General features: G+C 70.7%; 45 protein-coding genes and 2 pseudogenes (1 of these 47 cut by a window edge). 26 read left to right on the forward strand and 21 right to left on the reverse strand.

Annotated elements, in window-relative coordinates:
* Positions 1-29: 29 nt before the first annotated feature.
* Complete coding sequence (locus BLW57_RS38810) at positions 30-308, forward strand: hypothetical protein (protein WP_143051653.1); 279 nt, start codon at positions 30-32, stop codon at positions 306-308.
* Between the two features lie 500 nt (positions 309-808).
* The gene (locus BLW57_RS38815; RefSeq protein ID WP_176985883.1) at positions 809-1,537 is read left to right on the forward strand and encodes a hypothetical protein; all 729 of its coding nucleotides are present in this window, start codon (positions 809-811) and stop codon (positions 1,535-1,537) included.
* 209 nt (positions 1,538-1,746) lie between these two features.
* Here the strand turns inward: BLW57_RS38815 and BLW57_RS38820 are convergent, their stop codons facing one another.
* The 5 genes from BLW57_RS38820 to BLW57_RS38840 all read right to left on the reverse strand — a co-directional run bounded on the left by BLW57_RS38820 (position 1,747) and on the right by BLW57_RS38840 (position 7,698).
* Entirely contained in the window at positions 1,747-2,580 is an 834-nt protein-coding gene (locus BLW57_RS38820) for a PIG-L family deacetylase (protein WP_093480314.1), read from the reverse strand.
* A gap of 182 nt (positions 2,581-2,762) precedes the next feature.
* A complete protein-coding gene (locus BLW57_RS38825) occupies positions 2,763-3,830 on the reverse strand; it encodes a hypothetical protein (RefSeq protein ID WP_093480315.1) in 1,068 nt (355 codons plus the stop codon).
* A gap of 988 nt (positions 3,831-4,818) precedes the next feature.
* A complete protein-coding gene (locus tag BLW57_RS38830) occupies positions 4,819-6,168 on the reverse strand; it encodes an outer membrane protein assembly factor BamB family protein (protein WP_093480316.1) in 1,350 nt (449 codons plus the stop codon).
* Positions 6,165-6,716, reverse strand: a complete 552-nt coding sequence (locus tag BLW57_RS38835) for a SigE family RNA polymerase sigma factor (protein WP_093480317.1) — start codon at positions 6,714-6,716, stop codon at positions 6,165-6,167. Before BLW57_RS38835 ends, BLW57_RS38830 begins: the two co-directional genes overlap by 4 nt.
* 190 nt (positions 6,717-6,906) lie before the next feature.
* On the reverse strand, positions 6,907-7,698 hold the full coding sequence (locus BLW57_RS38840) for an MBL fold metallo-hydrolase (protein WP_256339759.1): 792 nt from the start codon (positions 7,696-7,698) through the stop codon (positions 6,907-6,909).
* 70 nt (positions 7,699-7,768) lie between these two features.
* Between BLW57_RS38840 and BLW57_RS38845 the strand changes: the two genes are divergently transcribed.
* The 6 genes from BLW57_RS38845 to BLW57_RS38865 all read left to right on the forward strand — a co-directional run bounded on the left by BLW57_RS38845 (position 7,769) and on the right by BLW57_RS38865 (position 12,428).
* Positions 7,769-8,446 (forward strand): ArsR/SmtB family transcription factor, encoded by a 678-nt coding sequence (locus BLW57_RS38845; RefSeq protein ID WP_093480318.1) that lies wholly within the window; start codon positions 7,769-7,771, stop codon positions 8,444-8,446.
* Positions 8,443-8,829: a hypothetical protein gene (locus tag BLW57_RS41030; protein ID WP_143051654.1), complete on the forward strand. Its 387-nt coding sequence runs from the start codon at positions 8,443-8,445 to the stop codon at positions 8,827-8,829. The genes BLW57_RS38845 and BLW57_RS41030 overlap by 4 nt, the downstream gene beginning before the upstream one ends.
* A 14-nt stretch (positions 8,830-8,843) precedes the next feature.
* Positions 8,844-9,935, forward strand: a complete 1,092-nt coding sequence (locus tag BLW57_RS38850; protein ID WP_093480319.1) for a PP2C family protein-serine/threonine phosphatase — start codon at positions 8,844-8,846, stop codon at positions 9,933-9,935.
* A 105-nt stretch (positions 9,936-10,040) separates the two neighbouring features.
* Positions 10,041-10,439, forward strand: coding sequence for a DUF3592 domain-containing protein (locus BLW57_RS38855; protein ID WP_093480320.1), 399 nt, complete (start codon positions 10,041-10,043; stop codon positions 10,437-10,439).
* 132 nt (positions 10,440-10,571) lie between these two features.
* The gene (locus BLW57_RS38860) at positions 10,572-11,972 is read left to right on the forward strand and encodes a DEAD/DEAH box helicase (protein WP_093480321.1); all 1,401 of its coding nucleotides are present in this window, start codon (positions 10,572-10,574) and stop codon (positions 11,970-11,972) included.
* Positions 11,973-12,185: 213 nt separating this feature from the next.
* A complete protein-coding gene (locus BLW57_RS38865) occupies positions 12,186-12,428 on the forward strand; it encodes a DUF5302 domain-containing protein (RefSeq protein WP_093480322.1) in 243 nt (80 codons plus the stop codon).
* Between the two features lie 174 nt (positions 12,429-12,602).
* On the opposite strand, the gene BLW57_RS38870 is transcribed toward BLW57_RS38865, so the two are convergent.
* Both BLW57_RS38870 and BLW57_RS38875 read right to left on the reverse strand, forming a co-directional pair.
* Entirely contained in the window at positions 12,603-13,409 is an 807-nt protein-coding gene (locus tag BLW57_RS38870; protein WP_093480323.1) for an SDR family NAD(P)-dependent oxidoreductase, read from the reverse strand.
* Positions 13,406-14,413: an NADP-dependent oxidoreductase gene (locus BLW57_RS38875; RefSeq protein ID WP_176985885.1), complete on the reverse strand. Its 1,008-nt coding sequence runs from the start codon at positions 14,411-14,413 to the stop codon at positions 13,406-13,408. Before BLW57_RS38875 ends, BLW57_RS38870 begins: the two co-directional genes overlap by 4 nt.
* Positions 14,414-14,683: 270 nt before the next feature.
* Between BLW57_RS38875 and BLW57_RS38880 the strand changes: the two genes are divergently transcribed.
* Complete coding sequence (locus tag BLW57_RS38880; protein ID WP_093480324.1) at positions 14,684-15,220, forward strand: DUF485 domain-containing protein; 537 nt, start codon at positions 14,684-14,686, stop codon at positions 15,218-15,220.
* Positions 15,217-16,833 carry a sodium/solute symporter gene (locus BLW57_RS38885; RefSeq protein ID WP_093480325.1) on the forward strand — a complete coding sequence of 539 codons (1,617 nt, stop codon included), beginning with the start codon at positions 15,217-15,219 and terminating at the stop codon, positions 16,831-16,833. Before BLW57_RS38880 ends, BLW57_RS38885 begins: the two co-directional genes overlap by 4 nt.
* 106 nt (positions 16,834-16,939) lie before the next feature.
* Here BLW57_RS38885 and BLW57_RS38890 read toward each other — a convergent pair whose 3' ends face one another.
* The 5 genes from BLW57_RS38890 to BLW57_RS38910 are packed head-to-tail and all read right to left on the reverse strand — an operon-like array spanning position 16,940 to position 21,816.
* Entirely contained in the window at positions 16,940-18,217 is a 1,278-nt protein-coding gene (locus tag BLW57_RS38890; protein WP_093480326.1) for an ABC transporter substrate-binding protein, read from the reverse strand.
* A 5-nt stretch (positions 18,218-18,222) separates the two neighbouring features.
* On the reverse strand, positions 18,223-19,371 hold the full coding sequence (locus tag BLW57_RS38895; RefSeq protein ID WP_093480327.1) for a branched-chain amino acid ABC transporter permease: 1,149 nt from the start codon (positions 19,369-19,371) through the stop codon (positions 18,223-18,225).
* Complete coding sequence (locus tag BLW57_RS38900) at positions 19,368-20,249, reverse strand: branched-chain amino acid ABC transporter permease (RefSeq protein ID WP_093481147.1); 882 nt, start codon at positions 20,247-20,249, stop codon at positions 19,368-19,370. The genes BLW57_RS38895 and BLW57_RS38900 overlap by 4 nt, the downstream gene beginning before the upstream one ends.
* A gap of 5 nt (positions 20,250-20,254) precedes the next feature.
* Entirely contained in the window at positions 20,255-21,061 is an 807-nt protein-coding gene (locus tag BLW57_RS38905; protein WP_093480328.1) for an ABC transporter ATP-binding protein, read from the reverse strand.
* On the reverse strand, positions 21,058-21,816 hold the full coding sequence (locus BLW57_RS38910; RefSeq protein WP_256339760.1) for an ABC transporter ATP-binding protein: 759 nt from the start codon (positions 21,814-21,816) through the stop codon (positions 21,058-21,060). The genes BLW57_RS38905 and BLW57_RS38910 overlap by 4 nt, the downstream gene beginning before the upstream one ends.
* 188 nt (positions 21,817-22,004) lie before the next feature.
* Here BLW57_RS38910 and BLW57_RS38915 point away from each other — a divergent pair, with 188 nt between their 5' ends.
* The 3 genes from BLW57_RS38915 (at position 22,005) to BLW57_RS38925 (ending at position 25,933) form a co-directional block, all read left to right on the forward strand.
* The gene (locus BLW57_RS38915; RefSeq protein ID WP_093480330.1) at positions 22,005-23,300 is read left to right on the forward strand and encodes a PucR family transcriptional regulator; all 1,296 of its coding nucleotides are present in this window, start codon (positions 22,005-22,007) and stop codon (positions 23,298-23,300) included.
* Positions 23,297-23,962, forward strand: coding sequence for a TetR/AcrR family transcriptional regulator (locus BLW57_RS38920; RefSeq protein ID WP_218138128.1), 666 nt, complete (start codon positions 23,297-23,299; stop codon positions 23,960-23,962). Before BLW57_RS38915 ends, BLW57_RS38920 begins: the two co-directional genes overlap by 4 nt.
* A gap of 1,080 nt (positions 23,963-25,042) precedes the next feature.
* Positions 25,043-25,933, forward strand: a complete 891-nt coding sequence (locus BLW57_RS38925; RefSeq protein WP_093480331.1) for a glycoside hydrolase family 19 protein — start codon at positions 25,043-25,045, stop codon at positions 25,931-25,933.
* Between the two features lie 126 nt (positions 25,934-26,059).
* Here BLW57_RS38925 and BLW57_RS38930 read toward each other — a convergent pair whose 3' ends face one another.
* On the reverse strand, positions 26,060-26,353 hold the full coding sequence (locus tag BLW57_RS38930; protein WP_093480332.1) for a hypothetical protein: 294 nt from the start codon (positions 26,351-26,353) through the stop codon (positions 26,060-26,062).
* Between the two features lie 513 nt (positions 26,354-26,866).
* The gene (locus tag BLW57_RS38935; RefSeq protein WP_256339761.1) at positions 26,867-28,075 is read right to left on the reverse strand and encodes a L,D-transpeptidase; all 1,209 of its coding nucleotides are present in this window, start codon (positions 28,073-28,075) and stop codon (positions 26,867-26,869) included.
* 1,716 nt (positions 28,076-29,791) lie between these two features.
* On the opposite strand from BLW57_RS38935, the gene BLW57_RS38940 reads away from it, so the two are divergent.
* From BLW57_RS38940 to BLW57_RS38950, 3 genes are all read left to right on the forward strand, one after another.
* Positions 29,792-31,009 (forward strand): hypothetical protein, encoded by a 1,218-nt coding sequence (locus BLW57_RS38940; RefSeq protein WP_143051655.1) that lies wholly within the window; start codon positions 29,792-29,794, stop codon positions 31,007-31,009.
* Positions 31,010-31,026: 17 nt separating this feature from the next.
* Positions 31,027-33,102 (forward strand): tetratricopeptide repeat protein, encoded by a 2,076-nt coding sequence (locus BLW57_RS38945; protein ID WP_101376912.1) that lies wholly within the window; start codon positions 31,027-31,029, stop codon positions 33,100-33,102.
* 190 nt (positions 33,103-33,292) lie between these two features.
* Positions 33,293-34,120, forward strand: coding sequence for an SCO6745 family protein (locus BLW57_RS38950; RefSeq protein ID WP_093480336.1), 828 nt, complete (start codon positions 33,293-33,295; stop codon positions 34,118-34,120).
* 161 nt (positions 34,121-34,281) lie between these two features.
* Here the strand turns inward: BLW57_RS38950 and BLW57_RS38955 are convergent.
* Positions 34,282-34,674: pseudogene (locus tag BLW57_RS38955) on the reverse strand (alpha/beta hydrolase); the annotation flags it as partial.
* Between the two features lie 207 nt (positions 34,675-34,881).
* Complete coding sequence (locus tag BLW57_RS38960; protein WP_093480337.1) at positions 34,882-36,000, reverse strand: FAD-dependent oxidoreductase; 1,119 nt, start codon at positions 35,998-36,000, stop codon at positions 34,882-34,884.
* 53 nt (positions 36,001-36,053) lie between these two features.
* Here BLW57_RS38960 and BLW57_RS38965 point away from each other — a divergent pair, with 53 nt between their 5' ends.
* Positions 36,054-36,746 (forward strand): TetR/AcrR family transcriptional regulator, encoded by a 693-nt coding sequence (locus tag BLW57_RS38965; RefSeq protein ID WP_093480338.1) that lies wholly within the window; start codon positions 36,054-36,056, stop codon positions 36,744-36,746.
* Between the two features lie 156 nt (positions 36,747-36,902).
* On the opposite strand, the gene BLW57_RS38970 is transcribed toward BLW57_RS38965, so the two are convergent.
* The 4 genes from BLW57_RS38970 to BLW57_RS41710 all read right to left on the reverse strand — a co-directional run bounded on the left by BLW57_RS38970 (position 36,903) and on the right by BLW57_RS41710 (position 39,835).
* Positions 36,903-37,775 (reverse strand): YhjD/YihY/BrkB family envelope integrity protein, encoded by an 873-nt coding sequence (locus tag BLW57_RS38970; RefSeq protein ID WP_256339762.1) that lies wholly within the window; start codon positions 37,773-37,775, stop codon positions 36,903-36,905.
* A 143-nt stretch (positions 37,776-37,918) separates the two neighbouring features.
* On the reverse strand, positions 37,919-38,299 hold the full coding sequence (gene gcvH, locus BLW57_RS38975) for a glycine cleavage system protein GcvH (RefSeq protein ID WP_093480339.1): 381 nt from the start codon (positions 38,297-38,299) through the stop codon (positions 37,919-37,921).
* Between the two features lie 248 nt (positions 38,300-38,547).
* Entirely contained in the window at positions 38,548-39,285 is a 738-nt protein-coding gene (locus BLW57_RS38980; RefSeq protein ID WP_143051656.1) for a fibronectin type III domain-containing protein, read from the reverse strand.
* Positions 39,239-39,835, reverse strand: coding sequence for a hypothetical protein (locus tag BLW57_RS41710; RefSeq protein WP_093481150.1), 597 nt, complete (start codon positions 39,833-39,835; stop codon positions 39,239-39,241). The genes BLW57_RS38980 and BLW57_RS41710 overlap by 47 nt, the downstream gene beginning before the upstream one ends.
* 285 nt (positions 39,836-40,120) lie before the next feature.
* Between BLW57_RS41710 and BLW57_RS42785 the strand changes: the two are divergent.
* A pseudogene (locus BLW57_RS42785) lies at positions 40,121-40,296 on the forward strand (DUF2267 domain-containing protein); the annotation flags it as partial.
* Between the two features lie 81 nt (positions 40,297-40,377).
* Here BLW57_RS42785 and BLW57_RS38995 read toward each other — a convergent pair.
* A complete protein-coding gene (locus BLW57_RS38995; RefSeq protein WP_093480341.1) occupies positions 40,378-41,298 on the reverse strand; it encodes a Rieske (2Fe-2S) protein in 921 nt (306 codons plus the stop codon).
* A 166-nt stretch (positions 41,299-41,464) separates the two neighbouring features.
* Between BLW57_RS38995 and BLW57_RS39000 the strand changes: the two genes are divergently transcribed.
* The 8 genes from BLW57_RS39000 to BLW57_RS39035 all read left to right on the forward strand — a co-directional run.
* Positions 41,465-42,376: a GNAT family N-acetyltransferase gene (locus BLW57_RS39000; RefSeq protein ID WP_093480342.1), complete on the forward strand. Its 912-nt coding sequence runs from the start codon at positions 41,465-41,467 to the stop codon at positions 42,374-42,376.
* 688 nt (positions 42,377-43,064) lie between these two features.
* Positions 43,065-44,348, forward strand: coding sequence for an MFS transporter (locus BLW57_RS39005; RefSeq protein WP_093480343.1), 1,284 nt, complete (start codon positions 43,065-43,067; stop codon positions 44,346-44,348).
* The gene (locus tag BLW57_RS39010; RefSeq protein ID WP_093480344.1) at positions 44,287-48,015 is read left to right on the forward strand and encodes a non-ribosomal peptide synthetase; all 3,729 of its coding nucleotides are present in this window, start codon (positions 44,287-44,289) and stop codon (positions 48,013-48,015) included. The genes BLW57_RS39005 and BLW57_RS39010 overlap by 62 nt, the downstream gene beginning before the upstream one ends.
* Before the next feature lie 130 nt (positions 48,016-48,145).
* Positions 48,146-53,161: a non-ribosomal peptide synthetase gene (locus tag BLW57_RS39015; protein ID WP_093480345.1), complete on the forward strand. Its 5,016-nt coding sequence runs from the start codon at positions 48,146-48,148 to the stop codon at positions 53,159-53,161.
* 1 nt (position 53,162) lies between these two features.
* Positions 53,163-53,876: a thioesterase II family protein gene (locus BLW57_RS39020; RefSeq protein WP_093480346.1), complete on the forward strand. Its 714-nt coding sequence runs from the start codon at positions 53,163-53,165 to the stop codon at positions 53,874-53,876.
* Positions 53,873-54,724 (forward strand): SDR family oxidoreductase, encoded by an 852-nt coding sequence (locus BLW57_RS39025; protein ID WP_093480347.1) that lies wholly within the window; start codon positions 53,873-53,875, stop codon positions 54,722-54,724. Before BLW57_RS39020 ends, BLW57_RS39025 begins: the two co-directional genes overlap by 4 nt.
* Before the next feature lie 16 nt (positions 54,725-54,740).
* Positions 54,741-57,539 (forward strand): non-ribosomal peptide synthetase, encoded by a 2,799-nt coding sequence (locus BLW57_RS39030; protein WP_093480348.1) that lies wholly within the window; start codon positions 54,741-54,743, stop codon positions 57,537-57,539.
* A protein-coding gene (locus BLW57_RS39035) for an ATP-grasp domain-containing protein (protein ID WP_093480349.1) crosses the window boundary here: on the forward strand, positions 57,536-57,671 show its 5' end (the start). Its footprint extends 1,076 nt past the window's final position; the window shows 136 of its 1,212 coding nt (coding positions 1-136); the start codon lies at positions 57,536-57,538; the stop codon falls past the right edge of the window. Before BLW57_RS39030 ends, BLW57_RS39035 begins: the two co-directional genes overlap by 4 nt.

The raw sequence follows: 57,671 nt of genomic DNA on the forward strand, positions 1-57,671 counted from the left end.
ACCCGGATCCGGCGGGCCGGCTTGCTCAAGTGCCGCGGCACCCAGCGCACCGACTCCACCCACATCCTGTCGTCGCACGGGAGCTGACCCGCCTGGAGTTGGTGACCGAGGCGGTCCGCGCCGTCTCGGAGGCCATGGCCGACCACGCGCCGGAGGTGCTGGACGAGCTGGTTACCGCCGAGTGGGTGGAGCGCTATGGGCGGTCGGTGCGCCTGTGTTCCCAGCTCAGCCATCCCGTCGCCCGGCTCGCCCAGGTGGGCGCCGACGCTCGCGAACTGCTCGGGCGCGAGCCAGGCGTGGTCATCTGAGCAACCACTCCGCAGCCCCGCCGACCAGCCCGCAGCAGGGGCTGGTCGGCGTCTCCCGAAGAGCGGCGGTCACTCGCCGTCCACGGCATCCGGATCACGCAGTGGCCGCACGCCTCCGGGCAGGTCGGGGAGCTGGAAGGAGTTTCGTTCCGATGTTCCTCGACCCCCGGTATCCATAGCTCTTGGACTGCTCGGCAACGGTGTGGTCGCGGAGGGGCACCAGTGTTAGCGCGCGGGCTCAGCCCCGTACTTCTGGCCCGGGGCCCGTCAGCCGTCGCGCGCCTTCCTCCACGGGTGGCCGCAGTGGTCCGGGCGCTTCCGTTCGGCTATGACAAGAAGGCTTCCCCACCCCACGGATGACGTGAGCCAAGGCAGGCGGAGCACCGCGGAGCAGCGAAGCAGCGGCGAGACCCGCGACGACGTCCAGCAGCGGGACATCAACCCCTCAAGGGCTACTGTGATCACCGACCTGACCGAAACTCATACGGGGGATGAGCTGCTTGAGCGCGATTTTGTTCAACATAACGACCGCGGCACTGTTGGTGCTGATGTTCCGGACGGGCGTACTGCTCGTAGGCGAGAGGACGATCCGTCGTCGTCCTGCTCCCTGGGGTGCGGTCATCCTCACCGCCCTGGCCGTCGGCGCGGTGCTCCTCCAGGAGAACTGGCCGGGTGCGATGGACGCACTGGACAGCGATCCACACAGGACCGGCTGGTGGCGTGTGGTGACCTCGGTGTTCATGCAGAACGGCGGAATCTTCGGGGCCATCTGGAACATCGCCACCCTGGCAGTGGTCTCAGCGCTGGCCCAGTGGTTCTGGCGCTGGCCCCTGATGCTCACGCTGTTCGCCGCCGGCATCCTACTGCCCCAGCACATCGACGCCTTGTTCGGCGAAGCCGCCCGCAGCACCGACCCCCGCAATTTTGCCGGCAGCTCGGGCGCGACATACTTCCTCGCCGCCACCCTCGCAGCGGGCCTCGTACTGACCAGCACAGCCCCCCGAGAGCGGCTGCTCGCCGTGAGCGTTCCGGCGGCCGGCCTCGCGATGTGGCTGGCCCAAGACAACGGGCACGGTCTCGTGGCCTGTTACGGCTTCGCCCTCGGCTTGGCCGTCCTGCCGGTCGCCCGCCGGCTGCCGCACCGGGTCGCCCCCGATGCATCGCTGTTGGCGGAGGAGCCGTCCCGGCCGAGAACACGGCGCGGGCGGGTGACCGTGGACCGGTCATAGCCGATGCGCCCCACGGCACAGACCGCACTGTTCTGGGACGAGCACGGTCACGAGTCCGGCGTCGAGTGAGCCAAGCTTCCCGAGTGGGTCACTCCTCTGCTTTCACAACGCGGATCTGGGGCGAAGGGCAGCCCCGCGCCCCTGACCAGGGGTTACGGGACAACCCTTAGGTGTTGTGCGCCTTATCGGGGCCTCTGGAGGCGGGCGGATCAGCGCAGGCCGGCGAAGAGGTCGTTCTCGGGTACGGCCGCTCCGGTGGCGTCCTGTACGCGCAGGAAGGTCTCGACGCCCATCAGCTCGGTGAACCTTTCCTTGCCCATCCTGAGGAAGAAGATGTTCTCGCCCTGGCTGGCGTGGGCGGCCAGGGCATCGAACTTCTGACCGCCGAAGGCCGCGGTGTCCACCCAGGTGGTGATCTCCTCGTCCGGGAGCCCGATCTCGGCCATCGCGGCGGCCTCGTCGGGATCCGGCTCCTGCCAGTCCCCACCGAACTCGCGCATGGTCTCCCCGAACCGCTGCATCATCGAGCGCGGCGCCGTCGTCCAGTACACCTTCGGCGTCGGCTCGGTCATCGCCAGCGCCGCCATCGTGATGCGGTTCGCCTGGATGTGGTCGGGGTGACCGTAGAAGCCGTTCTCGTCGTAGGTGACGACCACATCGGGCCGGTAGCGGCGCATGAGTTCCGCGAGTCGCGCGGCACCCTCTTCCACAGGCGTCCGCCAGAAGGAACCGGGCGCGTCATTGGTCGCCCAGCCCATCATCCCTGAGTCGGCGTAGTCCAGCGTCTCCAGGTGACTGATCTTCAGGATGGCGCAGCTCTCCTCGAGTTCCTGACGCCGCATCGAGGCGACGGCTGCCGGATCGTGCCCGGGGTCGCCCGGCTTGACACCTCCCGGTCCGTCACCGCAACCGCCGTCCGTACACGTCACGAGGACCGTGCGGATGCCTTCCGCCGCGTAGCGCGCGAGGACACCTCCCGTTCCCGTGGCCTCGTCGTCGGGGTGGGCGTGCACGGCCATGAGCGTCAAGGGCCGGTCGTTCATGAAACAGTCCTCCTGTGGGACAAAGACTGCCGCCGGAGTCCGGGGCAGGCGAATGAACAATCACTTCGATTATCGGGTGACCGGGGTGCCGGCCCCCGGGGGCGGGGTGGGCGGACGATCTTCTGGTCTCTTCACTCCGCGTCCGGGAAGCCCTCGGCCGGCCAACGGCTTCGGGCGGTGCGTCAGCCGCGGATCCTGTAGCGGACCACTACGGCGCGGCTGAAGTTCGCGTCGCCGTGGGCGCCGAGTTCGATCTGGCCGGCTGCCCATACCTCGTCCGTACCGGGGACGGGGGTGATCTCGTTGAGCCACAGCTTCTGCTTGCGGTCGACGGCGGTGACTTTGCCGGTGACGCCGGGAACGTACGGGGGATGGCCGATCTCATGGGTGCGGCCGACGCCGTCCCGCATCTTCTTGGCGCTCAGCACCGCCGCGGGCGGGTGTTCGTCGTCCTGGGGGACGCGCCAGCGGGAGCCGTCGAAGAGCAGGGTGAAGGGCCGCTGATCGGCGGGGTAGTAGTCGCCGTCCTCCGAGGGTTCCGGTTCGGAGCCGGAGTTGCCCGTCGCCCACACCTCGTCGGCGGAGACGGCGGTCGTCTCGGTGATGAGTGAGCTGAAGTCGTATCCGTCGGTCAGGGTGAGATCCGTCGGGATCGGTACACGTTGCCATCGCGTTCCGTCCCAGCGGGCCGAGGCCGGCTGCTGGGAAGTGGGGGCGTCCGGGTTGGCCGGCGGTTCGGTTCCGGGCTCGGGCCCGCTGCCGATGGCCCACACAACGGTGCCACGGGGATCGGTGACGAGGCGCTGGGCTTCGAAGGGCAGCGCGCTGCGAGTCCAACCGCGGACGGTCCAGTGCCAGGCGGTCCTGCCGGAGCCGGAAGCCCACGCATCTCCCGGGCCCAGCACGAGCACGCCGCCGATGCCGTGCTCGCGGTCGGGCAGCGGGACGACCTGCCATGCGGTCCCGTCGTAGCGCGCGACGAAGGACGTGTTGGTCGAACCAGGTCCGTGGGAGACCGACGCGATCAGCCACACGTCGCCTGACGGATGGGAGGTCAGCGACACCCTCTCCATGCGCCCGTCGGCAGCTTCGGTCACTTCCCTCGGCAGTGCATAGGGCTGCCACGTGGAACCGTCGTAGTGCAGCAGCGCCTGCACCGAGCCGGCGCCTCGGCGAAAGGCCCAGGCGTCCTTGGGGGACACCACGGCGATGTCCGCCACATCGGTGCCGTACTCGAACTCGTCGGACACATACGTGTACGTCCAGGCCCTGGTCGACCCACGGCCGGCGCGGCTGCCGGAATCCTTCGGAAGAGGCTCAGCATGCTGCGGAGCGTCCGCCCCGCAACCGGCGACCAGAACGAGGACCAGTCCAGCGAACACACGTCGAGCGGTACACGGCAGGTGCATCGCCGGATCGTACATGAGTACGGCCGGAACGAGGCAGTCCTGCCTGGTGGCGCTGACGGGTGTGCACGGTGCTGAACTCCCCCGTCGGCGGCGGGTGTTTGAATCGCCGGCGCGGATGACGAACAGCTTCTGACTGTCGTGGCCGGGATTCTCTGGCCGGACTTCCGCGACCTGGTCTGCGGTGAGGACGGGCGTGCGCCAGGTCATGTCCGCCTTCCCGTCTCCGGTCGTGCCGACTGGGCAGCCTCGTCGAAACGCTGTCCGACCGGTACGGCGAGCCGACCGGCGCCGACCGACGGCCGCCACTGCCCTTGTCCGGGCAGGTCGACTGGAGGTATGCCTGGCCGTTCAGCAGCCGGCTGGTCGCCGTCGGCCGGACCGGTCAAGGCGAAGGTGCTGGACCGGCCCTGATGATCGCCCTGCGCGGCAGTCGCAACGCCGAGCAGTTGCCCGCTGAGGCCTCCTGGCCGGAAAGGCTCGTCGCCGTGACCGGCTGGGTGCCGAGTGGATCACCGAGGGCCCCGACCCCGACCGCTGGCCCGTCTATGTCACCGCAGCTGCACCGGAGGCCGGGCATCGGTTCGACTGCACGGCCACGGAGTACCTGTTCCGTCACCTCACCGATGCCCGGCATCCGATCCCGATGCCGGTGGACTTCCGCGCGCACTGGTTCATGGACTGCTCCAGGAACGTGGAGTCGGACACGGCGATCGAGTAGAGACATCGACCCGGAAGCGAAGTGCGCCGGTGCTCCGGATCGACGCGGGTCGGCTTCGCGCTGGCACGTCGGCCGGGGCGCGGGTGGCGCCCCGGCCGGTCGGTCCTCGCGTCAGCCGCCGATCCGCGGCAAGAGCGAGAAGATCCTGCTGCCGTTCCTGGCGATCAGCACATCCTCGTACCGCAGGAGTTGGGGCGCGTCGTTGACGCCGGGCTTCGGCTTGCCGGTGTCGACGCGACCGCTCCACAGCTGCTTACCGGTGCGCAGGTCGAGGCCGGACATGTCTCCGGTGGGACCGAGGAAGTACACGATTCCCTGCCTCGTCGACCCCACGGGGGACGCGAGGGACGTCATCGCGTTCTCGTCGGGCATCGTGACGCCCACCGGACCGGTCCACAGAGTCCTTCCGGTGGACAACGAGTAGGCGGAAGCCTGGCCCTTTCCGGACACGGAGATCAGACGATCACCGACGACAGCCAATCCGGCCATGTGTCCCTTGACCTGCCCGGGCAGTGAGGTCCGCTTCCCGGAGCTGGTGAGAGTGGTCAGTCGAAGGTTGTCTCCGGTCGTGTCCTCGGCTCCGATCAGGACCATCCGCCCCTCTGAGGTCCCGAGCGGCTGCTGCCTGCCGGGAAGGGTCGTCACCTTGTGGACCTTCCCGGTGGCGGGGTCCAGACGGAAGACGTCGGTGTCATGCACTTCCTCGGTGTCCGGCGCGCACAGGAGGTAGGGCACACCGCTCAGCACGGTCCGCTCACATACGATGCCCTTCGCCCAGGTGTAGTGCCACTTCTCCTGACCGGTCAGCGGATCGAGGGCCGACATCGTACGCAGCGACGGAGTGTTCGCCCACACCGCTCCGTCGATGAGCATGGCGGCCTGGTCGGTGCGGTCGTCCTGCGGCATCTTGACCGTCCACAGCCGCTTGCCGGTGCCGGCGTCCACGGCCATCAGATCGGTGCCGCCGGCGTAGTCCCCGTCAGGCAGGTTCTTCGCGGTGTGATTGCGGTACGCGTACACCACGCCGTCGCGCACCCCGAAGGGGTGGTCGATACCGTCGCCTTCGCGATTGACCTTCACCGTCCACAGCCGCTTGCCGGTGTTGGCGTCGATCTTCGCAACGTCGTAATCGGACCCGCTGCAGTACAGTGCGGAACCGTCCGCCAGACAACCCCGCTCACTGGCTCCCGCAACGCCGCTCTGCCACGGCTTCCAGCCCTCCGGCGCCGCCGCCGACTGCACAGGCCGGCCCCGTTCGGCCACGCCTCCGTCCCCGAGGCCTACCATCGCCCCCGCCGCGATCGCGGCGACGGCCACCGCAGCCCCGGCAGCCTGCGAGAAACGACGCCGGCTGCGCCGCCGTACCACCTGATGCGCAAGGTCTCCCGGTGCCCGCACCTGGTCCAGGGCGACCGCTCGCAGAGTCTCCCGGACCTTGTCCTCCACCCGCTCCGTCGTCATGCCTGGATCTCCTTCGCCGTGTAGCCGAGCGGCAGTTGCTGTTCCCCGGGCCCACCCGGGTCGAGGTCCGGTACGAGCGCCCGGAGCTTTGCCAGCGACCGGTGTGCCGTGCTGCGCACCGTGCCGACCGGGCATCCCAGGAGTGCCGCGACCTCGGCCTCCGGCAGGTCCTCGAAGTAGCGCAGTACGACCACGGCTCGCTGCCGCTTCGACAGACGGCCGAGCGCCGCCCACAACGCGACACGCAGCTCCAGGTCCGCCCCGGCACCCTCCTCTCCGCCGGACTCGGGCAGCACCGGCACCGTGACCTCGGCATGGTGCCTGCGCAGCCGCCAGCGGTTGACCTGCTGGCGGTACATGATCTGGCGGACATACGCCTCGGGCTGTTCGATGCGCGCCCACCGCCCGTAAGCCTTCATCAGCGCGATCTGCAGCAGATCCTCCGCGGCATGCCGATCCCCGCCGGTGAGCAGCACCGCGAGCCGCAGCAGCGCTGTGGAGCGCATCGCCACGAATTCCCGGTACTCATCCTGTCTCGAGGCCTCCATCGACCCTCCCCTTCTGTACGACCGCTACGACGTGGTGCGTCAGTCGTGGCTATCCCTCCGCAGGCGAGTTCGTGTGTTCCTACCAAGTCGGCGTCGAGGAGCGGGCGATCGGCCACCCCACGACGCGGCGGGATCATCTGCGGCCGTGGCGGTCGAGTGAGGGGCACCAGGGTGTCGCCCGGCCGGACCTTTACGGCGTGCCCGGTCGCGGGTGGGTCGCGTACATCCTTACCGCGACGACCACGCCGGCGGCGGCGCTGAGGGTGGCGACGGCCCAGACGGCGCCGATGAGGCCGTAGGCGTCGGCGAGGGCTCCGACGCGGAGTGCGCCGACGGCGAATCCGCCGTCCCGCCAGAGCCGGTAGCCGCCCACGGCGCGGATGGTGGGCGTGCGCTCGGCTCCGGGCGGGGCCGAGCGGAAGGAGCCCGCGCCATGGGTGGGCCGGACGGCTGTGGTGTCCGGCAGTTCGGTCGGACGGCGCAGGGAACGGTACGGGGCGCGGGCGAGTTCTTCTGCCCGGTCGGCGCCCTGAAGGTCGGTGCGGGCGGCCGGGCCCACGATCAACGACCCGCCGCTGAAGACCCCCAACTCGCTGCCGCCGTCGAGGAGCAGGAAGGCCAGGTGCTCGTCGGTGTGACCGGGAGTGCTCGGGGCTCGCAGGGTCAGGCCGCCCAGGCCCACCTCGTCGCCGTCGCCGAGCGTGGTGTGCGGGAAGGTGCGTCGGCCGGTTGCGGAGGCGAGCGCGCTCGCGCCGTCGTCCGCGGCGAACTGGAGCGCGCCGGTGCGGAAGTCCGCGTGCGGGTGGGTGTCGGCGGCGAACGCCACGGGCAGCCCCCGGGCTTCGGCGGCCTCGCGCAGGGTCCGCAGGTCACGTGCGGCGTCCACGGCCAGGGCGCGGCCGTCGCCGAGATCGACCGGGCAGGCGCTGTTGCCCGCTCCCTCGTCGACCAGAGGTATCAGGTGCTCGTCGGCGAAGCCCATGCGTCCTCCAGCAGTGTGGCGAGACGGATGGCACTCCACCCGAGCCACGACTACGGTATTCCAGTGATTTATGGAGGATGCGTGGGGAGATCCCGCCCGCAAGGCCGCCCTGTTCGACTCCCTTGCCACGGCCGGCAAGGCGCTGGCCAACGGCAAGCGCCTCGAACTGCTGGACCTCCTCGCCCAGGGCGAGCGCAACGTCGACGCGCTGGCCAAGGCCGCCGGGCTCGGTCTGACCACCGCTTCGGCGCACCTGCAGACCCTCAGGCGAGCAGGGCTCGTCACCACGCGCCGCGACGGGGTGCGCATCCACTACCGGCTCGCCGGTGACGACGTCGCCGCCCTGTACGTACTGCTCCAACAGGTCGCCCGTGCCCACCTCGCCCAGGCCGAGCACGCCCGCGCCGCCTACCTCGGCCCCCGGGGCACCGAGCACCTCACCCGCGAGGAACTGCTGGAGCGGGTCAAGACCGGTACCGCCACGGTGATCGACGTCCGCCCGGCCGAGGAGTACGCCGCCGGGCACATCCCGGGCGCCCTCTCCGTCCCCCTCGACCAGCTCGACGCCCGGCTCGCCGAACTCCCCGCCGACATCGAGATCGTCGCCTACTGCCGAGGCGCCAACAGTGTCCTCGCCCATGACGCCGTCCGCCGCCTGGCCGAGCGGGGCCGCAGGGCGAAGCGCCTGGCCGACGGCATGCTCGAATGGCGCCTCGCCGCCCTCCCCGTCGAGACCGCCGCGGCGTGACCCGTACCCGGACCGCCGACCAGGAGCCGCTGATCGTCGACGGCAGCGGCATGCTGTGCGCCACCCTGTCGCTGCACCTGCGCACGTGGCTCCCCGGCACCCCGGCGGGCACGGTCGTCCACGTCGTCGCCACCGCCCCGGCCGCCCGCTCGACCTTCCAGGTTCGGACCTGGGTTTCCGTGGTGATCATCAGCCTTCTCCATCGAACGCTGGGTGATCGGGAATGTACGCCCTTCTTTCATGCCTCACGTCCATCGTCAGGGGTGGCGGGGGCCGCCATTTCCGGGGCCGTGCCGAACGGATGCGGTGTCAACGAGGCGCACGAACCGTGCGCACGGGGGGCCGCGCCTGGTCCGCCAGGGCGCTATGTCCCTGTTGCATAGATATTCTGTGAAGCGTGATCGAGTCTGGAGGGCCGAGGCTGCGTCGTCGCCACGGCCTGGGCAGGTTCGTACGGCTGTCGCCGGTCCTTCTGACCGTCGTCATCGCGGGCCTGGCGTACGCCACCCCGCCGGACGTGGCATTCAGTCGCCTCCTGCCCGCGGCGCCGGCCCTCGCCGCCGCCATGTGGCCGGTACTCCCCACCGTTCTGCTGGGGACGGTCTGCCTTCTTCTGATGATCGGTCTCAGCTTCGTGTTCCCCGGTCTGAACGCCTGGTGGACGTCTGCGGGAATCATCGCGGTCACCGTGGCGGCCGCGTACGGAAGCCACGTCAGGCTCCAACGGGAGCGGACCCTCATCCAGGTGCGCCTCGTCGCCGACGCGGCACAGCAGGTGGTGCTGAGTCCGATGCCGCGTCGCTGCGGGAGCATCGAGATCGAGTCGCTGTATCTCGCGGCCGCGGCGGAGGCTCGTATCGGCGGAGACTTCTACGAGGTGGTCGACACGCGATTCGGGGTCAGGCTGCTCATCGGCGACGTGCGCGGCAAGGGCCTGCCGGCGGTGGGGGCGGCCGCGGCGATCGTCAACGCCTTCCGCGAAGCAGCCCATGACGAGGCCGAACTGGTCAGCGTCGCGCGCCGGCTGGACGCCAGCAGCATCCGTTACAACGCCGTGTTTCCCCCCGAGGGGACTTTGGAGCGCTTCGCCACCGCCCTTCTCGTCGAAATCCCGCACGGGGGCGGCCACCTCGAGATCCTCAACTGCGGGCATCCCCCGCCACTGCTCCTGAACCGGCGGGAACTCCGCGTCCTCGAGCCGACGGCCCCCTCGCCCCTGCTCAACCTCGCGGAGCTGATCGGCGATCACTACAACGTCGACAGCTTCGACTTCACACCAGGTGACCTGCTGTTTCTCTACACCGACGGGATCGTCGAGACCCGCGCCGGCGACGGCGCGTTCTTCCCGCTGGCGGCCTGGATGCGCCAACAGCCGCCGATGCCGCCGCACGAACTGCTCACGGTCCTTCACCGCGACCTCATCCGCTACAGCCGAGGACGCCTCGACGACGACATCGCGGCCCTGGCGGTGCGCCTGTGCGAACCCTGAGGCCGGCCGCACGGCCGCCATGGCTCCGGAACCCGGCCCACTCGCAACCGACGCCCCCGCGCACGCGTCGCACCAGGCACGGAACGCGAATGGCTCTTCTCGCTCATCCCGCTGACGATCGGCGTGGCCCACCTGTGGTTCGGCGTCTACGGACTCCGCCGCGCCAGTGCGATCCGGCGCACCGGCGTCATGGCAACGGGACACATCGTCCGCCACGAGGTGACACGAAGCGACGAAGGCGTCGAATGCGTCCACCCGGTCGCAGCCTGGACGACCCGGGACGGCCGAGCGTGCGCGTACCCGTCCAGGTGCGGCCGCGGGTCCTCAGGAAGGCGTCTCGGCGTAGGAACCACTGTCACCGTGCGCTATGACCCCGAGAACCCGCGCCGGTTCGCCATTCAGGGCTGGGACACAGCGGTGGTCGACAAGGTGTTCACCGTGGTGGGGGCAGTGCTCACGGCGGGGACGCTGGTGGTGCTGCTCGTCCGACTCCTCACTCTTTGACCCGGGCCGTGTGTTACCGTCATGCGTTTGCGTGGTCGTCGCGGTGGCGATTCTGCTGTTCGGTTCCGCTTGTGCGTAGCTGTTCGATCCTGCCGGGCCTTCCTCGGTACGTTCCTCTGCGGAAGGCTGTTCATGAAGCATCCCGATGGCTCAGGCATCGCTCACGGCGGTCCCCCCCAGCCCGGCGCTACGGCCCCGGCCGTCTCCTTCGCCGACCTGGACCTGCCGGTCGAGGTGCTGCGGACACTGAGCGGACTCGGGGTGCGCGAACCCTTTCCCATCCAGGCCGCCACCCTGCCCGATGCCCTGAAGGGGCGCGACGTCCTGGGGCGCGGGCGTACCGGCTCGGGCAAGACGCTCGCCTTCGGCCTGCCGCTGCTGACACGGACGGCCGGGCGGCGCGCCGAACCGAAGCAGCCCCTCGCTCTGATCCTCGTGCCCACCCGTGAGCTGGCCCAACAGGTCACCGAGGCGCTGGCACCGTACGCGGAGGCACTGCGGCTGCGGATGGCCACGGTCGTCGGCGGCACGTCGATCGGCCGGCAGGTCGCCGCGCTGCGCCAGGGAGCCGAGGTGGTCGTCGCCACCCCCGGACGCCTGCACGACCTCATCGAACGCAACGCTTGCCGCCTGGGACGGGTACGGATCACCGTCCTGGACGAGGCCGACCAGATGTGCGACCTGGGGTTCCTGCCACAGGTCGTCGACGTGCTCGACCAGGTGCACCCCGACGGACAGCGGATGCTGTTCTCGGCCACCCTGGACCGTGACGTCGATCAACTGGTACACAGCTACCTCCGCGCCCCCGTCGTCCACTCGGTCGACCCGTCCGCGGGCACGGTCTCGACGATGCGGCACCACGTTCTGGTCGTCCACGGTCCCGACCGCTACGCCGTCACCACGGAGATCGCCGCCCGTGACGGCCGCGTCCTGCTGTTCCTCGACACCAAGCACGCCGTCGACCAGCTCACCCGGCATCTGCGGGCCAACGGTGTGCACGCCGGGGCCCTGCACAGCGGCAAGTCCCAGCCACAGCGCACACGGACCCTCGCGCAGTTCAAGGACGGCCAGATCACCGTCCTGGTGGCGACCAACGTCGCGGCCCGTGGCCTGCACGTCGACGACCTCGATCTGGTGGTCAACGTCGACCCGCCCACCGACCCCAAGGACTATGTGCACCGGGCAGGTCGCACCGCCCGCGCGGGGGAGTCCGGCAGCGTGGTCACGCTCGTGCTCGCGGGCCAGCGCCGCGAGACGAGCCGCATGATGGCCGAGGCCGGCATCGAGCCGACCGTCACCAAGGTGCGCTCCGGCGAGGCGGAGCTGAGCCGGATCACCGGCGCCAAGGCTCCCTCCGGCACCCCGCTCGACGGCCCCGCCGTCCCCCGCCAGAAGAACACCAACGCTCCCTTCCGCGGCCTCGGCACCAGCAAGGACACCTCCCGCGGCGCGGGCGGCAAGTCCCGGAAGGCCGGCGAGGCCCGCAAGCTCGCCGAGGCCCGCAGGGCCGCTCAGGTGCGCCGTAACGGCTGAGAGCCGTTGCCCCGTCAGCTGAAGGACCCGGGCCACCGGCTCGCGCATACTCGGCCCGGCCTCACGACCGTCCTGCGCCCCCACGCCCTGGGGCGAACGCTCCGCGCAGGGAGGGGATTTCCGCCGAAACGGAGCAAGATGATGTTGCAGGCCCCCGCGCTGCGCCCGGCATGACAAGCTGTGCTTGTCCACCCCCGAACCCAGGAGGTCACCATGACCGCAGAGCCCGTCTCCACGGAAGGTTCGGAGCCGGCTGCCCCGGAGACTTCGCCCCTGGCGCCGGACAGCGACGGCAACTACGACCTCAAGCGCAAGTTCCGCGAGGCCCTGGCGCGCAAGCGCGGTGCCCAGGCGGACGGCGCTGATGCCGCCGCCAACCCCAACGCGTCGAAGGTGCGTGCGGCGCACGGTCCGGCCGCGAGCCAGCGGTCGTTCAGGCGCAAGAGCGGCGGCTGAGTCCGACCAGTTCCGGGGGCGGAACGCCCCACCGGCACTCGTGCTTCCGCGCAGTCGCCCGCAACGTGCATCCCCGTATGCGCGTTGCGGGCGACGCGCATACGGGGGCCAGGACGTAGCCGGCGGCCGCTGATGCGGCGTGGCCCACCGACCGTTCTCAAGCCCCCGAGCGACTCATACGCCGGCGGGCACGCCCGGGCCGGGGACATTGCGGAAGCGGAACGGCTCCGGTTCGCGACCGGGCTGGATGAACCAGCACTCGCCCGTGCCGTCACCGGTAAGGATCCGCAACACCGTGTCCGCGACGGTCTCGGCCGGGATGACCGGCAGACCCTGCTCGGAGAGCATGCCGCGCAACGGGTCGATGATCCGCGATTCGGCGAACCCGGGGCAGACGGCGTTGAAGCGCACGTTCTCCGGCGCCAGAGCCGGCCCCAGGGAGCGGGCAAGTCCCACGACCGCATGCTTGTTGGCCGCGTACAGGGGATCGAGCGGTACGGCCGCCAGACCGGCCAGGGACGCGGTCGCCACGATCGATCCTCCGCCGCGGGCCCGCAGCGCCGGCAGTACCGCGTGGGTACCGAAGACCACACCGTCGAGGTTGGCCCCCATCGCCCGTCGGTAGAGCGCGGGGGAGAAGTCCTCACCGACGCCGCACCCGGTCGCCACGCCCGCGTTGAGCAGCGCGATGTCGACACCGCCGTACGTCTCCCGGGTGAACTCGACCAGCGCGTGATTGGCGTCGAGGTCGGAGACGTCGCAGGCGCGGAAGTGGCCGCCGACCAGGTCGGCCACCTCCCGGCCGCCCCGCGCGTCGAGGTCCGCGACGACCACGCGCGCCCCCGCCTTCGCCAGTCCCAGCGCCGTGGCCCGGCCCAGCCCGCTGGCGGCGCCGGTGACGATCGCCACCTTTCCCCTGAGCGGGCTGTCGTCGTTCTGTTCGCGCCGCGGGGCGGCGGCGACGTCCTCCGCGCCGGTCACGCCAGTTCCAGCACGAGCTTGCCGACGTTCTCGCCACGGAAGAGCATCTGCAACGTCTCGGGGAAGTCGTCCACAGTGCCCCTCACCACATGTTCCTTGACCTTGATACGGCCGTCGCCGATCCAGGCGGCGATCTCCTGCGCCGCCTCCGCGTAGCGCTTGGCGTAGTCGAAGACGACGAAGCCCTCCATCCGGGCACGGCGCACCAGCAGCGTGAGGTAGTTCGAGGGCCCCTTCACGGGCGTGGCGTTGTTGTACTGGCTGATCGCGCCGCAGACCACGACGCGCGCGTGCATCGCCAGCCGGGTCAGCGCGGCGTCGAGGATGTCCCCTCCGACGTTGTCGAAGTAGACGTCGATGCCGTCGGGTGCGTGCTCACGCAGTGCCTTCCTGACGTCGTCGGCCCGGTAGTCGATCGCCGCGTCGAATCCGAGTTCGCCGGTGAGCAACGCGCACTTCTCCGGCCCACCCGCGATGCCCACGACCCGGCAGCCCTTGGCCTTCGCGATCTGCCCCACGATGGTGCCGACCGCACCGGCGGCCCCGGACACCACGACGGTCTCGCCGTCCTTCAGCGCTCCGACGTCCAGCAGGCCGAAGTAGGCGGTCATGCCGGGCATGCCCAGCGCTCCCAGATACGTCGAGGGCGGGGCGAGCGAGGTGTCGATCTTCATCGCGCCCCGGCCGTCGGAGACCACGTACTCCTGGACGCCGAACGTGCCGACCACGTGATCGCCCGGCTGGAAGTCCGGGTGGTCGGAGGCGGTGACCTCGACGACCGACCCGGCCCGCATCACCTCTCCGATGCCCACGGGCGGCAGGTAGGAGGGGCGGTCGTCCAACCAGCCCCGCATGGCCGGATCCAGGGAGATGGCGACCGTCCGGCCCGCGAACCGGCCCGGGCCCGGGACCTCAAGGGGTTCGCATCGGTGCTCCCAGTCTTCGGGTTTCACTTCGCCCACGGGGCGGGCTGCCAGACGGATCTGCCGGTTGGTCGCGGACATCGCGCCTCCTGTCGTTGGCGGTTCCCCGAGACCATACCGACCAGTAGGTCGGCCCGGGGGAGTGATCTTCCCCACAAGTCGCCCGCGTACTCCGGAGGCTACGGTCCCGGGGCGAGGGCCGCCACGGGTCGAACGATCACCGCTTCGACCTCGAAACGTGACACTCGGCAGCCTTATCAGGCATTCCAACCAGTCGGTATCGTGCGCCGTCACACAGCGAGCTTCACCGCCGACCTCCCACGCACCCGAGCCGCACCGGAAGGCCTTGCGATGACATTTCCCGACGACAGCCCGTATCCGTACCCACCCCCGGCGCGGCCGGGATGGGAGCAGCCGCAGGCCGAGCCCCCTGCCCATGCCCCCTGGGGCGGGTCCCCCGGGCGGCAGGCGCCGTACGGACCCGGCGTTCCGCAGGACAACTCGTATGCATACGACGCATACTGGCCCGACCCGTACGGGCAGACGCCCCGGAACCGGCCGTCCGCGTCCGGGACGGACCGGCACGGTGGCGACCTCGACGCCCTGCGGTCCGCCTACCGCGTGCTCCGCCGCGTCTCCACGCTCACCGCGCTCGGTTCCTTCGTGGTGTACGTCCTGCTGTCCTGCTGGGCGCCGGACCTGATGGGGGCCGAGATCACCGGTGATCTGAGCCTGGGCATGGCCCTGGGGGTCCTCCAGCTCGTCGTCACCTTCGCGGCGGTCCTCTGGTACGGCCGCAGCGCCGAACGCTCCGTGGACCCGCTCGCGCGCGCCGTGCGAGAGCGGGCGGTCCCCCGGACGGACCTGGAAGGCGGGGCGGCGAGATGAACGACTTCGGCACGGGGACGCAGACCGTCGTCCTGGTCCTCTTCACCGCCCTGGTGACCCTCACCCTGTTGATGTGCGTGCTGGCGGGCTCGGACCGCGACGACCTGACGGACTTCTACACCGGCTACCGCACGCTCACGCCACTCAAGAACGGCCTGGCGATCGCGGGCGACTACATCTCGGCGGCCACGGTGCTGAGCACCACCGGCATCATCGCGCTCGCCGGATACGACGGTTACGTCCTGGCGGTCAGCACCGCCCTCTCGCTGGTGCTGCTGATGTTCCTGCTGGCCGAACCGCTGCGCAACGTCGGCAGTTTCACCATGGGCGACGTCCTGGCCCGCAACATGCCCGGGCGTGCGACCCGTATCGCCTCCTGCGCGGTGACGCTCAGCGCGACCCTTCCCTTCCTGGTCGTCCAACTCTCCGGAGCCGGATCACTGCTCACCTTCATCCTGGGCCTCCCGCATGTGGCCGGCGCCAGGACGACGTGCATCGTCCTCGTCGGCAGCCTGATGATCATCTACGCGGCCCTCGGCGGCATCAAGGGAACCGCGCTCATCCAGATGATCAAGATCGTGCTTCTGCTCGGCACCAGCGCGGCCGTCGCCGTCCTCGTCCTGAACCGCTTCGACTGGAGCCCCGACGCGGTGCTCCAGGCCGCCAGGCGCGGCAGCGGAGCGGGCCCCGCCTTCTTCCATCAGGGCCTTCAACTGGGTACCTCGGCCGTCGACCGGCTGGACTTCGCCAGTCTCCAGATCACCGTGATCCTCGGCGCAGCCTGCCTGCCTCACATCACGATGCGTCTGTACTCCGCACGGGACGTGCCGGCCGTTCGTCGCTCCATGTCGTGGGCGGTCGGTACGGTCACCACGTTCTGCCTGCTGGTGATCATCATGGGTACGGGCGCGGCGGCGCTGGTGGGTTCGCGGTTCATCACCGCGGCCGACCCGCACGGACGGGCGTCGGTGCTCATGCTGTCCCGGGCGCTCGGCGACGGCCCCGGCTCCGTGGGCACCACGGTTCTCTACGCGGCCATGGCGGGCACGGTGTTCATCACTCTGCTCTCCTCGGTCGCCGGAATGACCCTGGCCGCGGCCTCGTCGCTCGCCCACGACCTGTTCGCGCACGCCGTGCGGCGGGGACGGGCCGCGCCCCGTACGGAGATGACGGTTGCCGCGTGGACGAGCGTGGCCGTGGGCATCGCTGCCATCGCGCTCTCCGTCCTGGTCCAGAACTGGGACGTCGCCGTGCTGACCACGCTGGCCATCTGCATCGGGGCGTCGGCCGTGGCCCCCGCGCTGACGTACTCACTGTTCTGGCGCGGCTTCACGCGCACGGGCCTGCTCGCCAGCCTGTACGGCGGCGCGACCTGCACGCTGGTGCTGATGGCCTTCTCCAAGGCCGTCTCCGGCACGCCGGCCGCGGTCTTCCCGCACGCGGACTTCCACTGGTTCCCCATGCAGTCCACCGGACTCGTCTCCGTCCCGTTCGGCTATCTGGCGGGCTGGCTGGGCAGCCGTCTGGAGCACCGGCGCCGCGCCGCCGACAGCCACGAGAGCCGGCGCCTGTACGAGGAGAGCGAGGCACGGCTGCTCGCCGCGGCCGAATGACCACAGCGGTGCGGGCGGGCCACGCAGGCGGCCTCGGAGCCGCCGCCGTGGGCCGCCCGCCCCTGAGCACCGGCGGACCCGGCACTCAGGGGACCGCGCCGCCGGCTCACTTCGTCAGCGGGCCGAACTCCTCGCGGGTGTCCACCGGCTTGCCGAACAGCTGCCACCGCTCGCCCTTGAACCGCATGAGCTGCATCGTCTCCAGCGGGAAGGCGTCACCGTGGCCGGTGGACATGGTGACGCCGGGCAGCAGCATCCCCACCCGGACGTCCTTCAGCTTCCGCACCGCGTCCCGCAGCCCTTCCCTGGTCGGGCACTTCATCGAGTCCAGCGCCTTGTGCAGGCTGGACGCGACGGCCCAGCCGTAGGCGTTGAACTGGTTGTCCGGGTCGGTGTCGGGGGCGTACTTGTGCAGCGCCTCCTTGTACGTCTTGACGTCGGGGTCGTCAGCCCACTGCGGATCGGCGGGGTCCTTGAAGTAGGTCGCGGAGACCACGCCTTGCACGTTCTTGAAGCCGACGGGCTTGAGCACCGCGGCGGACGACGCCACGTTGTTCACGATGTGCAGCGGGTTCCACCCGGTGTTCCTGGCGTCGGCGGCGAGGGCCTGGCTGCCGAACTTGGGGGTGGTGACGTCCAGCAGCACGTCCGCCCTTGAGCGGGACAGGCTCGCCATCGGTGCCGACACGGACGGGTCGGTCACCTCGTAGCTCTCCGTGGCGACCACCTTCACACCGCTGCCGGCGACCGCCTTCTCGAACCCGCCGAGCAGGTCCTTGCCGAAGTCGTCGTTCTGATAGAGGACGGCCACCTTGGCCTTCGGCTTGGTGTCCTTGAGGTACTTGGCGTACACCCGGGCCTCGGCCACGTAGTTGGGCTGCCACCCGATGGTCCAGGGATGCCTGTCGTCCGTGCCCCAGACGGAGGCACCCGTGGCGACGAAGGGCTGCGGCACCTTCTGCTTGTCGAGGTAGTCCCACACGGCCGCCGTGGACGGGGTGCCCAGCGTCTGGAAGACGGCGAAGACCTTCTCCTGCTCGACGAGTCTGCGGGCCTCCTCGACCGCCTTGGGCGGCTGGTAGCCGTCGTCCCGGACGATGAACCGCACCTTGCGGCCGTCTATGCCGCCCTTGTCGTTGACATACTCGAAGTAGGCACCGACCCCCTTGCTGATCGTGCCGTACGCGGAGGCGGGTCCTGACAGCGGGTAGATCCCGCCCAGTTTGATCGCGTTGTCGGTGATGCCGGTGGTCTGCTGACCCTTGCAGGCACCGTCGACGGCGGTGTCCTGGTCCGCCTTGTCCCGGCGGCTGCTGCAGGCGGTCACGGTGAGCAGGGCGGCGGTCGCGGCCGCGGCCGCCCGCAGAGCGGTCGTCTTGCGCATGTGATTCATTCCTTTTCCGTGCGGGGCGGAGCGCCCACGGTTTCGGCGTCGACAACTGAGGGATCCGCGGTGGGAAGGGGCGCGGAGGGTGCGGATCCGGCCCGGGACCTCGGTTCCGCCTCCGTCGCGGGGGCGGCCTCCGGCGTCCCGTCGAGCGGGCCGGCGGTGCGGAGCGGACGACGGGTGACAGCGCTCAGGACACGAACCGGCAGACCGGCCAGCCCGGTCGGGGCCACGAACATCACCGTGATGATCAACAACCCGAACACCACGCCCGGTGCCGCCTCGCTGATGTCCTGTGAGACGCTCGGCACGTACATCACGAACGCTCCGCCCAGCAGGGGCCCGTACAGCGAACCGAGCCCCCCGACCACCAGACCGGCGAGCAGGGTGATGGACAGCACGAAGCTGAAGGAGTCGGGCGAGACGAAGCCGATCACCCACGTGTACAGACACCCTGCGATCCCCGCGAACATCGAGCTCCACGCGAAGGCCAGGGTCTTGTGCAGCGACAACCGCACGCCCATGACCTCGGCGGCGCTCTCGTCGTCCCGCACGGCGCGCAGTGCCCGGCCGACCCGGGACGCCAGCAGGTTGCGGGCGAGCAGCAGGGCCACCGCGGCGACGGCCAGGACGACGAAGTACGTCCACTGGTCCTCGGCCAGCCCGCTCCATGCGGGCGGCCGCATCTTGTCCACCGTCAGGCCCATGGAACCGCCCGTCACCGGTTCGAGCCGCTTGAGCAGGGGCGGCAGGAACACCGCGAACGACAGGGTGACCAGGGCCAGGTGCAGCCCGCGCAGTCGCAGGGCGGGTACGCCGAACCCGAGGCCCAGCAGGAAGCATCCGGCGGCCGCCACCGGCAGCGTGGCCAGGTGGCCGGTGCCGTAGCGGTCGAGCATGACCGCCGCCGTGTAGGCCCCCGCAGCGAAGAAGGCGCCGTGCCCGAGCGAGATCTGCCCGCCGAAACCGACCAGCAGGTTCAAGCCGGCCAGCGCCACGGCGTACAGGAGCACCATGGTCAGCTGGAAGACCTGGAAGGGGGCGAGGTAGAACGGCGCGTAGACGACGACCGCCGCCACGACCAGTGTGGTGAGCGCGGCCCGCAGCCGCCGGGCCCGTTCGGTGCCGAGTGCCCCTGTGATCGTGCTCATGCCCGCTCCACCGCCGCCCGTCCGAACAGGCCCTCGGGCCGCACCAGCAGTACCGCCAGAATGATCACCAAGGGGACGCCCACCTTCAGATCGGCACCGACCACGTCGACGTACGCCCCGGTCAGTGTCTCGGCGACGCCCACGAACAGGCCGCCGACGACCGCACCGACGGGACTGTCGAAACCACCGAGGGTGGCCGCGGCGAACGCGTAGATCAGCACCCCGCCCATCATGTTGGGCTCCAGGAACAGCACCGGGGCGACGAGCACGCCCGACACCGCGCCGACCGTCGCGGCCAGCCCCCAGCCGAGCATCAGCACCCGGCCCACCCGGATGCCCGACAGCCGGGCGGAGGCCGGGTTGCAGGCGACCGCCCGCATCACCAAGCCGACGGAGGTGTGCTGGAACAGCACGTACAGCAGTCCCATCACGACGGCCACCACGCCGAGGATCCCGAGCGTCGACCAGTCCAGACGCACCCCCGCCAGATCGAGCCCGCCGTCGGGGAACGGCTGCGGGAAGTCCTTCACCGTGAACGACCACACCAGGCCGGCCAGCGCGTTGACGAAGACGAACAGACCGACCGTGACGATGACCACCGTCAGCTCGGGCGCACCCCGCACGGGGCGGATCACGATCCGCTCGACCAGCATGCCGCCGGCGAAGGACACCGCGAGGGTCGCCGGCAGCGCCAGCCAGAACGGCATCCCGGACGCGACCAGCTGCCAGGCGACGTACGTCGAGAGCATGGCCAGCTCGCCCTGCGCGAAGTTGACGATCCCCGTGAACCGGTGGATCAGCACCAGGGCCAGCGCGAGGCTGGCGTACACGGCACCGGAGCCGAGCCCTTCCACCACTTGCTGGAGAAGATCGGTCACCGCGCTCACCCCGCCTTCCGCGCACGGACGGAGACACCGAGGTACACCTCGGCGACCTGCCCGTCCTCGCGGATCCGTGCGGCCGGTCCGGACAGCACCAGGCGGCCGGCCTCCAGTACGTGCGCCTGGTGCGCGATGTCCAGCGCGAGCTGGGCGTTCTGCTCGACGACGACCACGGTGGTGCGTTCCTCCTCGTTGACGGCACGGACGATCTCGAACAGCTCCCGGGTGACCAGCGGCGCGAGCCCGAGGGACGGCTCGTCGAGGATCAGCAGCACGGGTCGCAGCATCAGCGCCCGGCCGACGGCGAGCATCTGCTGCTCCCCGCCGCTGAGGCTGCCGGCCGCCTGCCGCGACCGCTGGCGCAGTCTGGGGAAGTGGCCGTAGATCCGATCCAGGTCGGCCGCCACGGCCGCGCGTTCGGCGCGGCCTCGCCACCGGGAACCGGTGCGCAGGTGGGCGCCGATGCGCAGGTTCTCCTCGACGGTCAGGTCGTTGAAGGTGCCCCGGCCCTCGGGGACATGCGCCACGCCGAGCCTGGCGGCCTGCTCGGGCGAGCGGCCCAGCAGCTCGGTGCCGTTCAGGGAGACCGAACCGCGGCCGCGGACCATTCCGCACAGCGCCCGCAGCATCGTGGTCTTGCCCGCGCCGTTCGGTCCGAGGATCGCGCACACCTCGCCACGGGCGACGGAGAAGTCCAGGCCCTGCAACACGCGGGCCTGGCCGTATCCGGCGTGCAGACCGCTGACCTTCAGGAAGTCCGGCTGCGCGCCCGCCCGGGACTCGGCGGGTTCGACGGTCCGCGCGCTCATGCGGCGACCCCCAGGTACGCCTCGACGACCGCCGGGTCGCGCTGGATCGCCTCCGGCGGCCCTTCGGCGATCTTGCGGCCGAAATCGAGGCAGACCACCTTGTCGCACAGGTCCATCACGAACCCCATGTGGTGTTCGACCACCACGAGCGTGAGGTCGAACTCCCGGCGCACCGACCGGACCAGATCCGCGAATTGTCCGACCTCACCGTGGCTGAGGCCGTTGACGGGTTCGTCGAGCAACAGCAGCCGGGGCCGTACGGCGAGCGCCCGCGCGAGTTCGACCCGCTTGAGTGTGCCGAACGGCAGTCCCGAGGCCGGATGCTCCGCGATGTCCGCCAGACCGAGCCGATGCAGCAAGTCGTCTGCCTGGTCACGCAGTTCCCTCTCCTCCCGCCGTACGCGGGGCAGCCGGAGCGCCGCGGCGAGGTGTCCGGTGCGCCCCCGGCTGTGGGCGCCGACCATGACGTTCTCCCGGACCGTGAGCCGCGGGAACAGACCCAGGTTCTGAAAGGTGCGGGCGATGCCACGCCGGGCCACGGCGTACGGAGCGAAGGCCAGCAGGTCCTCGTCCTCGAATCGCGCCTCGCCGCCGACGGGAGTGCAGCGCCTGGTGAGGCAGTTGAACAACGTGGTCTTGCCGGCTCCGTTCGGCCCGATGAGCCCCACGGCGGTGCCCGGCTCGACGGTGAACCCGACACCGTCCAGTGCCGTGATCCCGCCGAAGCGCACGGTGATACCGTCGACAGCGAGCATGAGTGACGCCCCTTCCGAGGTGCTGGGAGTTGGGCGAGCGTCACAGTAGGTGGGGGCTCTCCAGGCGCACATTGGGTGCGAGCACCCAACTTCCCGGTCGCCGAACTGTGCGCCGCGCACAGGACCCGGGAGATGTCTCACCCCGAGCCTGTTGACGCGGCACGAGTCGGGCGACGACGATCGGCGCCATGCCTCGTGGTCCCGCCCTGGGCCCCCCTGAACTCTCCGAGCCGCTCCTGCGGGAGCGGTGGCGGATCCTGCACGCCGTCCACGACCGGGTCGAGGAGGTGGCGGAGGCCGCCGTCGAGGTGATGCGCGCGGAGATCCCGTCGTACGCGTTGCAGGACGAACGGTTCTTCGACGACGTCCGCGAGCAGGTGCTGGAGCACTACCGGATGCAGTTGGCGGCGCTCGCCGGTGACCGCGACATCGCTGCCGAGGACCTGGTCTTCAGCCGCGCGGCAGCCATGCGCCGGGCCCGCGCGGGGTTCGCCCTGGAGGACTGGATCAGCGCCTTCCGCGTCGGCCGGCAGGTGATGTGGGACGCGTTGCTCGACTGCGCGGGTACGTCAGCCGAGGCCCAGCAGGCCGCTCTGTCGCTCGTCACACCGTTGATGCGCTACGTCGACTACGCCAGCACCCATGCCGCGCAGGCCTACGTCGAGTACCAGCAGCATGTGGTGGCGGACGCGGACCGGGAACGCAGGGACCTCCTGGACCAGCTCCTGGCGGGCGTGGCACCGACGCGCGGTCCGCTCCTGGCCGCGGCCCAGGCGTACGGCCTCGGACCGCGCTCGCCGATGATGGCGGTCGTGGCGGTGTGCGTGGGGGACACACGCACGGGCGACCACGCCTCGGCCGAGAACGGGTATGCCACCAGCGCGTCGATCAGTGTCGCGGGGCCCTGGGCCGGCCGGACGCTGGTCGTCGTGCGCCACGGCGAGGTGGTGGCCGTACCCGTGCTCCGGGCCGGCATGGACGCGGACGACATATGCGCCCACTTCGAGGCCGTGCAGCAGCGGCTCGCGCGCCAGGGCACCATGCTCTGCATGGGCATCAGCACGGTCGCCCGGGGTGCCGCCGAACTGCCCCGGGCCTACGAGGAGGCGCGGGCCGCCCTCGACCTGGTGCCGAGCGCGGGCGGAGTGGCGGCACTGCCGCGACTGTCCCCCTTCGACTACCTGGCTCTGCGCGCCGACGACCTCGCGCGTCAACTGGTCGATCCCCGCGTGCGGGCGCTCCTGGAGGAGGACCGCGAACGCGGCGACACACTGGCCACCACCATCAGGGCCTTCGCGGAGGCGGACCTCAACCTGCGGCTGGCCGCCGGCCGGCTGCGGGTGCACCACAACACGGCGCACTACCGGCTGCGTCGGATCGAGGAACGCACCGGCCGCAATCCGCGCCGGATCGCCGACCTGCTGGAACTGCTGGTCGCCCTCGCCATCCGTGACGGGGACGGGGAGAGTGAGGAGTGCCAGTGAGCGGGATCATGGAGTCCGCGGGGACCGAGGCCGCACGTCGACTGCCGGGCGGTCGGGGGAGTTCGGACCTGCCGGAGGGGGCCGCAGGGCAGGACCGGTCGACGCGGCACGCGCTGCTGGACGCCGCCTTGGATGTGTTCACCGAGCGTGGTTACACCGACGCCGGCCTCACCGAGATCGCGGCGCGCTCCGGCATCCCGGTAGGCACACTCTTCCAGCACTACGGCGGAAAGCGAGGGCTCTACCTCACCCTGTGGGAGGAGTTCCGGGAGGAACAGGAGCACCGGACCGCGGCCACGCTGGCCGCCGAACGCAGCGGTGGTACGGCCGACCCCGTCGCCCTCTTCGTGGCGGGAGCCAGGGCGTACCTGGAGGGCGCCTGGGACAACCGGAAGCTGGGCAGGCTCTTCGCGGACGACGACGGCCCCGCCGGTTTCGACGCGCTGCGCCGGCAGTGGGACCGCGCATGGGTACGGCGCAATGCCCGGCTGCTGGAGGTGGACGAGCGGCGACGCGCCGGCCGCGTCCGAGTGAGCGTGCTGACGACCGTCATCGGCGGGGCGGCACGTGAGCTGGGCGACTGCGGGGACGAGACGGAGGCCCGGGAGATCGTGGACGAAGTGTGCGGCATCCTGATCCATCTGTCCGCACGGGCCGGCTGAGGCCGCCGGAGCCGGCGGTGCGTCAGCCACCACTGGCCTCACCTGTGCTGCTGGGCGAGCCACCACTGGTGGGAGAGGTGCTGGTACTGCCGGAAGGACTTGCGGAAGGGCTGGTGGAGGGCCTCGTGGAAGGGGCTGCCGTCCGCGGAGGCGAACTGGGGCGGCGGCTGCTGGAGGCTCGTGGGCTCGGCGTCGCCTTCGCGGGGGGAGATGCGGGGGCGGTGGCGCGGGCGGGAGGCCGAGAGGTCGGCACAGGACCGCGAGTCGCCGGCAGTGGACGCCGGACATCGTCACCGCGACTGTCCCGGACGCCCTTCCGGGCCGGGTGTGTGCTGGCACGCTCCGGTGAAGCCTGTGGATCGGGAACACGGACCCCGGGCTCGTCCGTGGACCCTTGGTCCGGGATCGAGGCTGCCCGGGGGGCCGTCGACTGGGAAAACACCGTGGCGGTGCCCAGCCCTCCGAGGAGGGTGAAGGCGGCCGCGGCGAGTGACCGGAAGGCGTACCTCTTCAGGAGCGCTTGACGGTCGCACCGGTCGGCCGGCAGGTCTTTCGAGACAGTCGGTGATCCGGGAGGGGGCGACCCGGGGGAGTTCGACCCGTCGACCAAGTAGGGCCCCGGCAGTGTGGTTTCGACGGCCGGAGCACCGTCACTCCGACCGCTCGGCTGTGCCACGCCGGGGTCGTAGGCCCCACACTCCGGGCAGGTCACAGCGCCGTTGAGCGTGCGGCTGCACGGGCTGCAGTAGTCCATCAAGCGCCCCTTTCGGTCCTACTGGGGCCAACGGGGGGCATCGCACGGGTACTCATCCGCAGGAGGAAAAGTGGGGCAAGTAACTTTGCCGAATGGGTTGTTGAATACCGGAGCGCGGTGGCCGGGCGGCCGAGCGCACGTCGAGCGGAGCGGGTGACTGGTCTACACCCTTGACTGGTACAGACCAAAGCGGTTGAGTGTGCTTCCACACCCCCCACCACGGCCGCGCCCACGCAGTCGCCGGTCCGATCGGCACGTTTCCACGAGCCCCGGCTCCGCGCTGCCCCCCGACCGGTGCGGCCGTGCTCCGCAAAGGAGTTGACCCTGTGTCGAAACGCCGCCTCTCCGCCGTGGTCACAGCACTCGTCCTGGGAAGCACCGTGCCCGTCCTGCTGCCGGCCGCCACCGCGTCGGCCGCCGAGTGTTCCAGCTACCCGAGCTGGGTCGCCGGAAGGCAGTACAGGACCGGCGACATCGTGCGCTATTCCGACGGCAAGGCCTACATCGCCGAACACGACAACCCCGGCTACGACCCGATCATCAGCACCTGGTTCTGGGAGCCGTACGGCTGCGACAGCGGTTCCGGGACCCCCGTCGGCACCTTCGTGGTGAGCGAGGCGCAGTTCAACCAGATGTTCCCGAACCGGAACTCCTTCTACACGTACAGCGGCCTCACCGCGGCTCTCAGCGCCTACCCCGCCTTCGCGAACACCGGGAGCGACGCGGTCAAGAAGCAGGAGGCCGCGGCCTTCCTCGCCAACGTCAGTCACGAGACCGGTGGTCTGGTGTACGTGGTGGAGCAGAACACCGCCAACTATCCGCACTACTGCGACTGGAGCCGGCCGTACGGCTGCCCGGCCGGACAGTCGGCCTACTACGGACGTGGCCCCATCCAGCTCAGCTGGAACTTCAACTACAAAGCCGCGGGCGACGCCCTCGGCATCGACCTCCTCAACAACCCGTGGCTGGTGCAGAACGACGCGGCCGTGGCCTGGAAGACGGCGCTCTGGTACTGGAACACCCAGACCGGGCCCGGCACGATGACGCCCCACAACGCCATGGTCAACGGCGCCGGCTTCGGCCAGACGATCCGCAGCATCAACGGCTCGCTCGAGTGCGACGGCAAGAACCCGGCACAGGTCCAGAGCCGCGTGGACGCCTACCAGCGGTTCGCCCAGATCCTCGGGACGTCACCCGGCGGCAACCTGTACTGCTGATCGCGTACACGCCGCCGCCCCTGCGGCCCTCCAGCCGGAGCAGCGCCCCTCGCGGGGCGAGGTTCTCCTCTGGGGGCGAGCGGCTTCGCACCAGGGTTCAAACCTTCGGAACGCGACAGGACTCGCTCAGGAGCAGTTCCACGCGCGTGCGAGGTCGGCGGGTGCGAAGCGGGAGCAGTCGTCGGTGGCCGGATACGCGTCGGAGCCGACGAACCCCCATCCGGCGCCGGGAGTGCGGCGGAAGAACTGCAGGCCCGATCCTTCGTCCTGGAGTTGGACCCGGTCTTCGCCCACCGCGCCGGCACCGGCTTCGAAGCGGACGGCCGCGTACCGCGTGGTGCCGCAGCTGCCGTAGTAGAAGTTGCCCGGCTTCGGCTGGATGTGGCCGACCCCCTTGGCGTGCTCCCAGGCCTGGGTCACTGCCAGCTTCACGTCTGCGGGGGCCGGCAGGTTCTCGCACGGGGCGGCGACGGCGGCAGCGACGCTCGGCGCTGCCGTCGGTCGAGAGGCCTCGGCCCCCGCCTTGGTGGCGGGGGCCGAGGGCGTCCTCGCCACCACGCTCGGACCGGTGGAACCGGTGAGCGGCCGCGACTTCGTCGGCGTGGGCGAGGCCGCGGACGTCGCGGATACCGACGCACCTGGGGCAACCGTGGGCAGGACGCTCGGGCTCGCTGCCGAGCCAGAGCCGTCGTCGCAGGCCACGAGGCCGGCGCAGGCTGCGAGTGTCAGAGCGGCTGTGGCCGCGGCCCGTCCATGGCTGAAGATCATGAGACCCCCCGTCGTCGACACGAGCTCTCGCGCCGCAGCTTTCTCGCCGCAGACTATAAGCCACGGGCGGTGCTCATGGCGGTCGCGCGGCCTGTCAGCATCCTGCACTGACAGCCGCTCGCAACGACGACGACTCAGCGGACCCGCCAGGGGGAGTGGCCTGGGTCAGCGGGTCGCGCTGCCCGCGACCCACGCGCTCCACGGCATGTTCCAGTCGCTGAGGCCGTTGTCCGGGGACAGGGTGGTCTTGTCCTGGGAGTTCTTGATGATGACGACATCGCCGATCATCGAGTTGTCGAAGAACCACGCGGCGGGCTGCTTCCGGTCGCCTCCACCCCTGACGTCCTTCAGACCCACGCAGCCGTGGCTGGTGTTCAGCTTGCCGAAGACCGAGTTGGCGCCCCAGTAGTTGCCGTGGATGAAGGTGCCCGAGTCCGTCAGGCGCATGGCGTGCGGCACGGCTTCGATGTCGTAGGAGGGCTTCCCGTCCTTCTCCGTGAGGCCGACGGTCGCGCCGTTCATACGGATCTGCCGGAACTTCTCGGAGATGACCATCCGGCCGTTGTACGTCGGGTGCTCGCGACTGCCGGACGAGATCGGGATGGTCTTGATCGTCTTGCCGTCCCGCACGACGCTCATCTGCTTCGTCTTGGCGTCGACGGTGCTGATCTGGCTCCGGCCGACCTTGAAGGTGACCGTTTTCTGGAGACCGAGGCGGGTGAGCTTCACGGTCACGGTGGAGCCGGCCCTCCAGTAGGTCTGGGGGCGGAAGTCCAGGCGATTGTCGTTGAACCAGTGCCCGACCACCTGCTGTCCGCTGCTGGAACTGACCTGGATCTCGGACTGCACGGCGGCCTTGTCGGTGATCGCCCTGTCGAAGCTGACCGTCACCGGCATGCCCACTCCGACGGTCGAGCCGTTGGTGGGGGAGAGGTGCCCGATGAAGTCGTTGGCCGGGGAGACCGTGGTGATCGTGGCGTTCCCGGCTGCGGAGCGCCCCTTGGCATCCACGGCCTTCGCGGCGATCTGGTATTTGGTGGCCCGCTGCAGCGGCCCGTTCGGCTTCCAGGACGTGCCGTCGGCGGAACGGGTGCCCGCAACCTCGGCACCGGTCGCGACTGCCGTCATGGTCACCTTGGCGAGCTTGCCCTTGCTGACGGTGACCCCTACCGGGTCCGTGATCCCGACGCGGTGGGCACCCTCGCCGGGCGTGATCGTTATTCGGGCATCGGATGCGTCCTGGGCGGGATCCACCTGCGCCTGCGCCGACGGCTTGGGATCGCTGCCGGCGTCGTTGCTGCTGGTCGCAGCGCTGCTGGTGCCGCCGAGGGCCGTAACTGCGAGTACGCCGCCGAGTGCGCCGGCCAGAGTCACCAGCCCGGCGTGTCGTTTACGTGCCGTGAGCAAACGCTTCTCCCGTGTCCATGGTCTTTGTGTGCCCGAGCTGATCGCCGGACGAACGGTCCTGGCTCCATAACCATATATAGCGCTGCATCTATCCGGAAAAGGGCAAATTGTGGTGCAGGCCACGCATGTTTTCGAGCGCGTTGCCCCCAGCCGTGGTGTGTCACGGCTCCACGATCACCACAGCGCCGAACCCGCAGGTCGCACCCCTCGCGCGCCGCCTCGCCCCGGCGCCGGGGGAGACCCGGTCCGCCGCGCCGTGGCACCTGTTGCCCCAGGTCCCTGTCACCTCGCCGGGTATACGTCGGCGAGTAGGAGCGTGGCCATGCCGGAGCCGCCGACGGTGCCGGTGAGGGGCACGGTGGCATCACGACAGCCCATCCGTCCCGGCCGGGCGTCTGTGCCGGTTCACGGGGGCACCGACGGTCTGCCGCAGACCGTGAGGCTCTTCGGTCAATGCGGACAAGGTGCGACCCCGACCGTACGGGGAGGCAGGCGGAGCCGAGGAGGTTGGCGCGTTCTCGTCGGCGAGCGGCGCGCCGCGACGGCTCAATGGCGCTTTCGAGACGCGGGTGATGCTGCCCGCGCCGAAGGGGCACGCCCGTGTGCGGCGTTCCGGCTGCGAAGCCGGCCATGGCCTCCGGGGTTCGGTGGCGGCGGGCGGGGGACATGGGCGGCCGGTCGTGATCCCTCGCGCCGGTGTGGAGTCAGAGGGCTACGGCTGGTGAGGGCTTGATCCGGGCGTCGATCGGGACCGGCCGCCGCCCGGGGCGCCCGCCCCTCGCGCATGGCCGCCAAGCTCGCCGTGCGGCGGGGTACCTGACGCCGACGGACGCAGGTGCGTATCCCGGTGTACCGCACCCGCGCCGGAAGGTGCGGCACGGAGGTCGGCGTGTGCGCCGCCCCGATCCCGTGTCCCGGACCTCGCGGGACGTCCGGCGAAGGTGGCGGGCCGGTCCTGAAGCGGAGGTGGGGGGATCACCGTCCTGACATGCGGTTCAACTTTCAGCAAATCGGGCGCCGGTCTGTCCTCGCCGGGATTGCACAGAGCACACCCCGAAAGTCGCACCACCGCGCACTCCGCCTTTTGCTTCCTCTTGGCTGGGCGCGAAGTATTGCGGCGGTATTTCACGAGAAACGGAATGTGGTGCGGAGAGTTCCACTTCTGATCATCGTCCTGGCGTCCTCCGGAATCCGTAGCGTCGGCCGCGGGGGCCGGAAGTGCGGAAACGCCGTTCCCGGGCCATCTGGCAACGATGTCCGCGGCATGCCCGCGACGGATTCCTGACCGGGCCGCGAATTTCCCCTCCGTCTCACCGTGCGGAAATCGCTTTCCCGGCGACTTTCAGGCAGGGATGGATTTGCACATGACCCCGTGGCGGAAAAGGAGCCTTGACCCCGGTGTGCGCCTGCCCCAGCTTTGATGCCGCCGACCGCCGGTCGGTTGCACATCCCGCTGAGAAGGGACCTGCTGTGAAGTCGACTGTCGCCATGAGCAAGAAGGCCGGCACCAAGAAGATTGCGGTGCGCCGCACCGGCGATGTGCGTCTGACGTCCGCCGCCTGTCAGTGCCCGTACTCCGTCCAGGCGTAACGATTCGCCTGCCGCTGGTACCGGTTCGTGCTCGGGTGCGCCGCTGGTCGGCGCGCCCGAGCACGGCCGGGCTCCGGGTCCTGAGGAGGGCGTGTGACCGCTGACGGTCTTGTGTTCCACGAATTGAGCTTCGTACGCGAAGGCGACGACGTCGTGGTCGGCCGTTTGGACACCGGGTCCTACGCGGTCTTCCCGGCCGACGGGGCGGAACTGCTGAAACAGCTGACGGAGGGCATGCCGCTGACCGCCGCCGCGGACTGGTACGAGACCACCTTCGACGAGGAGGTGGACCTCGACGACTTCGTCGAGACCCTGCACGACCTGGGCTTCGTACGCGAGGACGGCGGCCGGCATCCCACCACCGCGTCGGCCCCGGTACGCCTGCGCGGGCTCGGACGCGCCGTGTTCTCCCCGGTGGCCTGGTGCCTGTACGCCGTCGTCGTCGCGGGGTGGGCGTGGGCGGCGGCTGTCCACACGGACCTGGCCCCCCGTCCCTCACAGGTCTTCTTCGTGCACTCGCTGCTGGTGGTCCAGCTCGTCATCACCCTCGGACAGGTGCCGCTTCTCCTCGTCCACGAGGGTTTCCACATACTCGCCGGCCGCCGTCTCGGTCTGCCCACGCGATTGAGTCTGAGCAATCGTCTGACGTATATCGTCGCCGAAACCCAGATCAATGGACTCCTGAGCGTTCCGCGAGCGAAACGCTATCTTCCGTTTCTCGCCGGGATCGTGTGCGACGGAGTCGTTTTCGGTGCTTTCGGACTCGTCGCCGAGGTGACCCGTCATCCGGACGGAACATTTTCCTTCATCGGCCGGCTCTGCCTTGCCCTGGCATTCACCGTCGGCGTCCGGATGCTCTGGCAGTTCCAGCTCTATCTGCGCACCGACCTCTACTACGTGGCCGCCACCGCCTGGAACTGCCACGATCTGCACGACGCGGCCATGACGTTGCTGAAGAACCGGTTGTGGCGCCTGATGAACCGCCCGGAACGCCTCGTCGACGAGGAGCAGTGGACCGCCCGGGACCGCCGCGTCGGCACCTTCTACGGCCCCTTCATCGTGCTTGGCTATGGCGCACTCGCGGCCGTCACGATCTTCGTCAGCGTCCCGGTGACCGTCCAGTACGGCAGCATCGCCGCACGAGCGATCGGCTCCGGTGAACTGGACCCGGCCTTCTGGGACGCCGTGCTCTCCCTGTGCATGAACATCGCCCAGATCGTCGCTCTCGTGGTGCTGTCCCGAAGGAAACGCCGGAACAGCAAGCCGGGGCCCACCCACTCGTCGTCGTCCCCGGAGGTCGAACTCTCATGACGCGCCATCTAAGGATCGTGGGCGAGAGGCGTGAGGACCGCCTCCGCACCGTCGCGACGCACACCGGCAAGGCACTCGTGGTCCGCTGCCACCAACGGCTGCGCGGTCCCTACACTGGCGTGGACACCGTGCTGCGTGCCATCCTGCCCGAGGCCCGACTTCGCTGGCCCGACCTCGTGGACGAGCATCGTGTGGCCCTCCTCTACGGCATGCCCGAGCTGGCGGAGATCATCGGGCCGCCACCGCGGACCCTGGCCGACGACGCGCCCCACGAGGAACGGACACGCTTCTTCGGCGCCGGCTGGATCCGCGCCATGAACCAGGGAATCGTCACCTTCCTCCTCGAGTACGCCCAGCGCCTCCAGACCGACGGGACCCCGGCCGACGAGCCCGCCGTACCCCTGGAGGTCGCGTTCGACGAGGTCCACGCTGCGGAGGCGACCACGAGGGAGTTGCTCGCACTGCTGGTGCGCCGGGCCGACGCGCGCGTCCTGCGGATCGTGGTCGCGGCCAACACCGGCACGCTGACCGAGGAGTTGGACGCCGCACTCGGCGACGCGGTCACGCTCCCGGCCCCCCGTGACGGCGGGCGTACCCCGGTCCACCGAACCGACGCCGAACGGGTGGCCGCCTACGTCGACGGCGACTGCACCGACGACGACCCCGCGCTGGTCCGCGCCTACCAGCAGGCGGATCCGCGGGCGGTCGCACTGCTCCACGACCGGCGCGCCGACGCTCTGGAGGAGGTCGCCACCTGGGGTGCCCGCATGAGTGCGCTCACCCACCACCGGGAGCACGGCAGCGATCCGTCCGGCTCGGGACGGGCCGCCCTGCTGGCCGCACAGCGCCACGCGGTGGCCAAGGGGTTCTCCGCCGCCGTCGTCGACCTCGGCCTGCGCGGCCGCGGCCTGAGCGACCCACGCGAACACGAGCACGACTACTGGGAGTTCACCCGAGAGGCGGCGGCCGCCTGCATCCCGATCGGCCGCCTGGAACAGTCCATGGAGCTGTACCAGGACCTGCTGCGCCGCTTCACCGACCCGAAGATCCACATGATGACCAGCTACGCCGTCGCCATGTTGCACACGCGCTTCCTGCGACCGCGTAACCACGAGCTGGCCGTCCAGTGGCAGCACAACGCGGTCGCCATCGCCGGCATCCTGCCCGACCCGGCCGAACGCCTCACCTACAGCGTCTTCCACGACAACGGCCTCGCCCTCGTGGAGATGCACCGCGGCAACCGGCACCGGGCCCTGGAACTGGTGGAGTCCTGCATAAGCCGCCTCGACGGCCGACTGGAGGACGACCGCTGGGTCCTGCACCGCTCCCAGCTGCTCTACAACCGGGCCCGCCTCCTCGTCGCCCTGGGCCGCCCCGACGAGGCCCACGCCGACTACTCCCGCCTCGTCGACCTCGATCCGTACTACACGGACTACCTCTCGGAACGCGCCAGGATCGAACGTGACCGCGGCGACCTCGACGCCGCCCTGGCCGACTACGACCGCGCCGTACGCCTCGCGCCCCCCTTCCCGGAGCTTTACTACAACCGGGGCACGGCGCGGGCGCAGAACGGTGATCACAAGGGTGCCCTGGACGACTTCACCCGCGTCCTGGAGATGGAGCCCGACGACCTCGAAACGCGTGTCGCGCGGGCGGAGTTGCTGCTGGAGGCAGGTGATCTCGACGGAGCCGAAGCGGACACCGACACCGGTCTGGCCCGGCACCCCGACGAGGTGCAGCTGCTCTGCCTGAAGGGCACGGTCCTCCTGGAACGCGGCGCGCTCGACGTCGCCCTTCTCGCCTTCGACGGTGCCCTGCGCAAGGACCCCCGGTATCCGGCCGCGCTCGTCAACCGCGCCGTCGTCCACTACCGGCAGGAACAGCCCGGCAGAGCCGTGGCGGACCTCTCCGTGGCGCTCGAGGTCGTCGGTGACGATCCCGACCTCCTGCTCAACCGCGGTCTCGCCCACCTGGCCGACGGCCGAACGGAGAGCGCACTCGAAGACTTCGACCGCGCCCTCACCCTGCCCGACGCCGATGTCGCCGAACTACGGCGGCAACGCGAGCTGTGCGGCGGAGGGGGCGCCCAGTAGCCGACGTGGTGCCTGTCGGGGCGGGAGTGCGGCCGTGTCACCGAACGGGACCAGCACCACGGCTTGGTCTCGTGGCCGAGGAGAAGGCTGCCGTGGCGAAGATCCTCGAGGTGTGCCGGCCGGGTTCCCCCGGGGGGCCTCCGTCGCCGGATTGCTCCAAGGGGTGTGACCCGCGGGCATGATGGGGGCCATGACGCACACCGCCCGCCGGATGTTCGAGCTCCTGGAGCCGATCTGCCTCGTCACCTACGTCGCCGAGGAGTCCAACGAGGAGCTGGCCGCGCTCGGCCACCGCACCTACTGGGACGGCTACTTCGCCAGCCGAGCCGCACCGCTGGGGCGGGTACCGGCGCAGGTCGTGCATGCCGCGTTCTACAGTTTCGCCGACGGGGAGGCCGCGCGGCACATTCCCAGTGCCTGGGAGACGATCCCGCCCGAGGCGTCCGTCGCCGCGCGGGAGCGCGGCAGCGCTGCCTCCGTACGACGGATCCTCGGCGAGGAGCTGGCCGGCTCCCCGGGACTGGTGCGCGCCGCCGACCTGACCACCAAAGCCGCGACGAGCGCGCCCACCGAGGGCCGGGTGATGTACGCCGGAATGCGCGCCCTTCCGGTGCCGAGCGACCCGGTCGCCCGGTTGTGGCATGCCGCGACCATGCTGCGCGAGCACCGCGGTGACGGGCATGTCGCCGCGCTCGTCGGCGCGCGCATCGGCGGCACGGAGGCCCATGTGCTCTGGGCGCTCGCGGAGGGCATCCACCCGCCGGAGTCGTTCGGGCGCGTCCATCACCTGCCGAAGGAGCGGTTGGCCGCGGTCATGGACGGCTTGCGCGAGCGTGGACTCGTCGACACCGACGGCCGGCTCACCGACGCAGGCCGCGAGACCAGGCGACGCATCGAAGCCCTCACCGACGAGCTCGCCGCCGCGCCGTACTACGCCCTGTCTCCCGTCGAGCTCGACGAGCTGGTCGCCGAGCTCGAACCCATCACCGCGAAGCTGGTCGCCGCGGGATCGCGGTGACGAGCGGCGACCGACAGGACGAGGAATCCGCCGTACGGGACGGGGAGTTCACGGCCCGGTGGTCGCGCCCGAGGCACTCGATCAACCGAGGGTCTCCTGGCCGCGGGAGGGCGCCCGTCGCGCTGCTGACGGTCGTCGCGGCGCCCCGGTGGTCAGCCGGACGCCGCCAAGGCGTCGAACAGCGCCAGACCCTCCTCGCGGGAGATGTGCTCGTCATCCGCTTGCTGAGCGAACTCGATCGGGACGGTGATCCGCTTCGCCTTCTCGGCCAGGGCATCGGGCCAGTGCTGGCCGAAGACCGCGGCCGTGATCCGGGGCTCGACGGCCACGAACGGCACGCCGATCGCCGTGCCCATGTGGATGCCCCAGTAGCCGACCGGCCCGTCGGTGCCGATCTCCGGAAGCTCCTGGAGGGCGTCCAGCGTGGCCAGGTACTCCGGTACGGCGATCCTTGCCAGGTGGTCGTTGTAGCGGACGACGATCGGGCCTTCCCGCTCGCCGGCCGCCCTCGCCCGGAACAGTTCGGCGATTTCCGCCTCGTCGTGTGCCGTGCGTGCTTCTTGGGCCCATCAGGACCAGGGGAGTCGCGCTCGACCATGCCGTTCGACGTCGATGCGGAGGTGAACCGCAAGGCGCCCACGGAGAAGCGGCATTCATGGGTCTCCCCTCCTCAAGCGGTGTCACGGGCAACTGGAGCTACCGGTCGATCATTGTCCCCACCAACCCCTCTTCCGCCCGTGAGATGTTCTCGCGCTTGGCCATCAGGATGGCTGTACTTGGTCGAAGAGGGCGAGGGCTTCGGCCGGGTCCGGGCTGACCAGGCGTTCCAGACCGGCCGTCGTGATCTTCGCCCACCGGCCGGCCCGTGCCCACATCTGCTCCTCGAAGGCGCGGACGGCGTCGTCGAGATCGTCCGGTCCGGCGGCTATGGACTCGGCGAGTTCGGCGCCTTCGAGCATCGCGAGGTTCGCGCCCGCCCCCAGCGGGGGCATCAGATGGGCGGCGTCGCCGAGGAGCGTCACCCCGGGGACGCGGGGCCAGGTGTGGGACACGGGGAGGACGTGGAGGGGGCGGTGGACGAAAGTGCCGCCGTGGCGGAGGAGTTCGAGGACGGGAGCGGCCCAGCCGTCGAACAGGGCGAGCAGGGTCGATCGCAGGGCCTCGACGTCGGCCGGGTCCAGGTTCGTGTGCCAGTCCAGCGGTGCGCGGAACTGGGCGTACACCTTGACGTGGCCGCCGCTGTTCCGCTGGGCGACGAGGGCCCGGTTCACGCCGTACACGGCCACGGAACCGTCGCCGATCAACCGGGCGAGGTCAGGGTGCCGGGTGTCGACGTCGTCCAGAGCGGTCTCGACGGAGGTGACGCCGGTGTAGTGCGGGGTCACCGACGAGACTGCCGGCCGGACGCGGGACCACGCGCCGTCCGCGCCGACCACGAGGTCGAACGCCTCCTGCCGCCCGTCGGCGAAACGGACCAGTGCCCCATCACTGGTTCCCGGCACCACCTGCGTCACGGCCCGCCCCCACCGGACGTCGAGGGTGCCGAGCAGCAGGTCGCGGAGTCGGCCGCGGTCGATCTCGGGATTGGCCCGGTCGTCCGGGTGGGGTCGCCAGTCGCGCAGGACGGTCCCGTCCGTGTCAAGGATGCGCATGGCCTGACCCTCAGGGCGAGACAGCGCCTGGAACTCCGCCAGCAGCCCGGCCTTGTCCAGTGCGAGCTGGCCCAGTTGTTCGTGCAGGTCCAGGGTGCCGCCCGGCGGGCGGGCGTCGGGGGCGGGATCGCGTTCGAAGACGGTGACCGGGCAGCCATGGCGGCGCAGGACGCGGGCGAAGGTCAGACCGGCGGGGCCGCCCCCGATCACAGCGATGCGGTGTCTCATGTCGATACACTGTATTGATTCGGTACGTTGTATCGCAACAGTACGATCTACTCATGACTGTGTGGGACCGGCCGGAGCCGCCGACTCGCCCTGTGCCGCTCGACCGGGAGCGCATTGTCGCCGCCGCCATCGCGCTGGCCGACGAGGGCGGGCTGGAGGCGGTGTCGGTACGCAAGGTCGCCGCCCGGCTGAACGCCGGCCCGATGCGGCTGTACGGCTACATCTCCACCAAGGAAGAACTGTTCGACCTCATGGTGGACGAGGTCCAGGCCGAGATTCTTCCCGAGGAGCAGCCCGGTGACTGGCGGGAGGCGCTGCGCACCCTCGCCCACCGCACCAGGCGCGCCGCTCTCCGTCACGAATGGCTGGCCGACCTGCTCGGCGGCCGCCCGACCCTCGGCCCGAACGGCCTCGCCGTGGCCGAGTCCACGCTGGCCGCCCTCGACGGCCTCGCCGACATCGACACCGTCATGCGCGCCGTGGAGACGGTCAGCGCCTACCACACCGGTGCGATCAGGCGCGAGATCGCGAACCTGCGGGCCGAGCGCGCAACGGGCCTGTCCAAGCGCGACTGGCAACGCGCCTCCGGCCCGTACATCACGAGGATGCTGGCCACGGGCCGCTTCCCCGCGCTGAGCAAGGCGGTTCACGACGGTACGGAGGTCGACGCCGAGACGTCCTTCGCGACCGGCCTCGACTGGGTCCTCGATGCCGTGGCCGCCAGACTCGCCCTGCCACCGGCGTGACGCGTCCCTGCCCGCTGCGTGGTCGTGGCTTCTCCTGAGTGATTCCGTGCCGGTGCGTGCGCGGGGCTTCCACCTGGATCGTCGAGCCGCGTCCGCAGCGTCCCACCGGCTGCCGGGCTCCGGAAGGCCGAGTGCCGGTCGTGGCAGGGCGCGCCGTCAGTCTTTCGAGCCCTTCGGCTGACGATGCGACACCTGCTTCCGAACCGAGCGCCACCGTGACCGCGTCTGCTCGACCACTGCGTCCCACTGCCGGCGCACCTCACGGTCGGACGGACGGTCGCCCGCACGGATCCGGTGCAGCTCGTCCCGTACTTCTCGTCCCAGTGCCGCCGACGCGACCAAGGCGAGCATGGCTGTGAAGAGGGCGGAGATCATCGCGAAGACCGCACCGACCACCCCGTAACGGGCCGCGGATGAGTTGAAGAGACGTGGCATGTAGATGCCCGCCCCCACTGAGTACGCCGCTGTCAGAACGGCGCCGGTGACGCCGAAGGGAATCAGGTCCGGCCAGCCGATCCGTTTCGCCGACAGCACCCAGCCGCTCCAGACGAGGAACGCGGCGGTCACCGGGACCTCGCACACCACCGCGGCCAACCCCAGCGCGTGCCCGCCGAGAAGCGCGGACAGCACGGTGATGACCACCGCGTAACAGCCGAGAGTGAGGATCCACCACAAGCCGTTGCGCGTGTTGCGCACACTGAGGGGCTTGAGTTCCCACGCCTGCTCGAAGAGTCGCTGCGCGGCTCGCGTGAAACTCAGCACCGAGATCGTCAGAAAGACGATGCCGAGGATGCCCGCACTCGCGCTGGTCTCCTCGGCGGGGGAGAAGAGCGAGCTGACCGCCTCGGCGCCCGCACCGGTGAGGTTGTAGCGCTTGATGATCTGCTCTGCCGCGTCGTAGTGCCCGAAGACGGTGCCAAGGATGATGGAGACCGGGACCAGTGCTGTCAAAGCGCTGGAGGCCAGGGCCATCGAGCGGTCGAAACCCACGATCTTCTGGAACCGGTTGACGACCCGCAAGGCGAACACCGGCCGCAGCCAGAACGTCAGTGTTCTGAGGAGGCGCTCTCGGTTGATCTCCGTCCTCCTGCCTTCCGCGAGGATGGGGCCATTGCCGCGAACTCAAGAACGACCCTGGGGCGCCCGACCGACCGTCGGGCGCCCCCGGAGTCTCACTCCCCGTCGACGAGCTTCTGGTACGCCTTGGCGTCGAGCAGGCCGTCGAAGGATCCCTTGGCGGTCTTGATCTTGAAGAGCCACATCTCGTACGGGTCGCTGTTGACCTCTTCGGGACTGTCCACGACCTCTTCGTTGATCTCGATGATCTCGCCGCCCACCGGGGCGTAGAGGTCGGACGCCGCCTTGACCGACTCCACCGTGCCGACGGCGTCTCCCGCATCGACCACCTTGCCGACGGAGGGCAGGTCGAAGAAGACGATGTCGCCGAGGGTCTTCTGGGCGTGGTCGGTGATGCCGACGGTGACGGTCCCGTCGTGGGTGCGGATCCACTCGTGGTCGTCGGTGTACTTGAGATCGGCGGGCACGTGGGACATGTCAGCTCCATCAGCCGTGGGGGATGCGGCACGGCCGCCTCTGTCAGCGACCGGCAGGGACAGCTTGCTGTACCGCCTGGAGATGACGTGTATTTCGGTCCTCACGGTCCGCCGAGCGGGTGACGCGGGCGCACACCGGCGCAGCCCGTCGGCGCAGGCGTCGGCGGTGCGGTGCTCGTCGGTACTGATGACATCGGGAGGCTCGCCCCTAAGGCGGCATGTTCCGCCCCAGCCTCCCGATCCCGGCTTCACCTCCGGTCGGACACGGTCCTGGAAGACGCAGCTCCACTCGTATTTGCCCGCGACGGTGCCGTCGGCGCGTACCGCCTCCAGCGTCTAGAAGTGTGTGGCCCCGCGCGCAGCCGTGATGTCGGCGTAAGTGCGGGTCGGCTGCGGCAGGAGTCCGCTGTGCAGCGGCTGGCCGCGTCCCACCTGCTGATCCGGTAGCCCACGACGGCGTCGCACACTTCGGTCCTGTCGCACCGCCAGTTGACGGACGGCCCGTTCGCGTCGGGCCCGCCGATCACCGTGACTGGGCCCACGCTTCCGAGGGCCCAGTCACGGGTGACCGCCACAGCGGGCCGGACATCCAGCTCGGTGCTCTCCACGACCGCGACCCACGCGTCGCTCGGGGACAGCGCGTTGCCCCAGCGGTCCCTGGCGACGACCGCGTACAGGTGACTCTCGCCGTCCGGCAGGTCGCCGCAGAGAACCGCGAGCGGGTCGCTCGTGCCCTCGGGGCAGGAGGTGGAGCTGAGCCACTTGACCGTGCCGTCGCTCTGCCGGGCACCGGTCCAGACCGTGCAGCGGTCGATGTCGTCCTCGGGTGAGGCCGTCCAGCTCACCGGGACTCCGTCGGCGCGCGGGGTGGCCTTCACGCCGGTGACCGGGCCGGGAGCGACACGGTCGCCGGTGCGGACGACGAGGGCGGCCGTCCTCCTACAGAGCCGAACCGCGCGCAGATGCGGATGCATCCTTTTCGTCATGGTCCGTATGGTCCGCGCAGGCCCGCGCGACCCGCTTCAGTGCCGAGGCGGTGGCAGGGTCACCAACCTTGGCGGGCTGCTCGTGGCCGTGGTCTTCGGCGCGGTCGCGGTGGAAATGGGAGGGCGCCAACCGGTCGCCGGGACCGTGGTGCTCCTGTGCCATGGCCGTTCCGGCCGACGCCGGGGCGGGGCCGGTGCGGGCCGCGGTGGACGGCTCGGGGGGCCGGGGCGCCCCGCCCTGAACGCTTCGAGCCCGGCCGTCCGAGGTCGTGTCGTCGTGCACGCTTACCGCGGGTCGCGGCTGGGTCAGCCAGGCGACGGCAGCACCGGCCAGGGCGAGGGGCCATTCGACCACCCCGGCGAAACCGAGCACACCGGCTCCGGTGTACACCGCCAGTCGACGACCGCGGGGAGAGATCGCTCCGATCCGGTCCAACGCGCCGTCGGTGATCTTGTTCAGCTGCTCGACACCGGGGATGCGGCGCAGTCCGGAGCCGATGGTCTGCAAGGGCTGGGGCAGCTCCGATGCACTCGCCGTGACATGGCTCATAGCGGGCTCCCTCCGCGCGTCCTTCGAGAGTTCCATCCCCGAGTTTCCAGATCTCACGCTGTATACGCCCCGCGCATCGCTGACCCGCGGAAATTCCGCGACGTGCCTCCTGCTTCACGCACCCGGTTCGGGTCCGGTTGCGTTGCTGCCCAACGGCTACGCGTGTATTCGGGGTGAGGACGGCGGGTGGCGTTGAGGGGTGAGGAGGGCGGCCGGGTTGTCGTGGGCGGGGGCGGTGTTCAGTTCGCTGAGCGGGGCGTGGGCGGCGCTGGGGAGGCCGGTGAGGGCGGGGCCTTCGTCAATGACCTCGCCACGGGCGCCGACGCTTCCCTCGCCACCATCCGCTGGGACACCGGATCGGTTCCGCCGCGGTGGCTGCCCTCGCCGGCCCTGGTCTCCTCACACGAGTCCCGCGCCCGCTGCCCTCCGGCTACGCGCTGCTGTTCGGCCGCGCCGAGCTCGCCCCCCGCCGCAGCGACCCGGCACGGCCTGGGTGCAGGAAACCTGCCTCGCGACACGGGAGCGTCCAGTTGCCCGTGCCGCTACTGGCGGAGCCTGGCCTCCACGCGACCGTCGGTGACGCGGGTGTCGAAGGCGGGCTGAGGCGCGGTGGCGGGACCTTGGACGTTCCAGCCGTCGGTCAGCCGGAAAAGGCTGCCGTGCCACGGGCAGCGCAGGCAGCCGTCTTCGAGGACGCCTTCCGACAGGGGGCCGGCCAGATGGCTGCAGTGCTCCGCCAGCACGTGTACCGCGTCGTCCGGCCGGCGTACGACGACCACGGTGACGTCCGCGACCGTGCGGCGAACCGGTTTGTCGTGGGGCAGGTCGCTCAGCTCGGCGACGTGGTGCCATCCCGGCCCCACCAGCTGCGCAACGGCTTCGGCATGGTTGGCTCCGGCAGCCTGCCGGTAGGCGAGATGTCCGCCGAGTGCACCGCCCGCACCGATGACCGTCAACCCCGCCCAGCCGAGCATCTTGCCCGCGGTGTGCCGTCCGCGAAGGCGGGCGCTGAACGAGCTGGCGTACAGGGCGACGCCGGCGGCGTTGGCCGCGGCATGAACGAATCCGATCCGCTGCTGCGGGCGGTTGCAGTCCGCCCAGTCCACCCAGCCCGCCAGCGCGGCCGGCGCGGCCGCCATGAGGCCGGTGGCGACGAGGGTGCCCGCGGCGCGTCGCTGTCCGGGCAGCACGTCGAGCAGAGCCGCTGACAGCCAGCTGCCCACCGGTACCTGTACCAGCAACGGGTGCACCGGGTGGCCGAGCCAGCGGCCGTGCAGCCCGTCGCGCGCCCGGCCCAGCGGTGCCGCCTGGATCACCCGTTGCACGGCGTCGAGCAACCGGTCCGCGCCGGAGAACCGCTCCACCCGGTCGACGGCTTGCAGGACCCGCCCCGGGCCCTGGGAATCAGGCAAGAGGCGCTTGGCCGGCGGAGGTATCCGATGCAGGACGTCACTGAGTTTCATCTGCTGCGAGTAGCCCCTTCGACGGCTCGTAATCCGTCGTGGTGCGAGGTGAGCGATGGGTGCGGGCTGATGTGCGAACACCGGCGCGGGCATCGGCGCAGATGAGGCGGCCTCTTTCGCGGAAAATGCCAGATCAGGTTCATGACAACGCGACTAGTGTGACCCGGTGACAGAATTCAGCGTTCTCAGTGACAGCACGGAATGGCGGAAGCGCTTCGAGGAGCGGCTGCGCGCCTCGTACACGGCGGCAGGGCTCGGTGCGGCCGCGGCGGAGCGCATGGCTGAGGACGCGCGGTCCGGCAGCGACTGGACCGTCGCCGAGATCACGGACGCCGGTGGCCACGCAGGGTACGTCGCCGTGGCCGTGACCGAGGTCAACGGCACGCTCGCGGGCCGCATCGGCGATCTGCACGTCGACGTGTCCCATTCCGGCCGAGGGCACGAGCAGGCCGCGCGGAACTGGGCCGAGGGCTGGTGCGCGCAGCGCGGCGCACGCCGACTGGACATACGGCTCACCGAGCCCGCCGGTGAGCTGTTCCACGGCTACCGCGTCCGCGCCCAGCTGAGAGCGTGTCGCGTCGGTTCTGCGCCGGAACCCGGCGACGGGGTCACCGGACGGCCGATGACGCAGGCCGAGTACCCCGACTGGCTCGACTTCGAGAAGGCCGCCTATGTCGGCGACATCGTCCGGGCGGGAGCCCTGAGCCCCGAAGAGGCCGTACGCAAGTCGGACCGCGACTTCGCCAAGTTGCTACCTGAGGGCCTGTCGACGCCCGACAACACGTTCCTGGTTCTCGAGGCGGCGGGTGAGCGGATCGGCACGGGCTGGCTGAAGCACGGGCACGTCCCAGGGGTCAGCTACGGCTATTCGCTGCACGTCGAGGAAGCCCACCGCGGCAAAGGGTACGGGCGGGCGGCGATGGCGGCCGGTGAACTGGCCACGCTGGCAGCCGGCGACTCGGTGCTGATGTTCACCGTGTGGGGTGGCAATGAGGTGGCGATGAACCTCTACACGAGTGCCGGGTACCGAATCGTGGAGGAAAGCCGTTCCCTCGGCCTTCCCCGCTCCTCGGTCTGACGCGACGCTACTTGTCATAGGCGGCCGATTCGTCATGCGTGGTGTCGCGACGAGTCGGCGGATGGCGTGTTCCGTGCAGGGCCGCGCGCGTCGTCGTCTCTGCGAGCGAGGAATGCGCGCGGCCGGTTATGGCTCGTGTCCGTCCGGTAGGGCGTCAAAAAGATCTCCCGGTCGGCCGCCTCCCGGCGGCCCCCGGCGCATCGCGCGCGGCGGCATATATTCCGTTTCGCTTCTTGTCCAGCGCATGCGGCCGTCTCATGCACAGTCGGCCTCAATGGGGCGGCGGTGAACGTGTCGCGGCCTTTCCGAGCCGAACGAAGTCACGGCAAGTCGAGAACCCGCCAAAAACGCGGTACGTGCATTGCTTGACTCGAACTCGGCGACACTGTTAGAACATGTGACGGAAAACGGGGGACGCCGCCCAGGGCGGCGAAAGCAGGGCGGGGGGCGCTGCGGCAGGTATTTCTCATCCGGGGGTTCAGGGCGTCGGCCCGATGTGTGCGCGTATCAGTGGCTCAGATCATTTCGGTACCGTACTTGGTGTCGTAATTCGGTCTGTCCGCATCCCATGTGAACGGGTGGCTTCGGCGCGCCCTTTTTCTGCACCACTTTACGGGAAAGTTGGCGTGAACAACACGCCCGCCCGTGCACTTCTGTTGCCTACAGGCTCATAGAACGGTGCGGTTACGTGAAAGCATATTTAGCCATTTTGCAGCTCAGGGACTACCGTCTGCTGTGGTCCGCCCTGGTATTGAATCTCTTGGGTGACGGCGCCAGTTACGCCGCGCTCGCCTGGATCACGCTCGACAAGGCCGGCGCCGCCGGTCTGGGCGTACTGGGAGTCTGTCTCACCCTCCCCGTGATCGTGGGCGGCGCGTTCGTCGGACCGCTTCTCGACCGGTTCTCCCGGCGCAAACTCTTCATCTCCGACTCGGTGTTCCGCGGCTTCGTCGTCGCCCTGGTGCCGCTCCTGGCGCTGGCCGGCGCACTGCACGTCTGGGTCCTGTACGCGGTCGCCCTGGTCTACGGACTGCTGAAGATCATCCCGCTGGCCGGTACACCGGCCGTCCTGCCCGAACTGGTCCCCGAGGACAAGCTCCAGGCCGCTTCCGGACTCGAAGCCACCGCCATGGGCGCCGCCAACGTCGTCGGACCCGCTCTCGGCGCACTGTTGATCACGGCGTTCGGCGCCCAGAACGTCCTGCTGCTGGACGCCGCCACCTACTTCGCGTTCGCCCTCCTGATCAGCATGATCAACGCGCCCCTCGCCCGTCCCGAACCGACCGGCGACGCCGTGGGCGAGAAGCCCGGCTGGAAACCCGTGTTCCGCCTGGTCACCCGTGACCGCTTCCTGCTGGTGCTCACCCTCTCCTTCGGAGCCTTCAACGTCTCCGCGGGCGCCCTGGTGGTCGCTCTGCCCTGGCTCGCCAAGGACGAGTTCCACGGTGGCCCCGGCGTGCTCGGCCTGATGCTGGCCGTGATGGCGGCCGGTGAGCTGATCGGCTCCCTCGTCTCCGGTGCCGCGAAGACCTCCGAGAAGCAGATGATGCGCATCGGCGCGCTGCAACTCCTGTCCGGCGCGGTGCTGTTCCTGCTCGTACCGAAGGCACTGCCGTTCATCCTGATCGGTCTGGTGCTCAACGGCATTCTGTCCGCGCCCATGACGGTCCTCGGCGGCGTGGTCCGCATGACCCGCGTGCCCAACGCCATGCGGGGGCGGGCGATGACCCTGATGCGTACCGTCATGGCCGGTGCGCTGCCCGCCGGCTCCGCCCTCGGCGGTGTGCTGCTGAGTGGCGACCACTACAGCGTGCTCATCCTGGTCGTCGCCTCGCTCGCCGTACTGCCCGGTGCCCTCACCCTGTTCCTGTTCCGCAACCTCGCCTTCCAGTTGGGGGTGACAGCAGCAGATGACCAGCGTGCGCAGCGGGACACCGACCCGGACGCCGACGCCGTCCCCGCCGGTTCCTGACACCCGCCCCGACACCGACGGCGACGCCGTCCTCCTCGTCACCGACCACCCGCGCACCCGGGACGCCGCCGACGCCGCGCTCGCCTCGCTGCGCCTGCCGAACGCGGCGACCCCGCACGACCTGGCGGCGTTCGCCCTCCTGCTGCACCGCTACACCGGTCAGCGACGGCTGCTGCTCGACGTCGATCTGAGCGAACGCGGCGCGGGGGCGCTGACCCTCACCGTCGAACCGGACGAACCCGTCTCCGCCCTGCTGGCCCGGACCGCGCATGCGGCCCCGCACCAGCACTCGGCGGACACCGCCGTACGCTACGCCGACCACCCCGTTCCCGCGGGTCCGGCCGAACTCGAGCTGACCCGGGACGGCACCGATCTGCTCCTCGGGTACCGTTCCTCGCTCTTCGACGAGCCGACCGTGCGGCGCCTCGGCGATCATCTCCGGCGCATCGCCGCGTTCCTCGACCGCCGCCCGCAGGCCCCGGTGCACGAGGCGGACCTGCTCGGCGACGAGGAACGGGCACTCATCCTCAGCACCTTCAACGACACCTCCCGGCCCTACCCCGACAGCGCCGGCATCCCGGCCCTCTTCGGCGAGCAGGCCCGCAGCAACCCGGACGCGACCGCCGTCACCGACCGCTCCGGCCGGCTGACCTACGGCGAGCTCGACGCGGCCGCCGACCGGCTGGCCCACGCCCTCCGGGCGGCCGGCGCACGGCACGGCGAGCGGGTCGGCCTGCGCACCTGGCGTACCGCAGACCTCGTCGTCGGTGCGCTCGGCATCCTCAAGGCCGGCTGCGCCTACCTGCCGCTGGAGACCGGCCTCCCGGCCCGGCGCACAGAATGGCTGCTCGCCGACGCCTCGGTGCGTGTCCTGGTCGCCTCGCCCGAGGTGCCCGTGGACTTCGCCTTCGACGGCACGGTGCTCCACCCCACGGGCCACCCTTCCCCGCACCCCGCGGAACACCTCACAGGGCCTGCCTCGGCGGCCGACCTCGCGTACATCTGCTACACCTCCGGAACCACCGGACAGCCCAAGGGCGTCGAGGTGACCCACCGCAATGTGGTGCGGCTGGTCAAGGGCACGGACTACGTACGGTTCGGGCGGCCCCTACGGGTCCTGCCCACCGGCTCCATCGCCTTCGACGCCAGTACCTTCGAGCTGTGGGGGCCGCTGCTGAACGGCGGCAGCGTGCACCTGGTGGACTCCGACGTCATCCTCGACGCACGCGCGCTCGGGCGTGAGCTGGCCGCCCACGACATCACCACCCTCTGGCTGACCTCACCGCTGTTCAACCAGCTCGTGGAACAGGACGCCACCGCGTTCCGCGGGCTGCGCGAACTCGTCGTCGGCGGCGACGCCCTGTCGTCCGTGCACGTCGCGAAGGCCATGACGGCCTGCTCCGGGGTCACCCTGGTCAACGGGTACGGCCCCACGGAGAACACCACCTTCTCGCTCACCCACCGCATCACCCGGGACGACCTGGGCCGGATACCGATCGGGCGCCCGATCGCGCACTCGACCGCCTACGTGCTGGACGACCGGGGGCGGCTGTGCCCCGTCGGCGTGCCCGGAGAGCTGTGCCTGGGCGGGGACGGTGTGGCGCGCGGCTATCTGGGCCGGCCCGAGCTGACCGCCGAACGCTTCGTGCCTGACGTGTTCTCCCCGGGCGGCGGACGCCTCTACCGCAGCGGCGACCTGGCGCGCTGGCGGCCCGACGGCATCGTGGAGTTCCTCGGCCGGCGCGACCACCAGGTCAAGGTGCGCGGGTTCCGTATCGAACCGGCCGAGGTGGAGAAGGCCATGCTCGGCCACCCGGACGTGGCGGAGGCCATCGTGGTCGCCCGCTCCCGCCCGGGCCTGGGGGAGAAGTACCTGTGCGGCTACTACGCCGGGCCGCGCCCGCCGGCGCCGGAGGTCCTGCGAACCCACCTCGCGCAGGCACTCGCGCCCCACATGGTCCCCGCCCACCTCGTCCCGCTCGAGGCGCTGCCGCTGAACCACACCGGCAAGGTCGACCGCGCCGCCCTGCCCGACCCCGGCGGCGCCGACCTGCCGCCCGGCACCACCGCCGTCCCTGCGTCGGACGACATCGAGCGGGCCCTGGTGGACCTCGCCGAACAGGCCCTGGGCATCAAGGGCCTCGGCGTCGCCCATGATCTGCGCGACCTCGGCGCCGACTCCCTCACCGCCACCCTCATCGCCGCGGGCGTCCGCGAGAGACTCGGGCGTGAGTGCCCCGTCAGCGCCGTGCTGCGATCGGGCACCCTGGGCGGGCTCGCCGCGTTACTGCGGGGGAGCGCCCCCGTCACCGAACCGGCGATCCGGCCCGCGCCGCCCCGCCCCTCGTATCCGGTCACCCCGCAGCAGCGCCGGTTGTACTTCGAGCAGCTCAAGGACGAACGGGCCGTGCACTACAACGTGCCGGTCACCCTCGAACTCCCCGGCGGCACCGATCCCTTGCGGTTGGCCGACGCCCTGCGCCGGCTGACCCGGCGCCATGACGCCCTGCGCACCCGGTTCGCCGTCACGGACGACGGCGAGGTCGTGCAGCACATCGACGCCGACGTCGAACCGTCGATCCGGGTCCACGACGGCGAACCCACGCCCCTCGCCGCATTCGTCCGACCCTTCGACCTGTCCGAGGCACCCCTGTGGCGGGCGGAGGTGCACCGCACGCCGGCCGCCGTCACCCTGCGCCTGGACCTGCACCACATCGTGGTCGACGGCTATTCGCTGACACCACTGTTCGAGGACCTCGCCACCCTCTACGCGGGCGACGAACCACCGCCCCCCACGCTCCGCTACCGCGACTACGCCGTGTGGCTGGCCGGACCCGACGGGCTGAGGCAGCGGAAATCCCAGGAGGCCTACTGGCGAAAGGAGTTCGTCTCCCCGATCGACTCCGGCGACCTGCCCACGGACCGGCCGCGGCCGCCCCTGCGCGAACTCGCGGGCGATGTCGTCACCTTCGACCTGGGCCCGGACCGCACGGCGCGCCTCAGGGAACTGGCCAGGCAGCGGGACGTCACCCTGTTCGCGGTGCTCGCCTCGGCCCACGGCATCCTGCTCGGCCGGCTCAAGGGCACGGCGCACGTCACGTTCGGCACACCCGTCTCGGGCCGCACCGCCCCCGGACTGCACCGCACGGTCGGCATGTTCGCTCAGACGGTATGTTTGCGCGGCGACGCGGATCCCGCGCTGCCCTACGAGACCTACCTGCGGCGTACCGCCCGCACCGCCGAGGAGGCCTTCGCCCACCAGGACTTCCCGTTCGACGACGTCGTCGCCCTGGCCGCGCCCGTACGCGACTACAGCCGCACCCCGCTGTTCGACGCCCTCATCGCCCTGCACAGCGGCCGCTACACGGCGGTCGACTTCCAGGGCGCCCGGGTGCCGCTGCGCCTGGAACCCACCGGGCAGGCCGTCTTCGACCTCAACCTGCAGATCCACGAGGACGCCGGCACCCTGCGGGCCGCCTGGCAGTACGCGTCCGGACTGTTCCGCCGGGACACGGTGGAGGGCTGGCGCGACGACTTCGTGGCCCTGCTGGACGCCCTCACCGCCGACCCGACAGCGCCACTCGGCGCCCTGTGTTCGGACCGCCCCGAGCGCCCGACCCGGGCCGCCGCGGAAGCCTTCACCGCCGAACTCGACTTCGACCTCTGATCCGCCGGGCGCCCCGGCGCCCGAGCACCTGACACCGTCACCCCCACCGATCAAGGGTGACTCACCGTGGCCCCTCGGCCACTCCGCGCACACGTCTGACCCCACGTCGCTTCAGCGCAGGAGACATCGCATGCAATCGCTCGACCACGAGGCAGCACTCTCCGCACCGCACGCGCGGGACGGTCACTGGCGATCCCAGCTGGCCGCGCTGGCGCAGCCCTCCGGCTTCCTCCCCGACTTCCGGCCGCGCGAGGGCCGACGCGAACCGGAGACCGGCACCCACGTCCTCCGCCTCGGTACGGCCCTTACCGAACGGCTCGACCGGATCAGTCGCGGCAAGCCCGACATGCTCCACATCGTCCTCGCCTCCGCGCTGGTCGCCCTGCTGGGCCGCCACACCGGCCAGGACGAGGTGACCGTCGCCCAGCCGACGCGCGGGGCCGCGCCCGAGTTCGCGGGCGGTCCGCTGCTGGTGCGCGCCCGGCCCGACGGCACCCTGCGCGAACTGCTGTCCCGGGTCTCGGCCGCCGTACGCGAGGCCGAACAGCATCAGGACTTCCCGCTGGCCGACCTCGCCGCCCAACTGGGTCGATCCGACGTCTTCGAGACCGCGCTGGAACTGACGGACTTCCACGACCCCGGCCCGCGCACCCGTGGCGGCACCCGCTTCGTCGCCGCCCGTGAGGACGACGAACTGGTGGTGAGCCTCCACTACGACCGCCACCGCTTCGCCGAGGACTCCATGCGGTACGCCGCCGCCCAGTACGCGCTGCTGCTGGAGCGCGCCACGGCCGAGCCGGACCTGCCGGTGAACCGGATCGACCTGTGCACCGCCGAGGACGACGCCGTCCTCGCGGCGAGCAACGACACCCGGCAGCCCTTCGACGAGGACGCCACCGTGCACGGCCTGTTCACCGCCCAGGCGGCCCGCACCCCCGACGCACCGGCCCTCCTGACGGACGACACCACCGTCAGCTTCGCCGAACTCGACACCCGCTCCGACCGGTTGGCCCGCACCCTGCGCGAGCGCGGGATCGGTCCGGGCGCGATCGTCGCCCTGATCGCCGACCGCTCCCCGGAGCTGATCGCGGGAATCCTCGCCGTCCTGAAGGCGGGCGCGGCCTATCTGCCGGTCGACCCCACCTACCCCCGCTCGCGCATCGACTACCTGCTCGACGACAGCTCCGCCCGCCTCGTCCTGCACCAGGCCCGCTTCGCCGGCGCCGCCGGCGCCACACCCGGGATCGACCTGGACGACGAGGCGTCCTACGCGGAAGACGCCGGCCCCCTCGAACCGTCCGCCGCAGCCGGGGACGTCGCCTACGTCATCTACACCTCAGGTTCGACCGGGCGTCCCAAGGGTGTCGTGGTGGAACACCGCAGCGCCGTCAACCGGTTGACCTGGATGCAGCGCGCCTACCCGGTGGGCCCCGGTGACGTCCTGCTGCAGAAGACCTCCGTCTCCTTCGACGTCTCCGTCTGGGAGCTGTTCTGGTGGTCCTTCACCGGAGCCGCCCTCGCGCTGCCCGCCCCCGGCGCCGAGAAGGACCCCGCCGCGCTGCTCGCCGCGATCGAGAAGCACCGCGTCACCACCGTGCACTTCGTGCCCTCGATGCTCACCATGTTCCTCGGACATCTCGCCCGGTTCGGCGACGGCACCGAACTCGGCACGCTGCGCCAGGTCTTCACCAGCGGCGAGGCACTGAACCCCACCCAGAGCGAGAAGTTCGCCGGACTCGTCTCCGGCGCCCGGCTCGTCAACCTCTACGGACCCACCGAGGCGACGGTGGACGTCACCCATCAGCCGGTGGCCGGCCTCGGCCACCTCGCCCGGCTGCCCATCGGCCGGCCCATCGACAACATCCGGCTGTACGTACTCGACGCCGAAGGCCGCCGGAGCGCCGTGGGTGTTCCCGGCGAACTCCACATCGGGGGCGCCGGCGTGGCCCGCGGCTACCTCGGGCGGCCCGAGCTGACCGCGGAGAAGTTCGTCACCGGCGCGGCCGTACGCGCCGCCACCGGCGAGGAGCGGCTGTACCGCACCGGGGACCGGGCCCGCCTGCTGCCCGACGGCACGCTCGACTACCTGGGCCGCGTCGACCTCCAGGTGAAGGTGCGCGGCTTCCGTGTCGAGCCGGGCGAGATCGAGGAGCGACTGCGCGCCCACGACCAGGTGCGCGACGCGGCGGTAGTCGCCGTCGACGACGGCTGGCAGACGTCGCTGCGCGGCTTCGTCGTCCTGGACGGCGAGGCGAGCGAGGCGGCTCTGAAGGAGCACATCCGCCAGGAGCTGCCGGAGTACATGATCCCCGGCCGCGTCCTGGAGCTGGAGCAGCTCCCGCTCACGCCCAACGGCAAAGTGGACCGGGCGTACCTGCGCACTCCCGAAGCCCTGAGCAGGAAAGCACCCGCCCATGTGGCGCCGCGGGACGAACGCGAGGAGACCCTCACCGGCATCTGGCGGGACGTCCTCGGTGTCGCACGGGTCGGCGTGCACGACAACTTCTTCGCCCTGGGCGGCAACTCGATCCATTTCGTGTCCGTGCTCGCCAAATCCCGTGCGAAGGGCCTCGACTTCACCTTCCAGCAACTGTTCCGGCACCAGACCATCGCCCAGCTCGTCGAGTCCATCGACGGTGACGCCACGACCGGTGACGTGGTCGCGGACGTGGCGGCACGCGGCGCCTTCCAGCCGTTCGAGCTGATCTCCGAGGCCGATCGGGCCCTGCTGCCCGAGGACGCGGAGGACGCCTACCCGCTGTCCATGCTCCAGGCGGGCCTGATCTTCCAGACCGAGATCACCGGCGGCCTCGGCCAGTACCACGACGTGCTGAGCTACTCGATCACCGGCGCCTTCGACACCGAGGCGTTCACCGAGGCCGTCCGGCAACTGACCGGCCGGCACCCGATCCTGCGCACCACCTACCACCTCACCGGCTACAGCGAGTTCCTCCAGATCGTCCACCGCGACGTGCCGCCGCCCCTGACCGTCGACGACCTGCGCCACCTCGACGAGGCCGGACAGGAGGCCTGGCACGAGGCGTGGCTGGCCCGCGAGAAGTCCCGCGCATTCGTGTGGGAGGCGGGCGGCCTGGTCACCCTCCATGTGCAGGTGCTCGGCGAGGACCACTACCGCTACACGGTCAGCCAGCACAACTCGGCACTGGACGGCTGGTCCATCTCCCTGCTGCACACCCAGCTGTTCGAGCTGTACCACCAGATCCGTGAGGGCCGCGACACCTCCCGCCCCCCGGTCGACAACCACCTGCGCAACTTCGTCGGCCTGGAGCAACAGGCCCTGCGGTCACCGGAGTCGAAGGACTTCTGGCGCTCGGTGCTTGCGGACCCGCGTCCCGCGAGCGTGCCGCCGCGGCCCGGCGCCGAGCACACCGACGACTTCAGCGTCGTCCTGCGCGACGTCCCGCTGCCCGCGGGTCTCGCACGGCGCGTCGAGGCCACCGCCGACGCCCTGTCCGTGCCGTTCAAGGACGTACTGCTCGCCGCCCACATGAAGGTCCTCGGCCTGGTCACGGGCCAGGACACGGTGATGACCGGCTACGAGCACAGCGGCCGGCCCGAGCTGCCCGGCGCGGAGACCACGCTCGGCCTGCACCTGAACACCGTCCCCTTCCAGGTGGACGTGGCGAGCGGCACCTGGGCGGACCTCGTCCGCCGCGTCTACCAGGCCGAGCTGGACCTGCTGCCCCACCGCCGCTACCCCATGGCCAAGATGAAGCAGGACCTCGCCACCCAGCGCACCCTGTTCGAGACCACCTTCAACTTCACGCACTTCTACCTGCTGAAGAACCTCAGGCGACTGCCCGAGTTCTCCCTGCTGGGCATGCGCGTGGACTCGGAGACGGAGTTCCCCTTCCGGACGGAGTTCTCCCGCAACTTCTTCACCGACGAGGTCGAACTCTGCCTGCATTACCACACCCACCTCTACGACGAGGACCAGATCGACCGGATCGGCGGCTACTTCGTCCGCGTACTGGAGTCGATGACGAGTGAGCCGGACGCCCCGCACGAGGCGCGCCGGCTGCTCGCCGACGAGGACGCGGCACTGCTGGGCCTCGCCCCCGCGGAGCCACGCGCCGAGTCCGGCACGAGCGGTCCGGCCGAGGGCACGGCCTCCGCGGCCACCCTCGCCCGCATCCGTACGGCCTGGGCCGGCGTTCTCGGCCTGCCGGAGCAGGAGATCGGCGCCGACGCCGACTTCTTCGCCCTGGGCGGCAACTCGCTCTCCGCGCTCCGCGTGGTCCTGGAGCTCGACGGCCTGGTCACGCTCTCCGACCTGACCCGCGTACCCCGCCTGACCGGCCTCGCCGCCCTCGTCGACACCCGCGAACAGGACGACGAGGAGGAACTGCTGCACCTGCTGTCGTCCACCGCCGACGGAGCCCGGGCCGCGGTCGTCTGCGTGCCCTACCCCTGCGGCCACCCGGTCAACTTCAAACCGCTCGCCGACGCCATCGGCGAACTCACCGACGCGCTGGTGGTGTACGGACTCGAACCGCCCGGGCACAACCCGAGCCGCCCGGGAGACTTCACCGACGTCACCGAGACGGTCGAGCGGACGGTGGCGCGGATCGAGGCGACGGCCGATCTGCCCCTCATCCTGTGGGGCCACTGTGGCGGCGCCGCCGTCACCGTCGAGCTGGCCCGGGTACTGGAGGAACGCGGATTCGACCTGCGGCACGTCTTCATCGGCTCCAAACTGCTGCCGCTCGCGTCGGAGATGCGGGAGTCCATCGAGATGATCGAGAGCTGGACCGACGACGAGATCATCCGCTACATGGTCGAGGAGACCGGCTACAGCGAGCTGGACGGTCTCGACACCCGGTACACCTCGTTCACCGGCAGTCTGTTCCGGCACGACGTGTGCGGCGGCTACCGCTACTTCATCGGCCTGACCGACGGCGGGCCCGACTGGCGGATCCAGGCGCCGGTCACGATCGTCGTCGCCGACGACGACAAGGGGCTGACCCACGCCGCCGACGCGTTCCGCTGCTGGGAACGCGTGGCCGACCACGTCGACTTCCAGCGGTTGTCCTCGGGCGGCCACTACTTCGTGCGGGGCAACCCCGCCGAGACCGGCGAACTCATCCGACGGGCCTGGGCGTCCGCGGCCGAACTGGAGAACTGACATGCGGATTCCCGTTCTGTGCTTCCCCTTCGCGGGCGCCGGCGCCTCGGCGTTCCGCCGCTGCCAGGAGTACGGCAGCGACACCGTCCTCCTCACCCCCGTCCAACTGCCCGGCCGCGAGGAGCGGTTCGGCGAGGAGCCGTACACCGACGTGGTCGCGGCGGTGGACGACCTGCTGCCGGGCGTGCTGGACCAGGTCGCGGGCAGCCCGGCCGTGGCCCTCTTCGGACACAGTCTCGGCGCGGTCCTCGCCTACGAGATGGCACACCGCATCGCCGCGCTCGGCCGGCCCGAGGTGGTCAAGCTGTTCGTCTCCGGCTCCCCCGGCCCCTGGACCCGGCGGGAGACCCGGGCCACCGGCCTGAGCGACGACGAATTCCTGCGCCAGGTCCGGGCCTTCGCCGGCTACTCCCATCCCGCCCTCGAACACCCGGACCTGCGGGAACTGTTGCTGCCGCCGTTGCGCGCCGACGTCGAGATGCACGAGAACTACCTGGCGCCCTCCCAGAAGCCGCTGACGGTCCCGGTGGTCTCGGTGCGCGGGGAGACCGACGAACTGGTCTCCAAGGAGCAGGCAGCCGAGTGGGAGGCGTCCACCACGGCCGGCTGCCGCCAGGTCGAACTGCCCGGCGGACACATGTACCTGGTGGACTCGCCCGTCGGCCTGGTCCGGCTCCTGGACGCCGAACTCGCCGCGCCGGGAGTGCTCCGATGAGCCCGGTGCTCACCACCGGCGCCCTCGCCGGCAAGGCCGCGATCGTCACGGGCGCGGCCCGGGGCATCGGCCGGGCGTGCGCGCTGGCGTACGCTCGGGCCGGGGCCGACCTGCTGCTCACCGACATCGGCCACGACCTGGACGGAGTGCCCTACCCCCTGGGCACCCCCGGGCAACTCGCCCACACCGCACGGCTCTGCCGTGAGCAGGGCCCCGGGATCACGGTGATCACCGCGGAGGCGGACGTCCGGGACCTGGACGCCGTGCGCACGGTGGCCGACACCGCTCTGGACCGGTTCGGCCGGATCGACGTCCTGCTGAACAACGCGGGCATCGCCGCCCCCTCGGGCAAGACGGTGCACGACATCGCGCCCGACGAGTGGGGCCTGATGCTCGACATCGACGTCTCGGGCGCCTGGCGCATGATCCGGTCCGTGGGCGCCGCCATGACCGGTCGCCGCTCCGGCAGCGTCATCAACGTCGCCTCCACCGCCGGCCTGGTCGGCTACCGCCACTTCGCCGGCTACGTCACGGCCAAGCACGCCCTCGTCGGTCTGACCAAGGCGGCCGCCCTGGACCTCGCGCCGTACGGGGTGCGGGTCAACGCCCTGTGCCCGGGTTCGGTGCGCGACGACGACGCGGCCGAGGGCCGCATGCTCACGGAGATCGCCCGGTCCCTGGAGGTGCCGGTCGAGGAACACGAGGAGACCTTCGTGGCGGCTCAGCCCATGAACCGGCTGATCGAGCCGGAGGACGTGGCGGGGGCGGCCGTATGGCTCGGCTCCGACGACGCACGCCAGGTCACGGGTACGACCGTGACGGTCGACGGCGGATTCACCAGCCGATGACGGGGGAGGGAACACGATGACCAACACCGACACGGACCGGCTGTGCCGGTCGATGGCACTGCGCGTGCACACCGGGGCCGACCCGCGCCGGCTCGGCCGCGCGCTGGCACACGCCGTGAGCGGTGCCCGGCTGTGGGTGGAGGACGTACAGGGCGGCGCGGACAGCGAGGTCGCCGCCCTGCACCGGGAACGCGAACTGTCCCGCTCCGCCGACCCGCACACCGGACCCGGTCTGCGCGTCGTCCTGCTGCGGTACACCGACCAGGTGGCCGACCTGGTCGTGGTCGCCCACCGCGCGGTCCTGGCGGACCCGTACGACCTGGCCCGGGCGGTGCTCGGCGAAGCGGCCCCGCCGGCCGCCGCGCCGGACGACACGGACGCGGCGGAGCACGGCGAGCGGCTGCGGGCGGCACTGAACGCCCTCGACCGGACGGCGCCCCCCGAGTGGGGACTCGGCACGGCCGGCGACCCGGCCACCGGCGAGCACGCCTTCACGGTGCCCGCCGACGGCGCCCTCGCCGCCGAGCTCACCCTGCGGGCCGCACTCGGCCTGGTGCTGGCACGCTGCACCGGACGCGACGAGGTGGTGCTCGGCGTGGACCCGGAGCACGCCCTCACCCTCAGCACCGCAGGGGAACCCACGGTCGGCCAGTACCTCGAACGTGTAAGGCGGGCCGTCCCGGCAGCCGGACCCGCCCCCGCCATCGGTCTGTTCACCACCGACGCCCCCGAGCCGCTCACCGGTGAGGGCGTCAAGGCCGAGACCACCGTCGTCCGGCCCTTCCTCGCACCCCCGCACCACCTGTCACTGCACCTCGCCGACGACGGTTCCACGGTCCTCGCCGGAATTTGCCACTACCGCCGCTCCGCCTTCGGCGCCGAGACGGTGCGCTGGCTCACCGGCATGCTCGCCACCGCCCACCGGTCCCTCGTCGCGGCCGACCCCGACACCCCTCTCGCGGGCCTCGACCTGCTCGACGCGCCGCAGCGGCACGCCCTGGCCCGGCTCGGCGGACTTCAGCCCCCGGCTCAGGTGCCCGACGAGCGAATCGAGCGGATCGAGCAGACCGTGAGCGGCTGGGCACGGCGCACCCCCGACGCGCCCGCCGTCACCTTCGGGGACCGCACCCTGACCTACCGGCAGCTCGACCAGGAGGCGGCCAGAGGCGCCGCCGGGCTGCGGCAGCTGGGCGTGCGCCCCGGCGACCGGGTCGGCGTCTGCCTCGACCGCTCCCTCGACCTCGTCGTAGTGCTGCTCGCCGTACTCAAGGCGGGTGCCGCCTACGTCCCGATGGACCCTGCCTATCCGGGCGAACGGCTCGCCTTCACCACCGAGGACGCGGCACTACGCCTGGTGGTCACCGAATCCGAGGCGTTCCCCCGCACCGACGACGTACGGCTCGTACCGCCCGCCGCCCTCACCGCCGACGGGGAACCGGACGAAGCCGCCGAGGCGCCGGCCGACGCCCCGGCCTACGTCATCTACACCTCTGGATCCACCGGCCGCCCCAAGGGCGTCGTCGTACCGCACCGCAACGTCGCCGCACTGCTCGCCGCCACCAAGGACGACTTCGGGCTCGGCACCGATGACGTGTGGACGCTCTTCCACTCCAGCGCGTTCGACTTCTCCGTGTGGGAGATCTGGGGCTGCCTGCTGACCGGCGGCCGGCTCGTCGTCGTACCGTACTGGGCGTCGCGGGACCCGGCACAGTTCGCCGCGCTGCTCGCCGCCGAGCGGGTCACCGTGCTCAGTCAGACCCCGAGTGCCTTCGCCCAGCTGATGCAGGTGGACCGGGACGAGCAGATCTCCGACTCCGTGCGCCTGGTCGTCTTCGGCGGCGAACCCCTGGACACCCGCCCCCTCAGGTTCTGGCAGGACCGCCATCCCGAGGAGGAGTGCCGGCTCGTCAACATGTTCGGCATCACCGAGACCACCGTGCACGTCACCGCACAGACCGTCACCCGCCACGAGGCGATCACCGGCTCCCGTTCCGTGGGCCGCCCCCTGCCCGGCTGGCACGTCTACGTCCTCGATCCCGAGGGCCGCGAACTGCCGCCCGGCGTCACCGGCGAGATCTACGTCGGCGGCCGCGGCGTGGCAGGCCGGTACCTCAACCGCCCCGAACTGACCGAGCAGCGGTTCCTGCCCGACCCGCACGCGCCCGGACTCATGTACCGCAGCGGCGACCGCGGCCGGCTGCTGCCCGACGGCCGGCTGGAACATCTCGGCCGACTCGACAACCAGGTGAAGCTGCGCGGCTTCCGCATAGAACTGGACGAGATCCGCAGCCGGTTGCTGGACGCGCCGGCGGTCGACGCGGCGGCCGTGGTGCTGCGCGAGGGCACCGACGGCGACACGGCGGGGGCCCGGCTGGACGGCTACGTCGTCTTCCGCGCCGACGGCGCCCTCACCGGCGACCTCCAGGATGTACGGCGGCACGCGGCCCGCTTCCTGCCGGACCACATGGTGCCGTCCACCCTCACCGCGCTGTCTGCGCTGCCGCTGACTCCCAACGGCAAGGTCGACACCGCCCGGCTGCCCCTGCCGCTCGCGGACCAGGACACCGCCGTGCCCGAGACAGCCGGTGACGACCTCGCCTCACGGCTGCGCGCGGTGTGGGAGAAGCTCTTCGGTTTCCGGGTCGGGCCCGACGACGACTTCTTCACCCTCGGGGGCAACTCCCTGCTCGGCGTACGGCTGTTGGCGGCGATGCGGGAACAGGGCCTGCCCACGTTCCCGCTGCCCCAGCTGTATCTGCACCGCACCGTGAGCGCCCTCACCGCGGTCCTCGAAGGGGCGGGAGCCCGCACATGACCCTGCTGCTGATCGGCGCCGGGTCCCAGGCCTACCGCGCCTACCTGCTGCGCTCCGTGGCCGAGGAGTACGACATCCATCTGCTCGCCGACCGGGAGCCGGCCTGGGAGACGCCGTACCTGAGCGGACACA

Source organism: Streptomyces sp. 1222.5, from assembly GCF_900105245.1.
GTDB lineage: Bacteria > Actinomycetota > Actinomycetes > Streptomycetales > Streptomycetaceae > Streptomyces > Streptomyces albidocamelliae.

Coding starts and splice junctions, on each gene's coding strand:
- BLW57_RS38965 (WP_093480338.1), top strand. CDS start 36,054: ATGACTGTGTGGGACCGGCCGGAGCCGCCGACTCGCCCTGTGCCGCTC.
- BLW57_RS39015 (WP_093480345.1), top strand. CDS start 48,146: ATGCAATCGCTCGACCACGAGGCAGCACTCTCCGCACCGCACGCGCGG.
- BLW57_RS38875 (WP_176985885.1), bottom strand. CDS start 14,413: ATGTCCGCGACCAACCGGCAGATCCGTCTGGCAGCCCGCCCCGTGGGC.
- BLW57_RS38820 (WP_093480314.1), bottom strand. CDS start 2,580: ATGAACGACCGGCCCTTGACGCTCATGGCCGTGCACGCCCACCCCGAC.
- BLW57_RS41710 (WP_093481150.1), bottom strand. CDS start 39,835: ATGAGCCATGTCACGGCGAGTGCATCGGAGCTGCCCCAGCCCTTGCAG.
- BLW57_RS38980 (WP_143051656.1), bottom strand. CDS start 39,285: ATGACGAAAAGGATGCATCCGCATCTGCGCGCGGTTCGGCTCTGTAGG.
- BLW57_RS38890 (WP_093480326.1), bottom strand. CDS start 18,217: ATGCGCAAGACGACCGCTCTGCGGGCGGCCGCGGCCGCGACCGCCGCC.
- BLW57_RS38910 (WP_256339760.1), bottom strand. CDS start 21,816: ATGCTCGCTGTCGACGGTATCACCGTGCGCTTCGGCGGGATCACGGCA.
- BLW57_RS38995 (WP_093480341.1), bottom strand. CDS start 41,298: ATGAAACTCAGTGACGTCCTGCATCGGATACCTCCGCCGGCCAAGCGC.
- gcvH (WP_093480339.1), bottom strand. CDS start 38,299: ATGTCCCACGTGCCCGCCGATCTCAAGTACACCGACGACCACGAGTGG.
- BLW57_RS38880 (WP_093480324.1), top strand. CDS start 14,684: ATGACATTTCCCGACGACAGCCCGTATCCGTACCCACCCCCGGCGCGG.
- BLW57_RS39025 (WP_093480347.1), top strand. CDS start 53,873: ATGAGCCCGGTGCTCACCACCGGCGCCCTCGCCGGCAAGGCCGCGATC.
- BLW57_RS38905 (WP_093480328.1), bottom strand. CDS start 21,061: ATGAGCGCGCGGACCGTCGAACCCGCCGAGTCCCGGGCGGGCGCGCAG.
- BLW57_RS38865 (WP_093480322.1), top strand. CDS start 12,186: ATGACCGCAGAGCCCGTCTCCACGGAAGGTTCGGAGCCGGCTGCCCCG.
- BLW57_RS39030 (WP_093480348.1), top strand. CDS start 54,741: ATGACCAACACCGACACGGACCGGCTGTGCCGGTCGATGGCACTGCGC.
- BLW57_RS38830 (WP_093480316.1), bottom strand. CDS start 6,168: ATGACGACGGAGCGGGTGGAGGACAAGGTCCGGGAGACTCTGCGAGCG.
- BLW57_RS38960 (WP_093480337.1), bottom strand. CDS start 36,000: ATGAGACACCGCATCGCTGTGATCGGGGGCGGCCCCGCCGGTCTGACC.
- BLW57_RS38835 (WP_093480317.1), bottom strand. CDS start 6,716: ATGGAGGCCTCGAGACAGGATGAGTACCGGGAATTCGTGGCGATGCGC.
- BLW57_RS38845 (WP_093480318.1), top strand. CDS start 7,769: ATGGAGGATGCGTGGGGAGATCCCGCCCGCAAGGCCGCCCTGTTCGAC.
- BLW57_RS39020 (WP_093480346.1), top strand. CDS start 53,163: ATGCGGATTCCCGTTCTGTGCTTCCCCTTCGCGGGCGCCGGCGCCTCG.
- BLW57_RS38885 (WP_093480325.1), top strand. CDS start 15,217: ATGAACGACTTCGGCACGGGGACGCAGACCGTCGTCCTGGTCCTCTTC.
- BLW57_RS38840 (WP_256339759.1), bottom strand. CDS start 7,698: ATGGGCTTCGCCGACGAGCACCTGATACCTCTGGTCGACGAGGGAGCG.
- BLW57_RS39010 (WP_093480344.1), top strand. CDS start 44,287: ATGACCAGCGTGCGCAGCGGGACACCGACCCGGACGCCGACGCCGTCC.
- BLW57_RS38950 (WP_093480336.1), top strand. CDS start 33,293: ATGACGCACACCGCCCGCCGGATGTTCGAGCTCCTGGAGCCGATCTGC.
- BLW57_RS38860 (WP_093480321.1), top strand. CDS start 10,572: ATGAAGCATCCCGATGGCTCAGGCATCGCTCACGGCGGTCCCCCCCAG.
- BLW57_RS38915 (WP_093480330.1), top strand. CDS start 22,005: ATGCCTCGTGGTCCCGCCCTGGGCCCCCCTGAACTCTCCGAGCCGCTC.
- BLW57_RS38895 (WP_093480327.1), bottom strand. CDS start 19,371: ATGAGCACGATCACAGGGGCACTCGGCACCGAACGGGCCCGGCGGCTG.